Origin of the sequence: Agrobacterium rubi TR3 = NBRC 13261 (assembly GCF_000739935.1) — a bacterium.
Classification (GTDB): Bacteria; Pseudomonadota; Alphaproteobacteria; order Rhizobiales; family Rhizobiaceae; genus Agrobacterium; species Agrobacterium rubi.
The window spans coordinates 1-56324 of sequence record NZ_BBJU01000017.1; the positions used below are offsets into that span (position 1 = coordinate 1).

General features: G+C 58.8%; 57 protein-coding genes (1 of these 57 running past the window's edge). 30 read left to right on the forward strand and 27 right to left on the reverse strand.

Translation table 11 applies throughout. The features are described from left to right. From RRU01S_RS14230 to RRU01S_RS14240, 3 genes are all read left to right on the forward strand, one after another. On the forward strand, positions 1 to 592 hold a 592-nt coding region (locus tag RRU01S_RS14230; protein WP_045230956.1), incomplete at its 5' end, for a DNA translocase FtsK. Between the two features lie 103 nt (positions 593 to 695). After that, positions 696 to 1409: an outer membrane lipoprotein carrier protein LolA gene (locus RRU01S_RS14235; RefSeq protein ID WP_045230957.1), complete on the forward strand. Its 714-nt coding sequence runs from the start codon at positions 696 to 698 to the stop codon at positions 1407 to 1409. Positions 1410 to 1533: 124 nt separating this feature from the next. After that, positions 1534 to 2337, forward strand: a complete 804-nt coding sequence (locus RRU01S_RS14240; protein WP_045230958.1) for an exodeoxyribonuclease III — start codon at positions 1534 to 1536, stop codon at positions 2335 to 2337. Positions 2338 to 2340: 3 nt separating this feature from the next. Here RRU01S_RS14240 and RRU01S_RS14245 read toward each other — a convergent pair whose 3' ends face one another. Together RRU01S_RS14245 and RRU01S_RS14250 are read right to left on the reverse strand one after the other, a co-directional pair. Next, on the reverse strand, positions 2341 to 2796 hold the full coding sequence (locus RRU01S_RS14245) for a cyclic nucleotide-binding domain-containing protein (RefSeq protein WP_045230959.1): 456 nt from the start codon (positions 2794 to 2796) through the stop codon (positions 2341 to 2343). Between the two features lie 87 nt (positions 2797 to 2883). Further along, positions 2884 to 3567, reverse strand: coding sequence for a response regulator transcription factor (locus tag RRU01S_RS14250; RefSeq protein ID WP_045230960.1), 684 nt, complete (start codon positions 3565 to 3567; stop codon positions 2884 to 2886). A gap of 196 nt (positions 3568 to 3763) precedes the next feature. Here RRU01S_RS14250 and RRU01S_RS14255 point away from each other — a divergent pair, with 196 nt between their 5' ends. Then, positions 3764 to 4312 (forward strand): L,D-transpeptidase family protein, encoded by a 549-nt coding sequence (locus RRU01S_RS14255; protein WP_045230961.1) that lies wholly within the window; start codon positions 3764 to 3766, stop codon positions 4310 to 4312. Positions 4313 to 4356: 44 nt separating this feature from the next. On the opposite strand, the gene leuC is transcribed toward RRU01S_RS14255, so the two are convergent. Further along, positions 4357 to 5766 carry a 3-isopropylmalate dehydratase large subunit gene (gene leuC, locus RRU01S_RS14260; protein WP_045230962.1) on the reverse strand — a complete coding sequence of 470 codons (1410 nt, stop codon included), beginning with the start codon at positions 5764 to 5766 and terminating at the stop codon, positions 4357 to 4359. Positions 5767 to 6166: 400 nt separating this feature from the next. On the opposite strand from leuC, the gene RRU01S_RS14270 reads away from it, so the two are divergent. Both RRU01S_RS14270 and RRU01S_RS14275 read left to right on the forward strand, forming a co-directional pair. Further along, on the forward strand, positions 6167 to 7456 hold the full coding sequence (locus RRU01S_RS14270) for an MFS transporter (RefSeq protein ID WP_045230964.1): 1290 nt from the start codon (positions 6167 to 6169) through the stop codon (positions 7454 to 7456). A 122-nt stretch (positions 7457 to 7578) separates the two neighbouring features. Continuing rightward, a complete protein-coding gene (locus RRU01S_RS14275) occupies positions 7579 to 8094 on the forward strand; it encodes a nuclear transport factor 2 family protein (RefSeq protein WP_045231084.1) in 516 nt (171 codons plus the stop codon). Between the two features lie 2 nt (positions 8095 to 8096). On the opposite strand, the gene RRU01S_RS14280 is transcribed toward RRU01S_RS14275, so the two are convergent. From RRU01S_RS14280 to rplS, 3 genes are all read right to left on the reverse strand, one after another. Next, on the reverse strand, positions 8097 to 8912 hold the full coding sequence (locus RRU01S_RS14280; protein ID WP_045230965.1) for an amino acid ABC transporter permease: 816 nt from the start codon (positions 8910 to 8912) through the stop codon (positions 8097 to 8099). Between the two features lie 33 nt (positions 8913 to 8945). Then, on the reverse strand, positions 8946 to 9746 hold the full coding sequence (locus tag RRU01S_RS14285) for a transporter substrate-binding domain-containing protein (protein ID WP_412674291.1): 801 nt from the start codon (positions 9744 to 9746) through the stop codon (positions 8946 to 8948). A 321-nt stretch (positions 9747 to 10067) separates the two neighbouring features. Then, the gene (gene rplS, locus RRU01S_RS14290) at positions 10068 to 10634 is read right to left on the reverse strand and encodes a 50S ribosomal protein L19 (protein WP_045230967.1); all 567 of its coding nucleotides are present in this window, start codon (positions 10632 to 10634) and stop codon (positions 10068 to 10070) included. 272 nt (positions 10635 to 10906) lie between these two features. Here rplS and RRU01S_RS14295 point away from each other — a divergent pair, with 272 nt between their 5' ends. Continuing rightward, positions 10907 to 11653: a sulfite exporter TauE/SafE family protein gene (locus RRU01S_RS14295; protein ID WP_045230968.1), complete on the forward strand. Its 747-nt coding sequence runs from the start codon at positions 10907 to 10909 to the stop codon at positions 11651 to 11653. Here the strand turns inward: RRU01S_RS14295 and trmD are convergent. From trmD to ffh, 5 genes are all read right to left on the reverse strand, one after another. Beyond that, complete coding sequence (gene trmD / locus RRU01S_RS14300) at positions 11635 to 12336, reverse strand: tRNA (guanosine(37)-N1)-methyltransferase TrmD (protein ID WP_045230969.1); 702 nt, start codon at positions 12334 to 12336, stop codon at positions 11635 to 11637. The genes RRU01S_RS14295 and trmD overlap by 19 nt on opposite strands. Before the next feature lies 1 nt (position 12337). Continuing rightward, positions 12338 to 12910, reverse strand: coding sequence for a ribosome maturation factor RimM (gene rimM, locus RRU01S_RS14305; protein WP_045230970.1), 573 nt, complete (start codon positions 12908 to 12910; stop codon positions 12338 to 12340). Positions 12911 to 13028: 118 nt separating this feature from the next. Continuing rightward, positions 13029 to 13406 (reverse strand): 30S ribosomal protein S16, encoded by a 378-nt coding sequence (gene rpsP / locus RRU01S_RS14310; RefSeq protein ID WP_045230971.1) that lies wholly within the window; start codon positions 13404 to 13406, stop codon positions 13029 to 13031. A 32-nt stretch (positions 13407 to 13438) separates the two neighbouring features. After that, positions 13439 to 13756, reverse strand: coding sequence for a chorismate mutase (locus RRU01S_RS14315; protein WP_045230972.1), 318 nt, complete (start codon positions 13754 to 13756; stop codon positions 13439 to 13441). A 7-nt stretch (positions 13757 to 13763) separates the two neighbouring features. Beyond that, a complete protein-coding gene (gene ffh / locus RRU01S_RS14320; RefSeq protein WP_045230973.1) occupies positions 13764 to 15341 on the reverse strand; it encodes a signal recognition particle protein in 1578 nt (525 codons plus the stop codon). 336 nt (positions 15342 to 15677) lie between these two features. Here ffh and RRU01S_RS14325 point away from each other — a divergent pair, with 336 nt between their 5' ends. The 6 genes from RRU01S_RS14325 (at position 15678) to RRU01S_RS14355 (ending at position 23921) form a co-directional block, all read left to right on the forward strand. After that, entirely contained in the window at positions 15678 to 16748 is a 1071-nt protein-coding gene (locus tag RRU01S_RS14325; RefSeq protein WP_045230974.1) for an MBL fold metallo-hydrolase, read from the forward strand. Positions 16749 to 19032: 2284 nt separating this feature from the next. Then, positions 19033 to 19935, forward strand: a complete 903-nt coding sequence (dapF, locus tag RRU01S_RS14335; protein ID WP_045230976.1) for a diaminopimelate epimerase — start codon at positions 19033 to 19035, stop codon at positions 19933 to 19935. Beyond that, complete coding sequence (gene mtaB / locus RRU01S_RS14340; RefSeq protein WP_045230977.1) at positions 19932 to 21206, forward strand: tRNA (N(6)-L-threonylcarbamoyladenosine(37)-C(2))-methylthiotransferase MtaB; 1275 nt, start codon at positions 19932 to 19934, stop codon at positions 21204 to 21206. The genes dapF and mtaB overlap by 4 nt, the downstream gene beginning before the upstream one ends. Before the next feature lie 20 nt (positions 21207 to 21226). Then, positions 21227 to 22675 carry a signal recognition particle-docking protein FtsY gene (ftsY, locus tag RRU01S_RS14345; RefSeq protein WP_045230978.1) on the forward strand — a complete coding sequence of 483 codons (1449 nt, stop codon included), beginning with the start codon at positions 21227 to 21229 and terminating at the stop codon, positions 22673 to 22675. A gap of 2 nt (positions 22676 to 22677) precedes the next feature. Next, positions 22678 to 23328 (forward strand): septation protein A, encoded by a 651-nt coding sequence (locus RRU01S_RS14350; RefSeq protein WP_045230979.1) that lies wholly within the window; start codon positions 22678 to 22680, stop codon positions 23326 to 23328. Continuing rightward, on the forward strand, positions 23325 to 23921 hold the full coding sequence (locus RRU01S_RS14355) for a DUF2585 domain-containing protein (RefSeq protein WP_045230980.1): 597 nt from the start codon (positions 23325 to 23327) through the stop codon (positions 23919 to 23921). The genes RRU01S_RS14350 and RRU01S_RS14355 overlap by 4 nt, the downstream gene beginning before the upstream one ends. Positions 23922 to 23936: 15 nt before the next feature. Here the strand turns inward: RRU01S_RS14355 and RRU01S_RS14360 are convergent, their stop codons facing one another. The 5 genes from RRU01S_RS14360 to ccmA form a co-directional block, all read right to left on the reverse strand. Continuing rightward, positions 23937 to 24539, reverse strand: coding sequence for a DsbE family thiol:disulfide interchange protein (locus tag RRU01S_RS14360; protein ID WP_045230981.1), 603 nt, complete (start codon positions 24537 to 24539; stop codon positions 23937 to 23939). Next, positions 24536 to 24712 (reverse strand): heme exporter protein CcmD, encoded by a 177-nt coding sequence (gene ccmD / locus RRU01S_RS14365; RefSeq protein WP_045230982.1) that lies wholly within the window; start codon positions 24710 to 24712, stop codon positions 24536 to 24538. The genes RRU01S_RS14360 and ccmD overlap by 4 nt, the downstream gene beginning before the upstream one ends. Then, a complete protein-coding gene (locus RRU01S_RS14370) occupies positions 24709 to 25479 on the reverse strand; it encodes a heme ABC transporter permease (protein ID WP_045230983.1) in 771 nt (256 codons plus the stop codon). The genes ccmD and RRU01S_RS14370 overlap by 4 nt, the downstream gene beginning before the upstream one ends. Before the next feature lie 45 nt (positions 25480 to 25524). Further along, the gene (gene ccmB, locus RRU01S_RS14375) at positions 25525 to 26184 is read right to left on the reverse strand and encodes a heme exporter protein CcmB (RefSeq protein ID WP_045230984.1); all 660 of its coding nucleotides are present in this window, start codon (positions 26182 to 26184) and stop codon (positions 25525 to 25527) included. A gap of 229 nt (positions 26185 to 26413) precedes the next feature. Further along, positions 26414 to 27055 (reverse strand): heme ABC exporter ATP-binding protein CcmA, encoded by a 642-nt coding sequence (gene ccmA, locus RRU01S_RS14380; RefSeq protein WP_045230985.1) that lies wholly within the window; start codon positions 27053 to 27055, stop codon positions 26414 to 26416. Positions 27056 to 27324: 269 nt separating this feature from the next. On the opposite strand from ccmA, the gene acnA reads away from it, so the two are divergent. The 3 genes from acnA to RRU01S_RS14395 all read left to right on the forward strand — a co-directional run bounded on the left by acnA (position 27325) and on the right by RRU01S_RS14395 (position 31677). Continuing rightward, positions 27325 to 30018, forward strand: coding sequence for an aconitate hydratase AcnA (gene acnA / locus RRU01S_RS14385; RefSeq protein WP_045230986.1), 2694 nt, complete (start codon positions 27325 to 27327; stop codon positions 30016 to 30018). A 209-nt stretch (positions 30019 to 30227) separates the two neighbouring features. Further along, positions 30228 to 30995: a DUF1223 domain-containing protein gene (locus tag RRU01S_RS14390; protein ID WP_052816086.1), complete on the forward strand. Its 768-nt coding sequence runs from the start codon at positions 30228 to 30230 to the stop codon at positions 30993 to 30995. Between the two features lie 289 nt (positions 30996 to 31284). After that, positions 31285 to 31677, forward strand: coding sequence for a DUF2794 domain-containing protein (locus RRU01S_RS14395; RefSeq protein ID WP_045230987.1), 393 nt, complete (start codon positions 31285 to 31287; stop codon positions 31675 to 31677). A gap of 73 nt (positions 31678 to 31750) precedes the next feature. Here RRU01S_RS14395 and RRU01S_RS14400 read toward each other — a convergent pair whose 3' ends face one another. The 3 genes from RRU01S_RS14400 to RRU01S_RS14410 all read right to left on the reverse strand — a co-directional run bounded on the left by RRU01S_RS14400 (position 31751) and on the right by RRU01S_RS14410 (position 35991). Beyond that, on the reverse strand, positions 31751 to 32488 hold the full coding sequence (locus tag RRU01S_RS14400; protein WP_045230988.1) for a Bax inhibitor-1/YccA family protein: 738 nt from the start codon (positions 32486 to 32488) through the stop codon (positions 31751 to 31753). Between the two features lie 237 nt (positions 32489 to 32725). After that, positions 32726 to 35284, reverse strand: coding sequence for an ABC transporter permease (locus RRU01S_RS14405; RefSeq protein WP_045230989.1), 2559 nt, complete (start codon positions 35282 to 35284; stop codon positions 32726 to 32728). Next, positions 35281 to 35991, reverse strand: coding sequence for an ABC transporter ATP-binding protein (locus RRU01S_RS14410; RefSeq protein WP_045230990.1), 711 nt, complete (start codon positions 35989 to 35991; stop codon positions 35281 to 35283). Before RRU01S_RS14410 ends, RRU01S_RS14405 begins: the two co-directional genes overlap by 4 nt. A gap of 83 nt (positions 35992 to 36074) precedes the next feature. On the opposite strand from RRU01S_RS14410, the gene RRU01S_RS14415 reads away from it, so the two are divergent. After that, on the forward strand, positions 36075 to 36725 hold the full coding sequence (locus RRU01S_RS14415) for an arylesterase (protein ID WP_045230991.1): 651 nt from the start codon (positions 36075 to 36077) through the stop codon (positions 36723 to 36725). A 68-nt stretch (positions 36726 to 36793) separates the two neighbouring features. Then, positions 36794 to 37387 (forward strand): RNA 2',3'-cyclic phosphodiesterase, encoded by a 594-nt coding sequence (thpR, locus tag RRU01S_RS14420; RefSeq protein WP_045230992.1) that lies wholly within the window; start codon positions 36794 to 36796, stop codon positions 37385 to 37387. Here thpR and RRU01S_RS25370 read toward each other — a convergent pair. Further along, entirely contained in the window at positions 37321 to 37800 is a 480-nt protein-coding gene (locus RRU01S_RS25370; RefSeq protein ID WP_081880089.1) for a low molecular weight protein-tyrosine-phosphatase, read from the reverse strand. The two genes, thpR and RRU01S_RS25370, sit on opposite strands and share 67 nt — an antisense overlap. A 119-nt stretch (positions 37801 to 37919) precedes the next feature. Between RRU01S_RS25370 and RRU01S_RS14430 the strand changes: the two genes are divergently transcribed. From RRU01S_RS14430 to RRU01S_RS14460, 7 genes are all read left to right on the forward strand, one after another. After that, positions 37920 to 38225, forward strand: a complete 306-nt coding sequence (locus tag RRU01S_RS14430) for a 4a-hydroxytetrahydrobiopterin dehydratase (protein WP_045231087.1) — start codon at positions 37920 to 37922, stop codon at positions 38223 to 38225. A 52-nt stretch (positions 38226 to 38277) separates the two neighbouring features. After that, positions 38278 to 38655, forward strand: coding sequence for a YkvA family protein (locus tag RRU01S_RS14435; protein ID WP_045230993.1), 378 nt, complete (start codon positions 38278 to 38280; stop codon positions 38653 to 38655). A 278-nt stretch (positions 38656 to 38933) separates the two neighbouring features. Then, complete coding sequence (locus RRU01S_RS14440; RefSeq protein ID WP_045230994.1) at positions 38934 to 39437, forward strand: invasion associated locus B family protein; 504 nt, start codon at positions 38934 to 38936, stop codon at positions 39435 to 39437. A 265-nt stretch (positions 39438 to 39702) separates the two neighbouring features. Then, positions 39703 to 40875, forward strand: a complete 1173-nt coding sequence (gene rlmN, locus RRU01S_RS14445; RefSeq protein ID WP_108722656.1) for a dual-specificity RNA methyltransferase RlmN — start codon at positions 39703 to 39705, stop codon at positions 40873 to 40875. A 105-nt stretch (positions 40876 to 40980) separates the two neighbouring features. Next, positions 40981 to 41934 carry an ABC transporter substrate-binding protein gene (locus tag RRU01S_RS14450; protein WP_045230996.1) on the forward strand — a complete coding sequence of 318 codons (954 nt, stop codon included), beginning with the start codon at positions 40981 to 40983 and terminating at the stop codon, positions 41932 to 41934. A gap of 137 nt (positions 41935 to 42071) precedes the next feature. Next, complete coding sequence (locus RRU01S_RS14455; RefSeq protein WP_045230997.1) at positions 42072 to 42953, forward strand: ABC transporter permease; 882 nt, start codon at positions 42072 to 42074, stop codon at positions 42951 to 42953. Beyond that, complete coding sequence (locus RRU01S_RS14460) at positions 42950 to 43744, forward strand: ABC transporter ATP-binding protein (protein WP_045230998.1); 795 nt, start codon at positions 42950 to 42952, stop codon at positions 43742 to 43744. Before RRU01S_RS14455 ends, RRU01S_RS14460 begins: the two co-directional genes overlap by 4 nt. 63 nt (positions 43745 to 43807) lie before the next feature. On the opposite strand, the gene RRU01S_RS14465 is transcribed toward RRU01S_RS14460, so the two are convergent. The 5 genes from RRU01S_RS14465 to RRU01S_RS14485 all read right to left on the reverse strand — a co-directional run bounded on the left by RRU01S_RS14465 (position 43808) and on the right by RRU01S_RS14485 (position 47452). Further along, positions 43808 to 44365 carry a fasciclin domain-containing protein gene (locus tag RRU01S_RS14465; RefSeq protein ID WP_045230999.1) on the reverse strand — a complete coding sequence of 186 codons (558 nt, stop codon included), beginning with the start codon at positions 44363 to 44365 and terminating at the stop codon, positions 43808 to 43810. 115 nt (positions 44366 to 44480) lie between these two features. Further along, positions 44481 to 45209: an anti-sigma factor gene (locus RRU01S_RS14470; protein WP_045231000.1), complete on the reverse strand. Its 729-nt coding sequence runs from the start codon at positions 45207 to 45209 to the stop codon at positions 44481 to 44483. Then, a complete protein-coding gene (locus RRU01S_RS14475; protein ID WP_045231001.1) occupies positions 45206 to 45745 on the reverse strand; it encodes a sigma-70 family RNA polymerase sigma factor in 540 nt (179 codons plus the stop codon). Before RRU01S_RS14475 ends, RRU01S_RS14470 begins: the two co-directional genes overlap by 4 nt. Positions 45746 to 45844: 99 nt before the next feature. Next, positions 45845 to 46492 carry a LysE family translocator gene (locus RRU01S_RS14480; RefSeq protein WP_045231002.1) on the reverse strand — a complete coding sequence of 216 codons (648 nt, stop codon included), beginning with the start codon at positions 46490 to 46492 and terminating at the stop codon, positions 45845 to 45847. Positions 46493 to 46597: 105 nt separating this feature from the next. Then, the gene (locus RRU01S_RS14485) at positions 46598 to 47452 is read right to left on the reverse strand and encodes an SDR family NAD(P)-dependent oxidoreductase (RefSeq protein WP_045231003.1); all 855 of its coding nucleotides are present in this window, start codon (positions 47450 to 47452) and stop codon (positions 46598 to 46600) included. Between the two features lie 243 nt (positions 47453 to 47695). Between RRU01S_RS14485 and RRU01S_RS14490 the strand changes: the two genes are divergently transcribed. Next, positions 47696 to 48919, forward strand: coding sequence for an argininosuccinate synthase (locus RRU01S_RS14490; RefSeq protein ID WP_045231004.1), 1224 nt, complete (start codon positions 47696 to 47698; stop codon positions 48917 to 48919). Between the two features lie 46 nt (positions 48920 to 48965). Here the strand turns inward: RRU01S_RS14490 and RRU01S_RS14495 are convergent, their stop codons facing one another. Together RRU01S_RS14495 and RRU01S_RS14500 are read right to left on the reverse strand one after the other, a co-directional pair. After that, on the reverse strand, positions 48966 to 50144 hold the full coding sequence (locus RRU01S_RS14495; RefSeq protein WP_045231005.1) for a multidrug effflux MFS transporter: 1179 nt from the start codon (positions 50142 to 50144) through the stop codon (positions 48966 to 48968). A 17-nt stretch (positions 50145 to 50161) separates the two neighbouring features. After that, complete coding sequence (locus RRU01S_RS14500; protein ID WP_045231006.1) at positions 50162 to 50632, reverse strand: MarR family winged helix-turn-helix transcriptional regulator; 471 nt, start codon at positions 50630 to 50632, stop codon at positions 50162 to 50164. Positions 50633 to 50812: 180 nt separating this feature from the next. Here RRU01S_RS14500 and RRU01S_RS14505 point away from each other — a divergent pair, with 180 nt between their 5' ends. The 4 genes from RRU01S_RS14505 to leuD form a co-directional block, all read left to right on the forward strand. Then, positions 50813 to 52879: a M3 family metallopeptidase gene (locus RRU01S_RS14505; RefSeq protein WP_045231007.1), complete on the forward strand. Its 2067-nt coding sequence runs from the start codon at positions 50813 to 50815 to the stop codon at positions 52877 to 52879. A gap of 168 nt (positions 52880 to 53047) precedes the next feature. Further along, positions 53048 to 54868: a translational GTPase TypA gene (gene typA / locus RRU01S_RS14510; RefSeq protein ID WP_045231008.1), complete on the forward strand. Its 1821-nt coding sequence runs from the start codon at positions 53048 to 53050 to the stop codon at positions 54866 to 54868. Positions 54869 to 55104: 236 nt separating this feature from the next. Further along, entirely contained in the window at positions 55105 to 55611 is a 507-nt protein-coding gene (locus tag RRU01S_RS14515; RefSeq protein ID WP_045231009.1) for a GNAT family N-acetyltransferase, read from the forward strand. Between the two features lie 133 nt (positions 55612 to 55744). Continuing rightward, a protein-coding gene (leuD, locus tag RRU01S_RS14520) for a 3-isopropylmalate dehydratase small subunit (protein ID WP_045231010.1) crosses the window boundary here: on the forward strand, positions 55745 to 56324 show its 5' portion. Its footprint extends 26 nt past the window's final position; only the first 580 of its 606 coding nucleotides appear in the window; the start codon lies at positions 55745 to 55747; the stop codon falls past the right edge of the window.

The following is a 56324-nucleotide window of genomic DNA, read 5'->3' on the forward strand; positions in this document are numbered from 1 at the left end:
CGAAGGCGCCGTCCAGCGTCTGGCCCAGATGGCCCGTGCCGCAGGCATCCATGTCATCATGGCCACCCAGCGCCCATCCGTCGATGTCATCACCGGCACGATCAAGGCCAACTTCCCGACCCGTATTTCCTTCCAGGTCACCTCCAAGATCGACAGCCGGACAATCTTGGGCGAGCAGGGTGCCGAACAGCTGCTCGGCATGGGTGACATGCTCTATATGGCTGGCGGCGGGCGCATTCAGCGCGTCCATGGTCCCTTCGTGGCCGACAACGAGGTCGAGGATATCGTTGCCTACCTCAAGACCCAAGGCTCGCCGGAATATCTCGAATCCATCACCGAAGAGGATGAAGACGAGGATGGCGGCGGCCCGGCTGGCACGAGCAACATGGCCGATTCGGAAGACCCCTACGACCAGGCGGTCGCCGTGGTGCTGCGCGATGGAAAGGCATCCACCTCCTATGTCCAGCGCCGCCTCGGCATCGGTTACAACCGCGCCGCATCGCTGATCGAGCGTATGGAACAGGAGGGCATCATCGGCCCTGCCAACCATGCCGGAAAGCGCGAAATTCTGGTGCCGACCGAGCAGGATTGATTCGCCGAACGCTTGCCCGAGACGCGACGCGCCGCCGCGCGTCCGTTCACGTCGATGTCAGCAACCAAGACCGGTTTCCAGCGTTATATCGAACCGTTATGTCATGAAGCCGCCGCGTTTTTTTGGCAAAGCAAGAGCGATGAAGGAGAAAAGAATGAAAAAGAATTTCCCGGTCGTTTCCGCGCAGTCCTGTGGCCTTGACGGCACCATGACCCGCCGTGGCGTAATGACCCTGTTTTCCGCAACGGCCGCCCTGGCAGCGCTCCAGCCGCTGAACGCCTTTGCGCAAGACGCCACCGCCCAGAAGATCGCCAGCCACTTTTCCTCCGTCAAAACCATGATGGGCGAGTTCGTGCAGTTCGGTCCGCGCGGTGAGCAGACCGGTGGAAAATTCTACATCGCCCGCCCCGGCAAGCTTCGCTTCAACTACGAAGACCCCTCGCCCATGCGCGTCATCTCCGATGGCAAGAATGTCGTCATCGGCAACAACAAGCTGAAGACCTGGGATCTGTACCCGCTGTCCAAGACACCGCTCAGCCTGCTTCTGTCCGACAAGATCGATCTGGGCAACCAGAAGGTCCGTGACGTCAAGCAGGAGTCGGACCTGACGACCATCGTTCTGGGTGACAAGAGCGTCTTCGGCGACTCCACCATCACGCTCATGTTCGACCCAAAGACCTTCGACCTGCGCCAGTGGACGACCACGGATGCGCAGAACAAGGACACGACGGTAATGATCTTCAACGTACAGACCGGCATGGCGCTGGACGATAAGGTCTTCGCCATCAATTACGAAGAAGTCCGCAACCGCGGCTGATCTTTTCTAGAGCGTTTCCTTGTTAAATGGAAACGCTCTAAGGTTGGAGAAAAGGATTCCCGTTTCCAACCTGATGTTATAAGCCTGCCTCCACCTTTGACTGAAGGACGAACGGAGCGCAGGCATGACCTTTTCGATAACCACCTGGAACATCAACTCGGTGCGGCTGCGCATGCCGATCGTCGAGCAGTTTCTCGTGCGTTACAAGCCAGATGTCATCTGCCTTCAGGAAACGAAATGCCCCAATGGCGAGTTTCCGTTGAAGCCTCTCAAGGCTCTCGGCTACGAACACGTCATCATCCACGGCCAGAAGGGCTATCACGGCGTCGCCATCGCCTCCAAGCTGCCGCTGACCGAAGATCACCGTCAGGATTACTGCGGCATCGGCGATGCCCGCCATATCTCCGCTATCGTCCAGATCGGTTCGCGCAAAATCCGTCTGCACAATTTCTACGTTCCCGCCGGTGGTGACGAACCCGACCGCTCGATCAACCCGAAATTCGGCCACAAGCTGGACTTCATCGAAGAGATGAAGGCATTGAGCGCCGACGGTGTTCCCGGCACCTCTTCAATCCTCGTCGGCGATCTCAATATCGCTCCGCTCAAAAACGATGTCTGGTCACATAAACAGCTGCTGAAAATCGTCAGTCACACGCCTGTCGAAACCGAAGGCATGCTGGAGATCATGAAAAAGGGCAACTGGCTCGATCTGATGCGCCTCAACGTGCCGGAAACCGAAAAAATCTACACCTGGTGGAGCTACCGCGCCAAGGACTGGGAAGCCGCAAACCGCGGTCGCCGCCTCGACCACATCTGGTCCTCCCAGGATCTCGGCCCCTCGCTGGACCGCATCGACATCCTGCGCGAAGCCCGAGGCTGGAACCGCCCCTCGGACCACGTTCCGGTGACAGCGCATTTCAAGTTTTGAGTCTTACGAAAACCGCCCCTGGAGCGCCGTCGCGCCAGACGAAAGCGCTGTGATATTGTCTCTTATGCGCGTCAGCACGACATCTGCAACATCGGGAAACTCTTCGATCATGCGGTGGAAGAGGATGCGGGTGATGCGGATGACTTCGGAATCCTCATGCGCAACGGCGGTATATTTGCGCTCGCATAGCGTAAACAGCGCGAGCTCCGATAACAGCGAGCCCGTCCGTGGTCGCGCCTGCAGCTCCGGCTTGCCGTGGCGTCCGGTGCTGTAGAGATCGAACCCGCCGCGGGCGATCACGAAGCCGCATTCGGCTGGCGAATGTTCACGAAACAGCGCCTGCCCCTCGGCAATCTTTCGCCGCTCTGCACCGAACGCGATCAGACGCAACTGGTCGTCGCTGAACCCCTGAAACAACGGGACCTGCGACAGAAGCTGAATATCGTCGTTCAATGCCATATCGTTCGAAGCCTCAACACCTGATAACAGCACTGGTTTTCGAACAACGGCGCGGCCAAGACAAGGGCCGCACCTCCAGAATCGGTGTTACGGCACAATCTTGTAGCCGCCATTCTCCGTTACCAGCAACTCCGCATTCGACGGATCGCGCTCGATCTTCTGACGCAGGCGGTAGACGTGGGTTTCCAGCGTATGGGTGGTAACGCCGGAATTGTAGCCCCAGACCTCTTCCAGAAGCACGTCGCGCGTCACGACGGCGCTGCCAGCGCGGTAGAGATAACGGATGATCGCCGCTTCCTTTTCCGTCAGGCGGATTTTCTTGCCGTCATCCGTCGTCAGCAGCTTCTGGCTCGGCTTGAACTGGTAGGGGCCGACAGTAAAGACCGCATCTTCGCTCTGTTCGTACTGGCGAAGCTGCGCACGGATACGCGCAAGCAGCACGGCGAAGCGGAACGGCTTCGTCACGTAATCGTTGGCACCTGCCTCAAGACCGAGGATGGTGTCGGAATCCGTGTCATGGCCGGTCAGCATGATGATGGGGGCCTTGAAGCCGTTCTTGCGCATGATCTTGACGGCTTCGCGCCCATCCATATCGGGCAATCCGACATCCATAATCAGAAGATCGACCTGCGTCGATTTTGCTGTCTGGATCGCGGCATTGGCGTTGGCGCCGGTCAGAAGATTGAACTCTTCATAGGGGGACAGTTGCTCGGCAAGTGTGTCGCGCAGGTCGTCATCATCGTCTACCAGAAGAAGTGTACGGGCCGTCATGGGATATCTCAGCCTTTCTTTTTATATTAAAAGCATATCGCGCCACAGAATTCACGGATTGTCGGCACCCATATGCTTTTCGCTTTCGCGAGCCAATTCAGCGGTTTGACGCCGCCACGTCAACCCTGTGTCACACTATAACGCGGAGCTATGAGGTCACGTTGGCACACCTGCAAAGCAAAATCTCGTGAGAACCATGCGGAAAAGCGAAAAAAAACGGCAGAAAAGCCCCTCAAAACTGCTGGTTCGCGCAGCACCGCGCAGCAAAAGCCGCGCCTTACTGCAATTGGGCCACCTTACCTTTCAAGCGGCAATCGGTCGCAATGGACGCACGGCGCTGAAGCGGGAAGGCGATGGCAAAACACCCATCACCACGATGCGCATCCTCTACGGCTTCAACCGAGGCGACAGGTTTGCTGCCTTGAACACATCGCTGACGATGTATCGCACACGAAGCACTATGCTCTGGTGCGATGCGCCTGATGATCCCAACTACAACCGGCTGGTCAAGGCACCGTTCACGAAAAGCCATGAGGAGATGCGAAGGCAGGACGGTCTCTACGATGTCTGCCTCGTGCTGGACTGGAACATCACGTCGCGTCGCAGACACATGGGTTCGGCTATCTTCATGCACATGATCCGCCCCAGCTATGAACCGACCGCCGGATGCGTGGCGCTGCACCCGAGAGACATGCGCCGTATCCTGCCGTTTCTACGCAAAGGCAGACAGATCACCGTTCTATAGTCGCTGGTCGGGAGCAGTTCTCCACTCCCGACCAGCATGTCAGCTTACTGCCACTCGCGAATATCGACGAAATGCCCGGCAACCGCCGCTGCCGCCGCCATGGCAGGCGAAACGAGATGCGTGCGACCCTTGGAGCCCTGACGTCCCTCGAAGTTGCGGTTGGAGGTCGACGCACAACGCTCGCCGGGCGCCAGACGGTCGTCATTCATGGCAAGGCACATGGAGCAGCCGGGCTCGCGCCACTCGAAGCCCGCTTCCAGGAAAATCTTGTCGAGACCTTCCTTTTCGGCCTGTTCCTTGACGAGCCCCGAGCCGGGAACGATCATGGCCGACACGGTCGGCGCGACCTTGCGTCCCTCGACCACCTTGGCAGCCGCCCGCAAATCCTCGATACGGCCATTGGTGCAGGAACCGATAAAGACGCGGTCGATGGCGATATCCGTCATCTTCGTTCCCGGTGTCAGGCCCATATATTCCAGGGCGCGCTGCTTGGAATTGCGCTTGTTCTCATCCTCGATCGTTGCCGGATCAGGAACTTCACCCTGAACGGACACGACATCTTCCGGCGACGAGCCCCAGGACACGATGGGCGGCAGGTTGGCGGCGTTCAGAACGACCACCTTGTCATAATGCGCGCCCTCGTCGGATTTCAGCGTTTTCCAGTAGGCGATCGCCTGTTCCAGCACCTCGCCCTTGGGCGAACGTGGCTTGTCCTTGATGTAATCGAACGTCGTCTCGTCGGGTGCAACGAGACCCGCGCGCGCACCGCCTTCGATCGTCATGTTGCAGACCGTCATCCGGCCTTCCATGGACAGCGAACGGATCGCCTCGCCCGCGAACTCGATGACGTGGCCCGTGCCGCCAGCGGTGCCGATCTCGCCGATGATGGCAAGGATGATGTCCTTGGCAGTCACGCCATCCGGTACCTTGCCATCCACACGCACCAGCATGTTCTTGGCCTTCTTCTGGATCAGCGTCTGCGTGGCCAGAACATGCTCGACCTCGGACGTGCCGATACCATGGGCCAGAGCGCCGAACGCTCCGTGCGTGGATGTATGGCTGTCACCGCAGACAATCGTCATGCCCGGCAGCGTGAACCCCTGCTCCGGCCCGACGATGTGGACGATGCCCTGGCGCTTGTCGCGCTCGGAATAATATTCGACGCCGAATTCCGCAGCATTCTGCGCCAGCGCTTCCACCTGAATCCGGCTTTCCTCGTTCTTGATGCCCTCAAGACGGTCCGATGTCGTGGGAACATTGTGGTCCACCACCGCCAAGGTGCGGGTCGGTGAATGAACCGGACGACCGGCCAGGCGCAGACCTTCGAAGGCCTGCGGGCTCGTCACCTCATGCACGAGGTGGCGGTCGATATAGAGAAGACAGGTTCCGTCCGGGTCACGATTGACGACGTGGTCGTCCCAGATCTTGTCGTAAAGGGTACGAGGTGCGCTCATGGCTCTATCCACCAAATTTTGAATCGGGAAATGGGTATATGCAAAAGGCATCGGCCTTTTGAACGAGCTGTCAGGCGAAAGTAAGTCGACCGCCGAGCGCGCCGGAAATGCGCGCAAAAAAGCGTGCCGGCAGACGCTTGTGGTCCTGCAGCACGAAAATGTTTTGCGCGAGACATCCGAATTTCGATCCCATGCGTCCCTCATAGCAGATCGGCTTTTCAACGGCAATATTGCTGCGAAAGTGGAAATGCGCGGCCATGCAGACGATAGATGGATAAAACAGCCTTCTCACACGTTAGGGTCTGTCAGAGCCATATCACGATGCTATAACGCTGCTGTGAAGGCGGGGGCAATGATCACAAGGACCTGCTTTTGAAGCAGTGAGAGGGAGGGATACGTCTTGGTATCTGAAAAGGCACTTATTTCAAAAATCACCTGGCGGCTGATGCCGTTTTTAGGAATTCTCTATCTTATCGCCTATATCGACCGCCAGAATGTCAGCTACGCCAAGCTGCAAATGGTCGGCGACCTGGGCCTGAGCGAATATGCCTATGGTCTGGGCGCGTCGCTGTTCTTCATCGGCTATTTCATCTTCGAAGTGCCCAGCAACCTGCTTTTGACGCGGTTCGGAGCCAGCCGCTGGTTTGCCCGCATCATCATCTCCTGGGGACTGGTGACGATTGCGCTGGCCTTTACCAGCAGCCAGACAATGTTCTACATCCTGCGCTTCCTGCTGGGTGCCTGTGAAGCCGGTTTCTTCCCCGGCGTTCTCTATCTCCTCACCATCTGGTTCCCGCGTGATTATCGCGGCCGCATGGTCGGCCTGTTCATGATCTTCAGCGCGCTCGCCAATGCCATTGGTGCGCCGCTGGGCGGCATGCTGCTCGATCTCGATGGGCTCATGGGTCTCGCAGGCTGGGAGTGGGTCTTCCTCGCCACCGGCGTTCCCGCCGTCATCGCCGGTATCATCACCATCTTCTATCTGGATGACACGCCGGAAAAGGCAAAGTTCCTGACCCAGGACGAAAAGGACTGGCTCAACAAGAAGATCGCCTCTGAAAATTCCAACATGGAAGAACATGCCGAAAACGGCTTCAAGGCGCTGATCAACCCACAGGTTCTGTTCATGTCGCTGTGCTTCGTCGGCTTCCCGCTGGCGGCCTATGGTCTCAGCTACTGGCTGCCAACCATCGTCAAGAGCTTCGGCGTGTCCAACACCACCAACGGCTTCATCAACATCATCCCGTGGATTGGCGTCGCCATCGCCCTGTACGTCATCCCGTCGGCGGCAGACCGGTCTGAAAGCAAGATTCCCTTTATTGTCGGTCCGGCTTTCGTGGGCGCGTTCTGCCTGCTGATGTCCGCACTCGTGACGACGCCGGTCTTGCAGTTCGCCTTCCTCTGCGTTGCAGCCGCTGGCATCTTCGCCGGTCAGCCGGTGTTCTGGAGCCTGCCCGGTCGCTTCCTCAAAGGTGCGGGTGCAGCAGCAGGCCTTGCCGCCATCAACTCGGTCGGCAATCTCGGCGGCTTCGTCGCCCAGAACGTCGTGCCGTGGATCAAGGACGAAACGGGCAGCACCATCGCCCCGATGTTCTTCCTGTCCGCCTGCCTGGCCGTCGCCGGTGTGCTGGTCATCATCGCCGGTCGCATGATTGCGAAACGGGCGAATGCACAGGGCGCAACCGCCTGATCCGTCTTTTCCGCCGCTGGTTCTCTTTCTGTTACCAGCGGCGGAAAAACTGCCTTCTTTCGGCGCCGTTCTCCGCGCCCTATGGTTCGCGCATCCACAGCCGCACCCTCTTGGAGAACGCCATGATACCCCTCATCAGAAACATCGCACTTGGCTGCGCCCTTTCACTGCCACTGTTTTCGATTGCCACCCTGCCCGCCCATGCGCAAGAAGCCGTGGTCAAGGCAGCTGACGTGGAAGCGCTCTTCACCAGCCCCGACCCCAAGCTCAACGCCAACAAGCAGGTGACCTACAAGATCATCCGCGATCTGCTGGAAGCGGGCCATTGGGACAAGGCGGATCAATATCTGACCGAGCGTTACATCCAGCACAATCCCAACGCCGCATCGGGTCGCGATGGCGTGGTCAAATTCTTCACGCAAGTGCTGAAGGTTCCGAAGAAGCCGATCCCTGGAAAGATCAGCTCACCCGTCGCCTTCGTCACGGCAGAGGGCGATCTCGTCACCGTCGGTTTCGTGCGCGAATACAAGGACCCGAAAGACCCTGCCAAGACCTATACGACGACATGGTTCGACACATGGCGCTTCGTCGATGGCAAGGCAGACGAACATTGGGATTCCGCTCTCAAAGGCCAGTAACCCTACCCGCGCGGACTGCGGCGCAGGGATTTTTCCACGCGCCGCAGCACCAGCGAAAGCCCCAGCGTCAAAATGAGGTAGATATAGGCGACGATGGAATAGGTTTCGAAAAACCGAAACGACCCGGCAGCATAGACCTTGCCCAACTGGGTGATGTCCATCACCCCCAGCACCGACACCAGCGAACTGTCCTTGACCATCGACACGAAATCATTGGACAGCGGTGGAAAGATCGTGCGGATCGCCTGCGGAAAAATCACCAGTCGAAAGCGCTGGTAACGGTTCAGCCCCAACGCCTTGGCCGCCTCGATCTGCCCCTCATCCACCGCCTCGATGCCTGCCCGGAAAATTTCCGCAAGAAAAGCGGCATAACAGATCGTCAGTGCCAGAATGGCCCGCCATGTCAGCGAGAAATCGCGCACCAGCATCGCCTCCACCCATCCGGCCTGAATGAGCGGCGAGATCATCCAGTTGAACAGGCTGACGACCGCAGGCGCGCCGACGAAGGCGATGTAGAACAGCACGACGAGAACGGGAATGCCGCGCACCATCTCGATGTAGAAGCGGGATATCTGGCGCAGAACTATGCTGTCGGCCATGCCCATAATAGCAATCACCAGCCCCCACAGCGAGGCCAGCGCAAACGCCACCAGCGTCACGAATACCGTCATGCCGATGCCCGTAATGACGGTGGAAAACACCTGGGCATAAATGCCGTTGATCGCAATCACGACGGCCAGCGCCAGCCCGATGATAACAAGTGCCAACAGCCACCACGGAAAGTCTTTCTCTCCGGTCGATATGCGCCGGGCACTCACGCCATGGTCTTTCGGCTACCCCTGTGCAAAGGCTTACTGGCCAAGCTTGTAGTCCAGAAACCACGTCTTATCGAGCTTCGCAAATGTGCCATCGGCCTTCAGCGCCGCAATCGCCGCATTCACGGGTGCCACCAGATCCGACCCCTTCTTGAAAATAAAGCCGAAATCATCGCCGCCCAGGGGACCGCCGATCAGTTTCAGCGTGCCGCCGGACGCATCGACATAACCCTTGCCCGCCACGCCATCCGTCAGCACCAGATCGACATCGCCGGTCTTCAGCGCCTGCACGGTGGCACCAAAGGTTTCCATCAGCTTCACCCGCGGGTTCTGCTCGTTTCCATCGAGCACGTCATAGACAACGGTATAAAACGGCGTCGTGCCCGCCTGCGCGCCCACCAGCCCCTTGTCGAAGGCGGCAAAGCTCTTGGCATCGGTAAAGCGCGTCTCGTCGGCGCGCACCAGCATGAACATCTCCGAGCGCATATAGGGATCGGAAAAATCCACCTTCTGCTTGCGCTCCTCCTTGATGCTGATGCCGGTCATGCCAATGTCGTATTGCCCATCGGACACCGCCTGGATCATCGCATCCCAGGAGGTGTTCTGATACTCGACCTTGAAATTCAACCGCCTGGCAATCTCCCCCATCGCATCATACTCCCAGCCGATAGCCTTGCCGGAGGCAGGATCAACGAATTGCAGCGGCGGATAAGCGTTTTCCGTAACGACAACGACCGTCTTGCCCTTGAGATCCGGCAGGTCGGCAGCAAAGGAAATCGCGGGCGATAATATCGCAGCGGCAATAGCGGTGAGAAAAGCGCGTCTGAGCAATGTGATGTCTCCTGCTGGCAATGCAGGAAAATGACATGGTTTGAGGGGGCTGAGCAAGAGTGCATTGATGGTGGTGGGTGTGGCTACCCCCCCTCTGCCCTGCCGGGCATCTCCCCCACAGGTGGGGAGATAGACTCGTGGCAACCTTTCGGCCATCTCCACTCTCGAAACAGAAGCGACGTCGGCGCTCCTTGCCGATCTCCCTCCTTGTGGGGGAGATGCCCGGCAGGGCAGAGGGGGGTAAGCCACACCCACCACCATCAACAAAAAACGAAAAAAGGCGGCCCGAAGACCGCCTTTATCCAAATTCCCGAAAACCGGAAAAGCTTATTCAGCTGCGCCTTCGGCAGGCTTTGCAGCCTCTTCAGCGGCCTTAGCCGCTGCGGCTTCTTCGGCTGCCTTGGCTTCAGCAGCTTCTGCTGCGGCCTTTTCAGCGGCCAGAGCCTGTGCTGCTGCAACCTTTTCAGCTTCGATGCGTGCCTTTTCTTCGGCAGCGGCCTGACGCTCGCCATCGTTGAGCTTGCGGGCGCGAACGCCGGTGTCTTCGACGATACGGGCAGACTTGCCGCGACGGTCGCGCAGGTAGTAGAGCTTGGCGCGACGGACCTTACCGCGGCGAACGATTTCAACGCCTTCGACCAGCGGAGAGTAAACCGGGAACACGCGCTCGACGCCTTCGCCGTAGGAAATCTTGCGTACGGTGAAGCTCTCGTTGATGCCGCCGCCGGAACGGGCGATAACGACGCCTTCGTAAGCCTGTACACGGGTACGTGTACCTTCCGTCACGCGCACGTTGACGCGAACGGTGTCACCTGGGGAAAATTCTGGAAGCTTGCGCTTCGCTTCGATCTTGGCAGCCTGTTCGGCTTCCAGCTGTTCGATAATGTTGGTCATATTAACCTCTGAGTTCTTCTGAAACAGCCAGAGCGCTCAACTGTCATCCCTTGAAACATCGTCTCGGGACCATGCCTTGCGGCAGGAGCGGGTTCACCATTCTTTGCTTGCGGTTAAAGGGGTAAACCCCAGTTCCACGCGGGCCATTACAGCAAGACGACGCATTTGTCATCCCTCTTGTGACATTATTTTGTCGGTCGCGACCTGATTGTCGGCAAGCCAACCAACGGATATGGAGGATCAAAGCGCCGCAAGACGCGCCGGGAGGGCCCATGTCTTTGTTCATCATTCTGCTGCTGCTGGCCAGCGGCTTTCTGTCCGGCGCGGTCAATGCCATCGCAGGCGGCGGCACGTTTCTGACCTTCGGGGCCATGACGATTGCCGGCATCGCGCCGATTTCGGCCAATGCCACCTCCTCCATCGTGCAGTTTCCCGGCTATGTCACCTCCGTCATTGCCTATTGGCCTGAAATCCGCGCCCACTGGAAAGGCGCGATCTTTCTCGCCATCCTCTCAATCGCCGGATCGACCGCCGGTGCGCTCCTGCTTCTGTCTCTGGACAATCCAGCTTTCCGACAGCTGGTGCCATGGCTCCTGCTGGCCGCGACGCTTCTGTTTGCCGTGGGTCCGTGGTTGCGCCCGCGCACCAGCGCCGAGCGTTCTCCCGGCAATGCCGCAAGTCTCATCGGCCAGTTTCTCACATCCATCTATGGCGGCTTCTTCGGCGCTGGCATGGGCATCATGATGCTGGCGGTGCTGGGCCTGACGGCTGGCGGCACTTACCACCACCTCAACGCGCTGAAAAACCTGCTGGCCGTCGTCATAGCGGCGGTCGCCATCGTGGTCTTCGTAGGCGGTGGCGTGGTGGCTTGGCCTGCCGCGCTGATCATGATCCCGGCGTCGGCCATCGGCGGTTATAGCGGCGTCTATATCGCCCGCCGCGTCCCGCAATGGATCATCCGCGCCTTGGTGATCTCGGTCGGCCTCTTGCTATCGGTCTACTATTTCGTCTCGACCTGAGACGCTTTTCCCAGAAGGTCGGGGCGGCGTTCCTTGGTCAGCGCCAGCGCCTGCTCGTGGCGCCATTTTTCAATGGCCTTGTGGTTGCCGGAGGTCAGAACGGCTGGAATATCGCGCTCTTCCCACACTTGCGGGCGGGTATAATGCGGATGCTCCAGCAGCCCACCCTCGAAGCTCTCATGCACGCCGGAGAGATCATTGCCCATCACGCCCGGCAGAATGCGCACCACCGCATCCAGCAGCGTCAGCGCCGCCGGTTCGCCACCGGAGAGAATATAGTCGCCGATGCAGACCTCTTCGAGATCACGGGCATCGATCACCCGCTGATCCACGCCCTCGAAACGACCGCAGATGATGATAACGCCATCACCAGCGGCGATCTCGCGAACGCGCTCCTGTGTCAACGGCTTCCCGCGCGGGCTCATCAGCAGGCGCGGACGCGCATCGTCTGTCGATACCGCATCGATGGCAGCCGCCAGCACGTCAGGCTTCAGCACCATGCCCGCACCGCCACCGGCTGGCGTGTCATCCACGCTGCGGTGCTTGTCGGTGGCGAAGTCACGGATTTGCACCGGCTCTATCTGCCACTGCCCACGCTCCAGCGCCTTGCCTGCCAGCGAATGACCGAGATGCCCTGGAAACATATCCGGGTACAGCGTCAGCACGGTTGCCTTGAATGCCATGTTATTTTTTCTTGCCGAAGATCGGATGATCCGGGTCGTCCTTGCCGTCATCGGGATTGTCGATCAGCCCGGCAGCGAGCGGATCGATCAGGATTTTTCCACCCTCGAGGTCGATTTCCAAAACCGCAGCCTCGGAAAACGGAATGAGTGTCGGACGACGGCCAGCGCCTTTCAGCTCCAGCAGATCGCCCGCGCCGAAATCATGGACAGCGGCGACCGAGCCATAGCTCTTGCCGTCGGCATCGACGGCCTCCAGCCCTTCCAGATCGGTATAGTAGAATTCGTCTTCGTCCAGATCATCGTCGGGCAGATTGTCACGCTCGATGAACAGTTCCAGCCCGTTCAGAGCTTCCGCCGCATTGCGGTCGTTGACACCACGAAAGCGCACGATGACGACGGTCTTGGCTTCGCGAATCTCGAGGATTTCGAACACCCGGCCATCAGCAGCGATCAGATTGCCGTAATCGCCCAGCGCCGTCGGATCATCCGTGAACGAGCTGACCCGCACTTCGCCGCGCAAGCCCTGCGCCGCGCCAATCTTGGCCATGAGAATGGGGTTTTCCAGCTTTGCCATCGGTCGTCCGTTTCGGTGTTCGTCTTTGAAAATCTATGTACGGCATGTTGCCGTCAAAATAAACACAAACGGGTGGCGCGGACATCCGCACCACCCGTTCAAATCGTGCCAACCGGACTTATTCGGCAGCAGATGTTTCTGCGGCAGCAGCAGCGGCGTCGTCAGCCTTCTGCTTCTTCTCGGCAATGCGCTCGACTGCCTTCTTGCCTGGCTTTGCCTTTTCAGGGTTGCTGCGGGCGTCGCGTGTTGCAATGCCGGCTTCTGCGAGGAAGCGCAGAACGCGGTCCGTTGGCTGTGCGCCCTTGGCAATCCATTCCTTGACGAGGTCAGCATTGATCTGGATGCGATCAGCGTTGTCCTTGGCAAGCATTGGGTTCCAGGAACCGACCTTCTCGAGGAAACGGCCGTCGCGTGGCGAACGGGCGTCAGCAACGACGATCTGGTAGTACGGGCGCTTCTTGGAACCACCGCGTGCGAGACGAATTTTCAGTGCCATGTTGTTTCTCCTTATAATGGCTTGCCCGCCGGTCAGGCGGTCTTGTCGGTGCCGTTGTGTTCAGCGGCAATTGCTTCATGATGCCGGATGACTTCCTTGATGATGAAGTTCAAGAACTTCTCGGCGAAGTCCGGGTCCAGATCGGCGTCCTTTGCTAAGCGGCGCAGGCGTTCGATCTGGTATTCCTCGCGCGCCGGGTCCGCCGGCGGCAATTCGTGGGTTGCTTTCAAAACGCCAACCGCCTTGGTGCGTTGGAACCGTTCTGCCAGCATGTGCACCAGTGCCGCATCGATATTGTCGATGGACTGGCGGTATTGCGAAAGTTGAGCCTTTACGTCTGCGTCGGTCATCACAGTCTCACTTCTTCTTGCCAAAACCGGGCAGGCCGGGAAGACCGCCCAGCCCCGGAAGCTTGGGTCCACCGAGACCCGGAAGACCCGGCATTCCGCCCATGCCACCAAGACCCGGAGGCATTGCGCCCGGCTTGCCGAGACCTGCGGCTTCGGCTTGTTTTTGAAGCGCTTCCAGTTGCTTGGGGTCCATATTGGCCAGATCAGGCATGCCGCCCATTCCGCCACCAAGGCCCATCTTGCCCGCAAGGCCGCCCATCATCTGTTTCATGATGCCGCCCTTGCCCTTGCCACCCATGGCTTTCATCATGTCGGCCATGCCGCGATGCATTTTCAGCAGCTTGTTGATTTCGGCGGCATCCGTGCCGGAACCGGCAGCGATTCGCTTTTTGCGGCTGTGCTTGAGCATGTCGGGATTGGCACGCTCGGCCTTGGTCATCGAAGAGATGATGGCGATCTGGCGGTCGAACATCTTGTCGTTCAGACCCGATGCGGCCATCTTGTCCTTCATGCCGGACATGCCGGGCATCAGACCCATAATGCCGCCCATGCCGCCCATTTTCTTCATTTGCCCAAGCTGGTCGGCCAGATCGTTCAGATCGAACTTGCCCGACTGCATCTTCTTGGCCATCGCTGCGGCTTTTTCCGCATCGATGTTTTCGGCAGCCTTTTCGACCAGCGAAACAATGTCGCCCATGCCCAGAATTCGGTCGGCGATACGGCGCGGGTGGAACTCGTCCAGCTCGCCCATGCGCTCGCCGGTACCGATCAGCTTGATCGGCTTGCCGGTCACGGCACGCATCGAAAGGGCGGCACCGCCACGGCCATCGCCGTCCATACGGGTCAGCACGAGGCCGGTAATGCCGACACGCTCATCGAAGTTGCGCGCCAGATTGACGGCGTCCTGACCAGTCAGGCTATCGGCTACCAGCAGGATTTCATGCGGCTTGGCGTTTTTTTTGATCTCCGCCATTTCCATCATCAACGGCTCGTCGATGTGGGTACGACCGGCCGTATCGAGGATCACGACATCATGGCCGCCAAGTTTGGCAGCCTGCACGGCGCGCGAAGCGATATCGGTCGGCGATTGTCCCGCAATGATCGGCAGCGTATCGACGCCGGTTTGAACGCCCAGCTGGCGCAACTGCTCCTGGGCCGCCGGACGACGCGTGTCGAGAGATGCCATCAGCACCTTCTTCTTGTCGCGGTCGGTCAGGCGCTTGGCGATCTTGCCGGTGGTCGTCGTCTTACCCGAACCCTGCAGACCTACCATCATGATCACGACGGGGGCGGCGGCATGCAGGTCGATCGCCACACCTTCGGAGCCCAGCATCTCGACCAGCTCGTCATGAACGATCTTGACCACCATCTGGCCGGGCTTGATGGCTTTGAGAACCGAGGCGCCAACGGCCTTTTCACGCACCTTGTCGGTGAAGGACCGCACGACTTCCAGCGCCACGTCCGCTTCCAAAAGCGCACGGCGAACCTCGCGCAGGGCCGCCGTCACATCGGCTTCCGAAAGCGCGCCACGGCCCGTCAGTCCATTCAAAATGGAGCCAAGCCGGTCCTGGAGGTTCTCAAACATCGCGTCATCCTTCTTCGTTTCGGGGTCACCGAAACGTCGGTTCTTTTGCTGTCAAAAACAAGACGCCCGATAAAGGGCATAGCCAAAAAAGCACCCGAGGGCGCATCGCGCTGTCGGATGTTTGCCTCCGGGATCATCTATACCTTGCGGGTCCCGGTCGGCGGCTGCGGTCATGAAACTGCCAGCTGATGGGCGCGGGTTAACAGCAAATGCGCGAGAGAGTCAAGGCAACGCGCCATTTTTCACGAGAGCGTAACGGCTGACGTCTTCGTGAAAACACCTCCACCCTGCATCTGCCCGCTTGAAGAGGCTGCGGCGCACTCCTATAGATTCGTCATGAAAAGACGCAGCCTCTTCAAACTCTCGTTCCTCGGCGCCCTCCTGGCGGGCGGTGGTCTTTATGCGCGCCAGTCCAACGCCAGCGCCTATTATAAAGGCCCCATGTCGGATCATTTCGATGGCGTGCGCTTCTTCAACCCGGGCGGCGAAGCGCCGAACGGCTTCCTCGACCTGATGAAGTGGCGGTTCGATGGCGACAAGGCGACCTGGCCGGACGCCTATCCCAGCCCCTTTCCCTTCGTGAAACCGGACGAGCGTGTGAACGGAACCGCCCTGCGCGTCACCTTCGTCGGCCACGCGTCCTTTCTCATCCAGACGGCAGGGCTGAATATTCTGGTCGATCCCGTCTGGTCGGAACGCACCAGCCCCTTCAGCTTTGCCGGTCCCAAGCGCGTCAATCCGCCCGGCATCCAGTTCAAGGATTTGCCGCCCATCGATCTCGTGCTGGTCACGCACAATCACTATGACCATCTGGATACGGAAACGCTGCACCAGCTCCACATCCACCACAAACCGCATTTCGTCACGCCACTGGGTAACGACGCCGTCATTCGCACCCGTGTTGAAGCGGCCAATATTTCCGTGGGTGATTGGGGCGATGTGCTGATGGTCGCGCCCGATGTGAAAATCCATTTCGAGCCCTGCCATCACTGGTCGGCCCGCGGCCTCAACGATCGCCGCATGGCGCTCTGGGCCGCCTTCGTCATCGAAACGCCAGGCGGCAAGATTTACCACATCGGCGATACCGGCTTCCACAGCGGCCTCAACTACCACGCCGCCCGCAAAAAACACGGCAGCTTCCGCCTTGCCAACCTGCCGTTTGGCGCATACGAGCCCCGCTGGTTCATGAAAGGCCAGCACCAGAACCCGTCCGAAGCGGTGGAAGGCATGAAGATATGCGGCGCAGCCTACGCCTGCGGCCATCATTGGGGAACGGTTCAGCTGACCGACGAAGCCATCGACGCACCCATCATCGCGCTGAAGGCTGCACTGAGCGAACACGGCGTCCCAGAAGACCGCTTCCGCCCGATGCGTCCCAGTGAGGTTTTCGACGTACCGATGGTTTGAGTTTGGTGGGTGGGGCCTCACTTGCAATTCCAACACTTAGCGCTTGGCTAAGATGCTGGAATTGCGTTTTCGATTGATGACAGAGCCAGCCGCTCACCCCCCTCTGCCTTGCCAGGCATCTCCCCCACAAGGGGGGAGATCGGCAAGCCGCTTCCTCCCCACTCTATCCGCAGCAGCAGAGATGGCCTGGAGCTAACCACGATTCGATCTCCCTCCTTGTGGGGGAGATGCCCGGCAGGGCAGAGGGGGGTAAACCCCACCCCAAAACATCAAAGACAAAAATATTTCCAAGCTAAATCAACAACTTAACCGAAAACCCGCAAAAAACATCAAAATTCCCCCCGTAACTTTCTCCACGGCGCGCGAATCACCCGCACAATTGTCCCGTTCCGCCCTCGGATACACCGCAAGGCGTTGCGGCGAGGCGGGACCGGCGCTGAGGTTGGGAGGGTGACGCAAACCTCTCAACCTCGGGGTCGAGCAGCGATCTCCCCGGTGGGACGGAAGAAAGGTAGCGGCGGTTTCGGACCGGCTGTCGCAGCCTTTCCAATGTCCGGATCGGCCCGGCATGGTCTTAGCCGCACAACACCGTTTCGGGTTTTGTGGGTGAGGTCATGGCGGTCCGGTTCGCCAGCCACCGGGTGTACCGACAGCTCATCGTCCTCTGGTCGAACGCGACTACGGGGATTGAAGCGAAAGTCAGGCGGTACACAGGAACACGCTGCATCTGCCCCGTACTGTCGATGAGACAGCGCGGACGGACTGCAAGGGAAACCGCAGCCACCTGCGCTGTGGAACGCTTTTGCGGAGAACGGATCGATGGCTGCGGGCGCTTCGTCAGAATGAAGCGTCCCATCCTCGAAGGCAGATGTGGCCGAACTGGCAGGCGGCAGCTTCGGCAACGAAGCCGCCGTCACCCGGGTGGGTAAGGGCCGGACCTTGGAAATGTCCGACCGTTCCAACGGCAAGGCCCCCTTGCCCTCCGGGATATGCCAGCCGTGGCAAGAGGATCGCTGTTCGGCCAAAAGAGCTGAACGGGGCGCTGCGAGGTGCCATTCTTAGACTACCCAACGAGGCAACTTACAGCGCCCCGTCCGAATACCCATGGCCGCGAATGGTTATGGACACTGAGAGAAGGTCAAGCCACGGGCAGGTGCTGCCGCGTGAACGGCGAAGCTTGTTTGAGCGGTGGCCGGGGTTTTTGATAGTGATTGGACTTGGGAGGGGGGCGGAGGCTGAGTGCTGGGCTGCGGGCCGCAACACAGCAACCCTCATCCTGAGGTGCCCCGCAGGGCCTCGAAGGACGAGGGTTTCGGGCTTCAAGGCAGGAGTGCGCGGCGGATGCTTCGAGGCTTTGCCCTTCGGCCAAAGCACCTCAGCATGAGGGCGGTGGGTGAGGTTGCCCTCTCCAATACCGGACCAACGCGGAATGCGACCATGTAGGAGGAATGCTTGGCGATGATGCAGGCCGCAGGCAGCAACCCTCACCACCATGAGAGCCGAAGGAGGTGCCACGCAAAGGGCACAACAGAGCAACCCTCATCCATCATCCTGAGCTTGTCGAAGGAGAGGTGCGCCGCAGGGGCCTCGAAGGGCGAGGGTTGCGGGCTTAGTTACAGAATGCGGCGGATGCTTCGAGGCTTTGCCCTTCGGCCAAAGCACCTCAGCATGAGGGCGGTGGGTGTGGCTTCCCTCTCCAATACCGGACCAACGCGGAATGCGAGCAGGTACGAGGAATGCTTGGCGATGATGCAGGCCGTAGGCAGCAACCCTCACCATCATGAGATTGCCTAAGAAGTTGCCACGCGAAGGGCCGCAACAGAGCAACCCTCATCCTGAGGTGCCCCGCAGGGGCCTCGAAGGACGCGGGTTGCGGGCTTGAGGCAGAGTGCGCGGCGGATGCTTCGAGGCTTTGTCCTTCGGCCAAAGCACCTCAGCATGAGGTTGGTGGGTGTGGCGGCCCTAGCCTCGAGAGGCTAGGGTAGCAGGCTGGACATCGGGCGCAACGCAGCAAGCCGAAAGGTCAGTATACGCCGCTTACCCCCCTCTGGCCTGCCAGCCATCTCCCCCACAAGGAGGGAGATCGGCAAGCCGCATGCTCCCCACTCTATCCGCAGCAGCAGAGATGGCCGGCAGGCCAGAGGGGGGTAAGCCACACGCAGTGAGCGCACCGAAACACGCCAAGCCAAAACCGCCCCCACACTGGTAATTCTCTCTCAATTCCGCCATATAAAGGCAAAACCGGGCACGGTGTGTCCGAAAACACTTATACAGGTTCCATACTATGACAAACACGGTCGAATTCGCGAAGATGAACGGGCTTGGCAACAAGATTCTCGTTGTCGATATGCGTGGCCGCAAGGACATGGTGACCCCGCAGGCGGCGATTGCGCTGAATGCGGATGCTGAGACCGCTTTCGACCAGATCATGGCCATCCACGATCCGCGCGCGCACGGCACCGATGCCTATATCGATATCCTCAATTGCGATGGCACCAAGGCGCAGGCCTGCGGCAATGGTACACGCTGCGTGGTGCAGGCGCTGGCATCCGAGACCGGCAAGAAGACCTTCACCTTCCAGACCGTGGCGGGCATTTTGAACGCCAGCGAACATGAAGACGGCATGATATCCGTCGATATGGGCATGCCGCGCTTCAACTGGAACGATATTCCGCTGTCCGAAGAATTCCACGATACCAGCCGCATCGAGCTTCAGATCGGGCCGATCGACAACCCCGTGCTGCATTCGCCCGCCGTCATGTCGATGGGCAATCCGCATGCGGTGTTCTGGGTCAACAGCGACCCGATGGAGTTCGATCTGGAACGCTTCGGCCCGCTGCTGGAAAACCACCCGATGTTTCCCGAAAAGGCCAATATCACGCTGGCGCAGGTCATCTCCGACAGCAGGTTGCGCACCCGCACCTTCGAGCGCGGCGCTGGCCTGACGCTGGCCTGCGGTTCCGCCGCCTGTGCCGCTGCCGTCTCCGCCGCCCGCACCGGCAGAACGGGCCGCACCGTCGAGATCGATGTCGCGTCCAGCCCGGTTCGCATTCCGCTCACCATCGAATGGCGCGACGACAACCATGTCGTCATGACCGGCCCTGCCGAATGGGAATGGGCTGGCACCGTCGATCCCGCCACCGGCACTTGGGTTCGCGATGCGGCGCCAGAACAGGCGGCCCTATGAGCGGCGTCGAGGTCATAACCTTCGGCTGCCGCCTCAACACCTACGAATCGGAAGTGATGCGGGCGGAGGCCGAGAAGGCGGGGCTGAACAATGCAGTGCTGGTCAACACCTGCGCCGTAACAGGTGAAGCGGTGCGTCAGGCGCGTTCCGCCATCCGCCGCGCCCGCCGGGAAAATCCCCATGCCCGCATCATCGTCACCGGCTGTGCCGCGCAGACGGAAAAGCAGACCTTTGCCGAAATGCCGGAAGTGGATGCCGTGCTGGGCAATGAGGAAAAGCTGAAAAGCACCTCCTATCGCGCGTTGCCGGACTTTGGCGTATCGGCGGAAGAAAAGCTGCGCGTCAACGATATCATGAGCGTGCGCGCCACCGCGCCGCAGATGATCAAGCATATAGACGGGCACGTCCGGGCCTTCATTCAGGTGCAGAACGGCTGCGATCACCGCTGCACCTTCTGCGTCATCCCGTACGGGCGTGGTAATTCCCGCTCCGTGCCCATGGGTGCAGTGGTCGAACAGGCCCGCAAGCTGACGGAAAACGGCTATCGCGAAATCGTGCTGACCGGCGTCGATGCCACCAGCTACGGTGCCGATCTGCCGGGTGAGCCATCGCTCGGCTATCTCGCCAAGACGCTGCTGAAACAGGTGCCGGATATCCTGCGGCTGCGGCTCTCCTCCATCGACAGCATCGAAGTCGACAGGCATCTGCTGGACCTTATCGCCGATGAGCCGCGCTTCATGCCGCATCTGCACCTGTCGCTTCAGCATGGCGATGACATGATCCTCAAACGCATGAAGCGCCGCCATATGCGTGCCGATGCCATTGCCTTCTGCGACGAGGTCAGACGCTTGCGACCAGAAATCGCTTTCGGCGCGGATATGATCGCCGGTTTCCCGACGGAAACCGAGGAGATGTTCGAAAACGCCGCGACCCTTGCGGAAGAATGCGGCATCTCCAACCTGCACGTTTTCCCTTATAGCCCGCGCCCCGGCACGCCCGCCGCGCGCATGCCGCAACTGGACCGTGGGCTAATCAAGCAGCGGGCGGCACGGCTGCGCCAGCGCGGCGAAGCGTTGCGGGATGCGCATCTCACCGGCATGGTCGGCACCACGCAGACGATCCTGGTCGAGAATAATGGCTTTGCCCATACCGACAATTTCACCCTCGTTGCCGCAGGCGATCTTGCACCCCGCACCCTTGCGCAGGTTGTGATAACCGGTCACAACGGAAAATACTTAGACATGCAATGTCTTGCGGCACACGCCGCGTGACTTAGAGATACGGAACAATCATGGCCCTCGGCTTCATCAAAAAAGTGTTTTCGTTCGGCAAGGAACAGCCGGAAGCAGACAAGCCGAAAAGCGACGCCGCGCCGGAACAGACTGGCGCAAACGCCTCTTTCGATGCGGTCCTGAGCGAAGCCGAGGCGCACGCGCCGCTCGCCCATGATCCGGTCTCAGACGTCGAGATGGAAACCGCAGGCGGCCCCGCTCCCGATACGCTGAAAGATGCGGCCGACCTTTCCGAAGATGAAGAGGACGCACCCCTTCTCCCCGGCACCGAGCAGGTCGGCGATATCGGCATGGTGCCGCTATCGCTGTTGCAGGCTGAAGCTGAGGCCGGCGAAGAGCCAGCGCCACCCCTTGAGGACGCGATAGCGACAGACGCGCCACTTGACGAAGCAGCAATGGATAAGCTGCTTGAGGAAGCGGAAGAAGCCACGGTCTCGCAAGCTTCCGATGCACCATCCGCACCAACGGCGCTCCCGAAAGGGTTTTCGTTACCAAGCGAGCGTGTGGTGCTGGTCGAAGCGGAACCGGAACAGAAACTCTCCTGGTTCCAGCGCCTGCGCGCCGGTCTCTCGCGCACCTCGTCGCAACTGACCAGCCAGATTTCGGCCCTCTTCACCAAGCGCAAGCTGGATGAAGACACGCTGGATGAGCTGGAAGATTTGCTGATCCAGTCCGATCTGGGCGTGGAAACTGCGATGCGCATCACCGGCGCTTTGTCATCGGAGCGCTACGGCAAGGATGTCAGCGGCGAAGACGTGGCCCGCATCATGGCCGGTGAAATCACCAAGGTTCTCTCACCGGTCGCCAAGCCGCTGGAACTCGATCTGTCGCACAAGCCGCATGTCATCCTCGTCGTCGGCGTCAACGGCACCGGCAAGACGACGACCATCGGCAAGCTGGCGGCAAAGCTGTCCGGCTCCGGCCTCAAGGTCATGCTGGCGGCAGGCGATACGTTCCGCGCCGCTGCCATCGAACAGCTGAAGATTTGGGCGGATCGCACCGGTTCGGAATTCATTGGCACCAAGCTGGGTGCGGATGCGGCAGGGCTTGCCTATGATGCGTTCGAGCAGGCGCGCACGAAGAAATGCGACGTGCTGATCATCGATACGGCTGGCCGTTTGCAAAACAAGACCGAGCTGATGGACGAGCTTGAAAAGATCGTGCGTGTGCTGGGCAAGCTCGATCCCGATGCGCCGCACACCGTCTTGCAGACGCTGGACGCGACGACGGGCCAGAATGCCCTGAACCAAGTGGAGATTTTCCGCAATGTCGCAGGCGTGTCCGGCCTGATTATGACAAAATTGGATGGCACGGCCCGCGGTGGTATCCTCGTTGCCATCGCTGCCAAACACAAGCTGCCGGTCTATTTCATCGGCGTTGGCGAAGGCGTTGATGATCTGGAGCCATTCGAGGCGGAAGATTTCGCCAAAGCGATTGCGGGAGTGTGAGTATGGACGTGGAAAGCAATCAGCGCGAAAGCGAAAAAATGGTCCGCGAGATCAGCCCGCTGCTGAAATTCGTGCTGGAGCTCGGGCCGCTGGTCGTGTTCTTCTTCGCCAATTCACGCGGCGAGTGGCTGGCAAAGACATTTCCCGTTCTGACCGAATTCGGCGGCCCGATCTTCATCGCCACCGGCCTGTTCATGATCGCGACGATACTGGCTTTGACCGTCTCGTGGATTTTGACCCGCACCCTGCCGATGATGCCGTTGATCTCCGGCATCGTCGTGCTCGTCTTCGGCGCGCTGACGCTGTATCTCCAGAACGATACCTTCATCAAGATGAAGCCGACCATCGTCAATACTCTCTTCGGCGTGATCCTGCTGGGTGGCCTGCTGTTCGGTCAATCGCTTCTCGGCTACGTCTTCAACTCGGCCTTCAAGCTCAACGACGAAGGCTGGCGCAAGCTGACATTCCGCTGGGGCTTCTTCTTCCTGTTCCTCGCCGTCCTCAACGAAGTCGTCTGGCGCGGCTTTTCGACCGATACCTGGGTCGCCTTCAAGGTCTGGGGCACTATGCCGATCACCGTCATCTTCACCATGGCCCAGATGCCGCTCATCATGCGCCACTCCATAGAGCCGCTGACGAAAGACAAGAAATGACCCTTGGTGAAATGTCTGCGTCGCGTTCGTCTTCCTACAAATGGTTCGGTGTCGCGGCGGCTTTGCTCGTCGCGCAAATCGTCATTCTGTATTTCATGGGACGCGTGCCCATCTGCGAATGCGGCTATGTCAAGCTGTTCGAACCGGGCGTGAACACGCCGGGCAATTCCCAGCATCTGGCCGACTGGTACACGCCATCGCACATCATCCACGGCTTCCTGTTCTACGGTCTGGCATGGCTGCTGTTTCGCAAGCAAACGATCGGAATGCGCCTGTCATTCGCGGTTCTGATCGAGGCTGCGTGGGAACTGCTCGAAAATTCGCCCATCATCATCGATCGCTACCGCACCGCCACCATGGCACTCGGTTATAGCGGCGACAGCATCTTGAATTCGGCGATGGACACTGTGTTCATGGTGGTCGGCTTCTTCTTCGCCGCCCGCGTTCCGATCTGGTTGACCATTCTCATCGCCATCGTCTTCGAGATTTTCACCGGCTGGCTGATCCGCGATAATCTGACGCTGAATGTGCTGATGCTGGTCGCTCCGATCGATGCCATCAAGGAATGGCAGAACGCCCTTCCAGCCTCGTGAAAATCAGCCTCAGGCTCAGTCGCCTGCGATAGCTCTTTCGATCGCCGGTATGATGTCGCGCTCATAGGTCGCAGCGTCGATCGGGCCGACCTTCTTATAGACGATGGTGCCGTCCTTGCCGACCAGATACGTCTCGGGAATGCCATAGACACCCCAGTCGATGGCGGCCTTGCCGTTCGGATCGATGCCGATGGCGTCGTAGGGATTGCCGAGTTCCCCCAGGAACTTCAGGGCGTTTTCGGACTTGTCCTTGTAATTGATGCCGACGACATTCAGCCGTTCGTCCTTCGACATTTCCTTCAGCATCGGATGTTCCTGCCGACACGGCACGCACCACGACGCAAAGACATTGACGAGCGTCACCTTGCCTTTGATGGCAGCATCGGTGAGGGCCGGAAGGCCCGAGCCCTCCAAGGGCGGCAGTGCCAGCGATGGCGCCTTGGTATTGATCAGGGCAGACGGAATAGCGCTGACATCGAGACCGTTGACGTCCTGCTCGTACAGCATCTTGGCGGCAATAGCGGCAAAACCGGCGAAGGCCAATAACGGCAAAAGCGCCAGAATATAACGTGACTTCCCCCCCGAAGGAGTTGGCGCGCTTCGGATATCTTTCGTCATGGTGTCGGTTGCTCCACGAGCGCAGCGCGGGCGCGGCGGCGAAAGCCGGCGGCTTCAAGCTGCGCCATTTCGCGTTTGCGGGCGCGCCCGTCCATGACGATCCAACCAATGAGAAGGGCAACGATCAGCCCGGTCAAACCATAGGACATGCCGATATAAAATGCGTGGCTCATGGCTTGGCACTCTCTCGACTTGCCATACGCGCAGCCAGTCGGCGCTGGACAGATATGCGTCTGCGCCAGATTTCATTGCGCATGGCGGCAAGGTGCAAGGTGAAGAACAGCAAGGTAAAGCCAACGGCCATGGTCAGCAGCGGCCACAGAAATTCCGGCGCGATGGCCGGACCGCTCAGGCGTAGAACGCTGGCGGGCTGGTGCAGCGTGTTCCACCACTCCACCGAAAACTTGATGATCGGAATATTGACGAAACCCACCAGGATGAGCACTGCGCTGACGCGGGCCGCTTTGGACGGGTCATCCATGGCCTTGTTGAAGGCGATGAGGCCGAGATACATCAGAAACAGGATGAAGACCGATGTCAGCCGCGCATCCCACACCCACCATGTGCCCCACATGGGCTTGCCCCATAGCGAGCCTGTGACGAGCGCAATCAGCGTGAAGGCAGCACCGATGGGGGTCGCGGATTTATGCGCAACATCCGCCAAAGGGTGCCGCCAGACCAGCGTGCCAATCGCCGCCACAGCCATGACGGTATAACACATCATCGCCAGCCAAGCGGCGGGCACATGCACATACATGATGCGTACCGTGTTGCCTTGCTGGTAATCGCTATCGGTGGTGAAAGCCATATAAAGGCCCGCCGCCAGACAGAGCGCGGACAGCGCCGCCAGCCATGGCAGAATGCGAGAAGCCAATGCCAAAAACCGGGTCGGGTTGGCAAGGTCGCTGAACTTGGTAATGGCAAGGCTCGTATCGCTCATGGCGTCTTTCTACAATGAGACTGAGATTGCGGCAATTGATCCTTATCAATCCACGGAACTGCGCAATGCCAAAGCGGCAAAGAACGGACCCACGACCGATGAAAAAAGCGTGATCGCGATGAGGATCAGGAATGGCGGCATGAAAGGCGCGGGGTCCTGAATGGCGGCGTACGAGGCGCTGACGCCGAAAATCAGGACGGGAATGCACAACGGCAGCACTAGGATCGATACCAGCAACCCACCACGCGGAAGCGCCACCGCGACTGCTGCTCCGACTGCGCCGATGAAAGTCAGCGCGGGTGATCCGACCAGCAAGGTCAGCATGACGGCACCGATGGCCACCTCGCTCATATTCATGAAGAGGCCTAGCAATGGCGATGCGATGACTAGCGGCAGGCTGGTGGCGGTCCAGTGTGCCAGGCATTTGACCAGAACGGTGAGAACGAGCGGGTTCTCTTGCATGAGGATGAGATCGAGCGATCCGTCATCCCGTTCGGCCTGAAACAGGCGGTCGAGGCCGAGGAGAGCGGCAAGCAATGCGCCGATCCAGACGATCGCCGGGCCGATGCGCGACAGCAGATTGAGGTCGGGGCCGACGCCGAAGGGAATGACGGCAACGACGGTCATGAAGAACAGAACACCGATGAGTGCGCCGCCGCCTGCGCGGATGGAGAGTTTGAGGTCCCGGAGGAAGAGGGCGGTCATGAGGTGCCGCTTTCGTGGAATGTTGTGCAGATGATTTGGCGTTTGCGGGCGTGGCTACCCCCCTCTGCCCTGCCGGGCATCTCCCCCACAAGGAGGGAGATCGGCTGGGCGTTCTGACGCAACTTCACTCTCGACGCGAGAGATGGCCGAAAGGTCGCCGCGAGTCGATCTCCCCACCTGTGGGGGAGATGCCCGGCAGGGCAGAGGGGGGTAGCCGCATACTCGACAATCACCAAACCTCCTCCACCCCAGCAAACCCCGTCATCCGAAACTCCTGCGCACCCTCCAACCCAAGCGGCTGATGCGTCGCAGCAATCACCATGCCGCCCTTCGCCAAATGCGCCTCCACCAGCCCCGTGAACATCACATCCGCGCTGGCATCCAGTGCCGCTGTCGGCTCGTCCAATATCCAGATCGGCCGCCAGGCAACTAGCAATTTCGCCATCGCGAATCGGCGCTGCTGACCGGCGGAGAGATAGCCGAAAGGCAGGTGGGTTATGCCGTAAAGGCCGACAGCGTCCGCCGCCTCTTCTATTCCAAGCGAACTGCCACGGTTGAAATCACCGAGAAATTCCTTCCAGAAACGAAGATTTTCGAAAACCGTCAGTTCCTGCTTCATCGCGTTGCGATGGCCGAGATAGTGGCTGGCCTCACAGGCTCGAGTGCCCGTTTCAATTCCTTCGCCGGCTATCGTTACCGTGCCAGCTTCAGGGCGCAAAAGCCCTGCGATAACGCGCAAAAGCGTTGACTTTCCCGATCCATTCGGCCCCGTCAGAACCAGCGCGTCGCCGCCGGTTAACTTGAAGGAAACATTCATGAATATGAAATCATCCCCGCGCCGGGCGGAAAGATTTTCTGCTGTCAGCAGCATGGGATCATCTCGTTTAAGATTTTAATCATCTCGATGGGAAAAAAATCGATTTAGGTCTTTTCCGGTCTGGCACGTTTCTGAGAAATTATCTATATGGGTGTCAACCACGCCAGCGGTCGGCGTGATCATCATACGGCGCCGGACCTGAGGTTGCGAAAGCAGCTTCTCGTGCGGACAGCGGAAATGACCGTACCCGCATCCTGATGTGCATCTGTGCACAGGGGTCCGCACGCGCGTGTTGGCTATCAGAGGAAGCGGGGTTTTTATCCGTGGCTAAATCTCTCGACAGTTTCAATTGTCGCTCCATTCTTACCGTTGACGGTAAGGATTATGTTTATTTCAGTTTGCCGAAGGCAGAAGCGAACGGCCTGACAGGCGTTTCGAAGCTTCCCTATTCGATGAAGGTTCTGCTTGAGAACCTGCTGCGTTTCGAAGACGGCCAGACCGTTACCAAAGAACACATTACCGCTGTTGCCGACTGGTTGAACAACAAGGGCCGCGTCGAAAACGAAATCGCCTACCGCCCTGCTCGCGTTTTGATGCAGGACTTCACCGGCGTTCCAGCCGTGGTCGACCTTGCCGCCATGCGCGATGCGATGGTGGCTCTGGGTGGCGATCCTGAAAAGATCAATCCGCTGGTTCCTGTCGATCTCGTCATCGACCACTCTGTTATCGTTGATGAATTCGGCACGCCGAACGCCTTTGCCCGCAACGTCGAGCTGGAATATCAGCGCAACGGCGAGCGTTACCGCTTCCTGAAATGGGGCCAGCAGGCGTTCAAGAACTTCCGCGTCGTTCCGCCTGGCACCGGCATCTGTCACCAGGTGAACCTCGAATATCTCGGCCAGACCGTCTGGACGAAGGAAGAAGACGGCGAGACCATCGCTTACCCGGATACATGCGTCGGTACCGACAGCCACACGACCATGATCAACGGTCTGGGCGTTCTGGGCTGGGGCGTGGGCGGCATCGAAGCCGAAGCGGCCATGCTCGGCCAGCCGGTCTCCATGCTTCTGCCTGAAGTCATCGGCTTCAAGCTGACGGGCAAGGTCAAGGAAGGCGTGACCGCCACCGACCTCGTGCTGACAGTCGTTCAGATGCTGCGCAAGAAGGGCGTCGTTTCCAAGTTCGTCGAATTCTTCGGCCCCGGCCTGGATTCGATGACGCTGGCCGACCGCGCGACCATCGGCAACATGGGTCCGGAATATGGCGCGACCTGCGGCTTCTTCCCGGTTGACGGCGAAACCATCAACTACCTCACCATGTCTGGCCGCACCAAGGACCGCATCGCGCTGGTCGAAGCCTATTCCAAGGCGCAGGACATGTGGCGTACCGGCGACGGTGCCGAACTCGTCTTCACCGACACGCTGGAACTCGACCTCGGCGACGTCGTGCCATCCATGGCCGGTCCAAAGCGTCCAGAAGGCCGCATCTCGCTGGAAGGCATCGCCTCCGGCTTTGCGACCGCGCTCGAAGGCGACTACAAGAAGCCAGGCCAGCTCGACAACCGCTATCCTGTCGAAGGCACGGATTTCGATCTCGGCCATGGCGACGTCGCCATCGCTGCGATCACATCTTGCACCAACACCTCCAACCCGTCCGTTCTGATCGCGGCTGGCCTTCTGGCCCGCAACGCAGTGGCGAAGGGTCTGACATCCAAGCCCTGGGTCAAGACATCGCTGGCACCGGGTTCTCAGGTCGTTGGCGAATATCTGGAAAAGTCCGGTCTGCAGAAGGATCTGGATGCCATCGGCTTCAACCTCGTCGGCTTCGGCTGCACGACCTGCATCGGCAACTCCGGCCCGCTGCCTGCGCCGATTTCCAAGACCATCAACGACAAGGGTCTGATCACGGCTGGCGTTCTCTCCGGCAACCGTAACTTCGAAGGCCGTATCTCGCCCGACGTTCAGGCGAACTACCTCGCCTCACCGCCGCTCGTCGTTGCTTACGCGCTGGCCGGTACGGTTCAGAAGGACCTCACCACCGAGCCACTCGGCGAAGACCAGGACGGTAACCCTGTCTACCTCAAGGACATCTGGCCGACATCTGCCGAAATCCAGGAATTCATCCTGAAATACGTCACGCGTGAACTCTACGAGTCCAAATATGCCGACGTGTTCAAGGGCGATGAAAACTGGCAGGCCGTTCAGGTTCCTCCGGGCCAGACCTATGCCTGGGACGACAAGTCGACCTACGTCCAGAACCCACCTTACTTCGTGGGCATGGGCAAGACCGGCACCGGCCTCAAGAACATCAAGGGCGCCCGCGTTCTCGGTCTCTTCGGCGACAAGATCACCACCGACCACATTTCTCCGGCCGGTTCGATCAAGGCTGCGTCCCCTGCCGGCGCCTACCTGACCGACAATGGCGTGGGCGTTGCGGACTTCAACCAGTACGGCACACGCCGTGGCAACCACGAAGTCATGATGCGCGGCACATTCGCCAATATCCGTATTCGCAACCACATGCTCGGGCCAAACGGCAAGGAAGGTGGCTACACCATCCATTATCCGTCCAAGGAAGAGATGTCGATTTACGATGCGGCCATGCAGTACAAGGCCGAGGGCGTTCCGCTCGTCATCTTCGCCGGTGTCGAATACGGCAATGGCTCGTCGCGTGACTGGGCTGCTAAGGGTACGAACCTGCTCGGCGTCAAGGCCGTGATTGCGCAGTCCTTCGAGCGTATTCACCGCTCTAACCTGGTCGGCATGGGCGTGGTTCCCTTCGTCTTCGAAGACGGCACGACATGGGCGAGCCTCAACCTCAAGGGCGATGAAACGGTCGAGATCGATGGTCTCGAAGGCGACATCAAGCCACGCGAAAAGAAGATCGCCAAGATCACCTACGGCGACGGCACCGTGAAGGAGGTTCCACTCCTGTGCCGCATCGATACGCTGGACGAAGTGATCTACATGAACAATGGCGGCATTCTGCAGACCGTTCTTCGCGATCTGGCTGCATAAGCCTCTGACACATCGAAACGGAAACGCCGGGAGAAATCCCGGCGTTTTTGCGTGGAGGCAACGACAGACGGCTTATGCCGTTTCGTGATCGGCCCTCACCCCAACGTGACTTTCTATTGAAGGGATTTTGGCGCTATTTTCGCCATCGCGTCCCGACATGATTGATAGCATCAATGGTCTGGAAAGGCATCCAGACAAGGGTTCTCGCAATGTCTCTGAAATATGGGTCTCTGAAATACGGGCCTTGGAAATTTGGTCTATCGATCGCCGTCTTCGCCGCTCTCGCTTCCGTTTCGGCGCAGGCGCAAGAGCAGTTGAAGGGCGTCGTCGAACTGTTCACCTCGCAAGGTTGTGCCTCCTGCCCACCTGCCGACGAGACATTGCGCAAACTGATCCAGAAAGGTGATGTGGTCGGACTGTCCTACCATGTCGATTATTGGAATTATCTCGGCTGGGCGGATTCGCTCGCTTCCAAGGAAAACACCGAGCGGCAATATGGATACGCCCGAGCGCTGGGCCGCAACAACGTCTATACGCCGCAAGCCGTCGTCAATGGCCGCGACCACGTCAAGGGCGCGGATATGAACGCCATCTACAGCCGTCTCGATGCTTTCAAGAACGCTGGGGAAGGCCTGAGCGTGCCAGTGAAGGCGCAGCGTGTGGCAGACGAAATCGCCATCGACATCGGCGCTGGCCAAGGCAAGGCCGATGTCGTCGTCGCCTACTTCAAAAGCGAGCAGGTCGTCGACGTCCAGAAGGGCGAAAACCAGGGAAAGAAGATTTCCTACTGGCACAGTGTCTATGACGTTCAGACGGTCGGCATGTGGGATGGAAAATCCATGACGGTGAAGCTACCGGCCAGCGTCATGAGCAAGGCCAAGGATGGCGGTTGCGCCGTTCTGTTGCAGACGACGGACACACAGGGCAATCCGGCCGCAATCATCGGAGCAAGTGTTCTGATGTCATCGGGAAATTGAGGTCACCCGTCAGCGGGTGAGGAGATCCGGTCCGGGCATTGGGGGCTGGGGGTAAAGGGTCAATGCACCGGACCGGGTCATCTTGGTGCCTAGGCATCAATTGACAATAGCTGTATCCCACCGAAATCGGGCCATGATTTGACCGAAATAGGGCAATTGCACGTATGCGATTCCCCTAAAGCATAACCGTGCTGCGCATTTTTTCGTGCGTGTTGCAAGGCTTGCAATTTCCTCAGTGCGGGGTCAGACTGTCGTACAAATGTCATTTGCAGTTGAGCGAGGTTGCCTGATGACTGATCATTCGGATGTGCAAAGTGCAGGCCCATCTCACAACGACAGCCCCTCCATTATCGATCTTCGTGAATACAGGCAGAGCAAGGATCCCTTGCCGATTACCTTCCATCGCCGTGAACTGGACGCGATCCTTCGCATCTACGGCCGTATAGTAGGTGAAGGCGAATGGCGCGACTACGCGATCGACCATCTGAAGGACAAGGCCGTCTTCTCCGTGTTCAAACGGTCCGGCGAAATGCCGCTTTTCCGCATCGAGAAGAACCCCAAACTCGCCACCAAGCAGGGCGCCTACAGCGTTGTCAATGTCGATGGCCGCATCCTGAAGCGGGGGCACGAACTGGCGCAGGTGCTGAAGGTCTTCGACAAGGTCTTGAAGCTGATCAAGTAACCACACCAGCAGCGACGACCAACAAAAAAGGCGGCCCGAGAGCCGCCTTTTTCCGTGTCGATATCGTCAAATGTTACTTGTCGCGGTTTCCGAGGAACTGCAGCAGGAACATGAACAGGTTGATGAAGTCGAGGTAGAGGGTCAACGCGCCCATGATGGCCTTGCGACCAGCCGTAGCGACATCGTCACCGTCGAAATACATTTCCTTGATCTTCTGCGTGTCGTAAGCGGTCAGACCTGCGAAGATCAGCACGCCGATGGCGGAGATCGCAAAGCCCATGGCAGACGACTGCAGGAAGATGTTGACGATGGACGCGATGATCAGGCCGAACAGACCCATGATCAGGAACGAGCCCATGCCGGACAGATCCTTCTTGGTCGTGTAGCCGTAAAGCGACAGTGCGCCGAAGGAAGCAGCGGTGATGAAGAACGTCTGGACGATGCTCTGGCCGGTATAGACCAGGAAGATCGAGGACAGCGAGATACCCATCAGCGCGGCGTAACCCCAGAAGGTCGCCTGTGCGGCACCGACACTCATGTTCTGAATGCGGAAGCTAAGGAAGAGCACCAGACCCAGCGGTGCAAACATCACCACCCACTTCAGTGGCGAACCATAGAGCAGCTGCGCAAACGCCGGATTGGTCACCGCCAAGGTGTATGTGGCGAAGGATGCTACGCCGGTAATTACCAGCGCAAGTGCCATCAGGTTATAGACCTTCAGCATATAGGTGCGCAGACCTTCATCGATCATCGCACCAGACTGTACACGACCCTGGGTCATGCGGTTCTGGTAATTGTTGAAGTCAGACATTGTTACCTCTTTTGAGCTCCGAAATTGCTACGGTGTCGGCATATCGTCGTATCGAGACTATATCCCAGGCGCCGCTGCGGAGCTACAGCAAGCCTACCGAAGAATATGATGATATCACTTCCTAGATACAAGAGCTTTCAGAACCGAAAAAACACCGTATGCGTGAAAATCGATAACGTTTTGGCGATCATAGGGCTGATTTAATCGTTAAAGTTAAGTGGCGTACAACTTTTCATATCACTCGCCCGCCTGCCGCAAAACCGGTGCTGCCTTCTGGCCCAAAATCCGCCATGTCCCGATCAGCCCGATACCAACCGTCATGACCAGCGCAATCACGATGGTGCCGACGGCGACGTCCGGCAGAAAGCTCGACGGAAGCTTCATGATGCGGGCGATGACGAACCAGGCAGATGCCCCGCCCGCCGCAAGCGCGAAGATGGCCGTGGCCAGGCCAAGGATCATATACTCGTAGGAAAAGGCGCGGATAAGCATGGCGCGTGTGCCGCCCAGCGTTTTCAAGATAACCGCATCATGCGTTCGCGCCCGGTTGCCGGCGGCAAGCGCACCGGCCAGCACCAGAACCGACGCAATGAGCGCCACGGCGGCGGCGGCGCGAATAGCGGTGGCCAGTTGTCCAACCAGACGGTTGACCACATCCAGCGCGTCCTTGACCCTGACACTCGTGATCGTCGGATAGGCATTGGTGATGGTGCGCAGGATGTCGCCTTCCTGAGAGGGCGTTGCCGAGGGGTCGGCAAGCGTTGCCAGCCAGGCATGCGGCGCGCCTCGGAAGGTGTTGGGTGAAAACACCATCACGAAATTCAGCGACAGGGATTCCCACTGCACATCGCGCAGATTGGCAATCTTGGCCGTGATATTGCGCCCCAGCACATTGACGGTCACGCTGTCGCCGATTTTCAAGCCAAGCTCACCGGCCTCTTCCGCTGCAAAAGACACCAGGGGTTCGCCACTGTAATCCTTCGCCCACCACGTGCCCTGAGACAGTTTGGCGTTTTCAGGCATATCCTGCGCATAGGTGATGCCGCGATCGCCGCGCAGCACCCAGCGGCCTGCCGCTGGTACGTCCATCTTGGTCACGTCCTGGCCATTGAAGGCAAGGATGCGTCCGCGCAGCATTGGCACCTCGGTCAGCACACCCTCTGGTGCCTGCCGCTTGACGAGATCGCGAAAACCATCACGGTCGGCGCTTTGGATATCGACAAAGAAGAAGTTCGGCGCGCGTTCCGGAAGGCTGCCGGTCAGCTCGCGCCTGAGGTTGCCATCGATCAACGTCAGCGTCACCAAAAGCGTCAGCCCAAGGCCAAGCGACAGAACGACGGATGGTGTCAACGCGCCGGGTCGGTGGATATTGCCGATGGCAAGCCGCAGCGCTGCCGAATGGACGCGCGGGCTCCTCTTGGCAAGCGCCTTGATGCCCCACGCCACCAGCCGAAGAACGACGAATGCGAAGGCAACAGCGCCCAGAAAGACGGACGCGATGAAGCGCTCTTCCGACGAGTAGATCGCCAATCCGGCAAGTCCTGCCAGAAGCAGAGCCGTGGCGAGAAGATAGGGCCATGAGGGCAGCTTGTTTTCCTCAAAACCCTGTTCGCGAAACAGCGCCGTCGCAGGCACTTCGCGCGCCTGCCCCAAGGGCAGAATGGCAAACGCCAGTGTGGTGAGAAGACCGAAGACGGCAGCCATGAACAGCGGCCCGGGATAAATGGCCAACTCGTCCGGCACCGGCAGCACGCCTTCGAGGAAGCGCATGGCAATCAGCGGCGTGATCGCCCCCAGCGCCAAACCGATGGCAATGCCGATGATGGCGATAAACGCGATCTGAAACAGATAGGTCATCGTCACGACGCTGGCCGGGGCGCCCAGGCATTTCAGCGAGGCGATGGTCGTGCGTTTGGAATCGAGAAAGGCACGCACTGCATTGGCCACGCCGACACCGCCGACGATCAGCGCCGTCAAGCCGACGAGTGTCAAAAACTGCGAGAAGCGATTGACGTTTTCCGTCAGCGACGGAGCCGCACGGTCGCTGGTGCGGATCGACCATCCGGCGCTTGGGAATTCCCGGTTGCTATCGTCGGTAATCGTAGCCCGTTTGGACGTGTCGTTGAGGCGGATCTTGTAGGCATGTTCCACCAGACTGCCGCTCTGGATCAGCCCGGAAGCCGCCAGCGCATCGCGGCTGATGAGCAGGCGCGGGGCAAAGCCGAACCCATCCGACAGCGCATCCGGCTCGGTGACGACCGTGCCGGATAGCTTCAGGCGAACATTGCCGAGCAGCAACTCATCCCCAAGCTTGATGCCGAGCCGCTCCAGAAGCAGCGGCGCGGCGACCGCGCCATAGGCGTCGCCCTGTTTCGCAAGCAGCTGCGCAAGCGGTGCAGCGGGTTCAGCCTCGAAGGTACCAAAGAGCGGGTAGGCACCGTCGACCGCCTTGACCTCGGTCAGCGTCTGTTGAGAACCGTCGGCCAGACGGGCCATGGAGCGCAGCCCGCTCGACATCGCGACATGTCCCAGACCATCGAGATAGGCACGTTCTTCCGGCGAGACCTCGCGGTTGCGAAGCTCAAAGCGCACATCGCCCGCCAGAATTGACTGTCCTTGTGTGGCAATCGAACTGGTAACGGCGCGCGAGACGGAATTCACCGCCGCGATGGCGCCGGTTCCAAGCGCGATACAGGCAAGGAAAATGTAAAAGCCGCGCAAACCGCCGCGGACTTCACGACGGGCAAGCCGCAAGGCATTGTTGATATTAAAAAGCGACGGGAGAAAAGCGGTCATACAGAAACCGCCTGCTTAGCAACAACGGCGGCGCTATCGCTTTCGATCTGACCTGAGCGCACCTTGATCTGGCGCGAGCAACGGGCGGCCAGCGAGACATCATGCGTTACGAGGATCATCGTCATGCCGCGCTCGGCCTGCTTGGAAAACAGGAGATCGGCAATCTGCCGGCCCGTATCGGTGTCCAGATTGCCGGTCGGCTCATCAGCGATGAGCACGGCAGGTGAAGGCGCGAGCGCACGGGCAATCGCAACACGCTGCTGCTCACCACCGGAAAGCTGACCCGGATAATGGTTGAGCCTTTCGCCCAATCCTACGGCCACGAGCTCTTTCTTCGCGATCTCGAACGGGTTCGGCACGTTGGCGAGTTCCAAAGGCACCGCGACATTTTCAAGCGCCGTCATATTGGCGATCAGGTGAAAGGATTGGAACACGATGCCGACATTGCGCCCGCGAAACTCCGCAAGCGCATCTTCGCCGAGCTTGTGAAGCTCCGTTCCCGCAATTGTGATCGCGCCGCTATCCAAGCGCTCCAGCCCGGCAAGAACCATCAAAAGCGTCGACTTTCCCGAGCCTGAAGGCCCTACGATACCGACTGCTTCGCCTTCGCCGATGGAAAGGTCGATGCTTTTCAGAACGTGAACGGAGGCAGCGGCACTTCCAAGTGTAAGATCGGCCTTATCAAGATCAATGATGCTTTTCGTCACAATTCGCGTTCCTATATAAAAGAAAAGGGCAATCCGGGAGCAATCAGATTTTCGGCAGTGCCAGACAAATTAGGAAGGCCGTCATGGGTTTTAAAGCTGCTACCGCTCAATTCATCGTCATCAGCTGCGCATTACTCGCAGCGCCCTTCGCACAGGCGCAGGACAAGCCGGTTCAACTGGTCGGCTTTGGCGACAGTCTGATGGCAGGCTACCAGCTGCCGCCCACCGAAAGCTACACCGCTCAACTCGAGACAGCATTGAAGGCCAAAGGCGTCAATGTTGCTGTGACCAATGCCGGTGTTTCGGGCGATACAACGTCGGGCGGATTGGCCCGCGCCGAGTGGTCCGTGCCCGATGGCACCGATGGCGTGATCCTGGAGCTTGGCGCAAACGACGCCCTTCGCGGCATGTCGCCGGACGAGACGGAAAAGAACCTCGATACGATCATTACCGGGTTTCAGAAGCGCAACATCCCGGTTCTGTTGATCGGCATCATGGCACCGCCGAATATGGGCGGCGATTTTGCCAACCGCTTCAACGAGGTTTATCCCCGCCTTGCGAAAAAGCATGGATTGCCGCTTTACCCGTTCTTTCTGGACGGCGTTGTGATGGATCAGACCCTGCAACTGGAGGATCGTATGCATCCCAACACCAAGGGCATCGCGGTCATGGTCGAAAAAACGCTGCCCACGGTGGAAGACTTTATAAAGACTATCGGTGAGCAAAAAAAATAACCGCTTGCACGCGAAAGCTTTGCATGATTCGCTAGGGTTGTTCTGCCAAAAGATTCGGGGAGCTCGCCATGCCGAGACTGTTTACCGCCCTCGAAATTCCGCGCAATGCGGCCATGAGCCTGTCATTGTTACGCGGTGGTTTGCCGGGTGCCCGGTGGATCGATGTGGAGAATTATCACATCACTCTACGCTTCATCGGAGACATTGACGGTCGCACCGCCGATGAAGTCGTCAACCGGCTCGACCGTATCGACAGGCCCGAATTTGAGGTCAATCTGACCGGAATCGGTTCGTTCGGCTCCAAGAAGCCACACTCCATCTGGGCTGGCGTGTCTCCGTCCGCCGAAATGAGTGCGTTACAGGGCGAGATCGAGCGTATCTGCCAGCGGCTTGGCCTCCCGCCCGATCCGCGCAAATTCACGCCGCACGTCACGCTTGCGCGGCTGCGCAATTCCAGGCTGGATGATGTGGTGCATTACCTGTCAGGCCGTGGCGATTTCAGAACGTCCCAATTTACCGTCGGGCGTTTCGTGCTGATGTCCTCAAAGGAATCGGTCGGCGGGGGTCCTTACATCGTTGAGGAGGTCTTTCCGCTTCAGGAAGCGTGGCCTGTCTCCAGCTTGCCGATCAAGGACATGCAGCCTGAAAAAAGCATGGTGTAGACGGTCTGAAACCCGTCTTCCCCGCCATAATAGGGATCCGGCACATTTGATGTCTGCCCCATGGCGTAGTTGCTGAACAGGTGAAGCTTGCCGGTGTGCTGCCGTGGGCAGATGGCCCGAAGCCTGGCCAAATTGTCGTTGTCCATGGCAAGGATGATGTCGAAGTCCTCGAAATCGGCTGGGCGCACCTGCCGGGCTTTTTGGCTGGCAATGTCGATACCGTGGCGGTTTGCGATGGCGATCGAACGCTCATCGGGCGCATTGCCCGCGTGCCATGCGCCCGTCCCGGCGGAATCGATCACGAACTGATGGGCGATGTCTTGTTTTTCGACCAGATGCGCGAAGATGCCTTCCGCCAAAGGCGAGCGGCAGATATTTCCCATGCAAACAAAAAGGACTGCTGTGCGTTTCATTTTGAAATCTCCACCAAAACTGTTGGGCGGTTTTGCGATGAAAAGCGATATAGGTGAAAGACAGGACGGATCGAAACACGCATAACCGTGTTTTTCCGTCATCCATGAAAGGCCAATCCATGCAATATCCCAAACTCGACAGAGATGTGATCGACACCGAACTTGCCAAGCTGAACGGCTGGTCTTTGCGCGAAGATGGTCTGGCCATCGTCAAGGCCTATAAATTTGCCAACTTCGCCGAAGCCTTCGGCTTCATGGCGGAATGCGCGCTGGTGGCTGAAAAGCTCAATCACCATCCCGAATGGTCGAATGTCTATTCGCGGGTAAAAGTCTGCCTCACGACCCATGATTCCCAAGGGGTTACCGAGCGTGACTTCATGCTGGCGGGCGCCATGCAAAAGGCAGCGGGCGGGCGCAGCGATTGAACAAAAGGGGCGACGCCCTATATGATCGGTCATGACCACAGGACACACAACCATGGATGATGTGAAGATTGGTGAGATTCTGCTGCCGGGCGAACCCGACAGGCAGGAACAGACTGAACGTCAGGTGCGCTCCAAATTCTGGCCGAAGATGAAGCGGGTGGCGAGCAAGGTGCCATTCGCCCGCGACGCTGCAGCCGCCTATTACTGTGCCATGGACCGCGATACCCCCTTTCGTGCCAAGGGTATCCTCTTGGCCGCGCTCGGCTATTTCATCCTGCCCATCGATGCCGTGCCGGACATTTTTGCGGTCGTCGGCTTTACCGATGATATCGCGGTTCTGACGGCAGCCCTTGCCATGATCCGGGCGCATATAAAGATGGAACATTATGAAGCCGCTGACGCGGCGATCAAACGTCTGAAGGAAGAGTAACGGCTCTGTGATGGGCCGTTTCAGCGCCTGCCGAACACCGACAAATTCTTGCCTGAATTCTTGTGTCATTGCTGATCAACGAGCACGTGAGTGTTCGCTGGGCTGGCGCTGGGGGCCGCCGATCTGTTACATCTCGGTGCAATTTTCGAATTTTAGCATTGGTGTTGACGGTTTGGTAACCGATCTTTAGCCAATATCAGCATGACGGACTTCACCTAGCATCGGCCCGGCGCAGCCGTTCGGCCAACTGGAAGACAATAAACCCGGCAGGAAATTCAATGTTTGTAAGAAGTGTAGCAACCGCAGTCGCCATTTTGCTGACCAGTGTCGGCATTGCCTCTGCACAGTCGCCCACGCGCATCCAGCAGTTCAATGCATGGGGTGCCTATTCGTACAAGTCGGGTAACAGCACCGTTTGCTATGCTCTCTCCATCCCCACCTCCAAGGAACCGGCAAGCGTCGATCACGGTGATATCTTCTTCATCGTTTCGCAGCGCCCTGGACAGAACATTTCCTATGAGCCACAGGCGATGGTCGGCTACAGCCTTCGCGAAGGCTCCAAGGTCAATGTAACCATCGACAGCAAGACCTTCGTCATGTTCACCAAGGACAAGGCCGCCTGGGTGGAAAATGCAGCAGAAGAGCCGGCGCTGGTTGCAGCTATGAAGAATGGCAAGTCGATGACCGTCAAGGCGACATCCGCCCGCGGCACGGCCACGAGCTACGCCTATTCGCTCTCGGGCATTTCCGCCGCCCTGAAACAGGTCGAAAGCTGCAAGTAAGCATAGCCGCATTGAGATTTTGCAATGGCCGGTCAATGACCGGCCATTTGCGTTTTGGCTGTTTTGATGCTAGATGCGCGGCAACACTACAGGCGGATGCGCGAACAGCGCCTCGCCTTTGATTTTTCTCCACATGCAGACGACCATCCGCCGCATCGTTTCGGCGGTTTCGCTCTGCAATGGCTGATGGGATTATAAAATGTCCGTACTGGAAGCGACCGCCGGTCTGGCAATCAAGAGTCCGCTTGTTGCCAACACCGATCTGATGAGCGGCAAGCCGTCTTTGATCGGCATCACACGCGAAGAGATGGCAGACGCGCTGATCGACATCGGCGTGCCGCAGAAGCAGGCGAAGATGCGTGTCAGCCAACTCTGGAACTGGCTGTATGTCCGCGGCGTCTCCGACTTCGACCACATGACTAATGTGGCCAAGGATCTCCGCGAGAAGCTGAAAAACCATTTCACCATTGCTCGTCCTGAGATCGTCGAGGAGCAGGTCTCCAACGATGGCACGCGCAAATGGCTGATGCGCTTTCCGCCGCGCGGTGCAGGCCGTCCGGTCGAGATCGAAACGGTCTATATTCCCGAAGAAGGTCGCGGCACCCTCTGCATTTCCAGCCAGGTCGGCTGTTCCCTCACCTGCTCCTTCTGTCACACCGGAACCCAGCGCCTGGTGCGCAACCTCACGGCTGAAGAAATTCTGGCGCAGCTGCTTGTCGCCCGTGACCGTCTTGGAGATTTTCCAGACCGCGAAACGCCACAGGGCACCGTCATGCCAGCCGAGGGACGCAAGGTGTCCAACATCGTGATGATGGGCATGGGCGAGCCGCTCTACAATTTCGAACATGTGAAAACCGCGCTTCTGATCGCAACCGACGGGGATGGCCTGTCGCTTTCGAAGCGTCGTGTCACGCTCTCGACATCGGGCGTCGTGCCTGAAATCTTCCGCACCGGTGAGGAAATCGGCGTGATGCTGGCGATCTCGCTGCATGCGGTTCGCGACGAACTGCGCGACATGCTGGTGCCAATCAACAAGAAATATCCGCTGAAAGAACTGATCGAAGCCTGCCGCAACTATCCCGGCGTGTCGAATGCCCGCCGCATCACCTTCGAATATGTGATGCTGAAAGATGTCAACGACAGCCTGGAAGACGCCAAGATGCTGACCCAGCTGCTGAAAGGCGTTCCAGCCAAGATCAATCTCATTCCCTTCAACCCATGGCCGGGCACCAATTACCAGTGTTCCGATTGGGAGCAGATCGAGAAGTTCGCCGATTTCATCAATCACGCGGGCTATGCCTCCCCAATCCGCACCCCGCGTGGGCGCGACATTCTGGCTGCCTGCGGTCAGCTGAAGTCGGAGTCCGAGCGCATGCGCAAGACCGAACGCATGGCGTTCGAGGCGATGATGATCGCCAATCACGGTGCGGACGACTGATCAAGAACAAGAATTGATGAGCGCGTTCAGCCTTGCGCGATTGATTTCGTTTTAACCCTTTCTTAAAGAGGGCCAAGAAAAGCGAAACAATCGGAGGAATATCCCATGCGCGCACTCATTCTGGCGCTTGCCGCCGCAACGGCCTTTGCTTTGCCTGCAAAAGCGCAGGACGTGACGGTGGCCGTTACCGCGATCGTCGAACATCCAGCACTCGACGCTGCACGCGATGGCGTGAAGGCAGCCCTTGCCGAAGCGGGTTACAAGGAAGGCGAAAACCTGAAATTTGTCTACCAGTCCGCGCAGGGCAATCCCGGCACCGCCTCGCAGATCGCACGCCAGTTTGTCGGCGATGCGCCCGATGTCATCGTTCCGATCTCCACACCCTCTGCGCAGGCCGTCGTTGCCGCCACGCGCGATATCCCCATCGTCTTCACCGCCGTTTCCGATCCAGTCGGCGCGCAGCTGATCAAATCCATGGAAAAGCCTGGCCGCAATGTCACGGGCCTCTCCGACATGCTGCCGGTTGCCGAGCATCTGGCGCTGATCAAGGACATCACCCCCAACGCCAAGACCATCGGCTATATATACAATTCGGCGGAAGCCAATTCCGTCTCGACGCTGGAGCTTCTGAAGACGGAGGCGACAAAGGTCGGTCTGACGGTCGTGGAATCCGTTGCCACCAAATCCGCCGAAGTGCAGGGCGCGACCCGCGCGCTGGTGGGCAAGGCCGACGTGATCTATGTGCCCACCGACAACACCATCGTCTCGGCTTTCGAAGCCGCTGCCGGTGTTGCCTCTGAAGCCAAGATACCGCTGTTTGCCGCCGATACGGATTCCGTTGCCCGTGGTGCGATTGCCGCCCTCGGCTTCAACTATTTCGACGTGGGCAAGCAGACCGGCGCTGTCGTCGTTCGCATCCTCAAGGGCGAAAAGCCTGGCGATATTCCTGCGACCGTTGCCGTTGGCACGGATCTCGTCCTGAACAAAAAAGCCGCTGAAAAGGCAGGCGTGACGTTCCCTGAGAGCGTGACGAAGCGCGCCACCAAGATCATCGACTGATCCATTTCCGTCATTCCGGCCTTGTGTGGATGACGGAAGACCACTTTGAAACCAATCCGGGTGCCGCACCAGTGCGGCACTCATCTTATTCGAGCCGGACCACGAACATCCGGCGGGTAAACCCGAGGAATTCTACCGTGAGTCAAATCGCCTTCTGGGGTGCCGTCGAGCTGGGGCTTGTCTTTGCCTTTGTCGCGATCGGCGTCTATCTCGCATTTCGCGTGCTCGACTTTCCCGATCTGACGGTCGATGGGTCGTTTCCGCTGGGCGCTGCCGTAGCGGCGGTGCTGATCGTCGCGGGGTTCAATCCTTGGGTGGCGACGGGCGTTGCGATGGTTGCCGGTGCAGTGGCCGGTATGGTGACGGCTGTTCTGAATGTGCGCTTTAAAATCCTCAACCTTCTTGCCTCGATCCTGACCATGATCGCGCTGTTTTCCGTCAACCTGCGCGTCATGGGCAAGCCCAACGTGGCATTGCTCAATCAGGATACGGTGATCGAGCCCTTCTACGGTCTTGGCATTTCAGACTATCTGCTTCGCCCGCTTTTCGTCGGCGTTCTCGTAGTCATCGCCGTCATCCTCGTCTGGCGTTTTCTGGAAAGCGATGCAGGTCTTGCCGTGCGGGCAACCGGTGCCAATGCGCGGATGGCGCGGGCGCAAGGGGTGAAGACCGGTAACCAGATCTATCTCGGCATGGCGCTGTCCAACGCTCTGGTGGCCCTTGGTGGCGCACTGTTTGCGCAGACAAACGGTTTTGCCGATGTGACCGCCGGTGTCGGCACCATCGTCGTCGGCCTTGCCGCCGTCATCATCGGTGAGACACTGTTCGGCGCGCGCGGCATCCTGATCGCGCTCATCGGCTGCGTTCTCGGCTCCATCGCCTATCGCCTGGCGATCCAGCTGGCACTTTCCAGCGATGCGCTGGGCCTGAAAGCCTCAGACCTCAATTTCGTGACCGCCGTGCTGGTGGCCGTGGCACTCATCCTGCCGCGCCTGCGCCGTGGGGGAGCAACATCATGATTTCGCTGTCCGACATTCAGGTGGTCTTCGGACGCGGCACGCCGCTGGAGAAGAAAGCTCTCGCCAAGATCGATCTTACCATCGAGGACGGCTCCTTCGTCACCGTTATCGGCTCCAATGGCGCTGGCAAATCCACGCTGCTGGGCGTTCTTGCTGGTGACGTTCTGCCAACAGCCGGCAAAGTCACCATCGCTGGCGTGGACGTGACCCGTAAGCCGACGGCCAATCGCGCAGGGCAGGTGGCCCGCGTGTTTCAGGACCCGCTGGCGGGAAGCTGCGGCGCTCTGACCATCGAAGAGAACCTTGCGCTTGCCGCCGCACGCGGCAAGACACGCGGCCTTCTGCCGGCACTCGGCGGCGGACGGCGGGCGTTTTTTCAGGAGCGAATCGCCTCCCTGAACCTTGGCCTCGAAAACCGCCTCAAGGACCGCATGGACCTTCTCTCCGGCGGCCAGCGTCAGGCGGTATCACTGGTCATGGCAACGCTGGCGGGGTCTGACGTCTTGCTGCTGGATGAACACACAGCCGCACTCGACCCAGGCATGGCGGAATTCGTCATGGGCCTTACGCAACGGGTTGTAGAAGAGCGTAAGCTGACGACATTGATGGTTACCCACTCAATGCGCCAGGCGCTGGATTACGGTGACCGCACCATCATGCTGCATGCGGGCGAAATCGTCCTCGACGTATCAGGCGAAAGCCGCAAGGGCTTGCAGGTCGAAGACCTGATCGAGATGTTCCGCAACATACGCGGACAGACAATCGATGATGATGAATTGCTGATCGGGTAAGATATGAAAGAGAACGCCGTGTATCGTGGGGGATGCACGGCGTTTCATTGCGCCGATTAAAACTTACATTTTCGGCAGCAAGACCTTGTCGATGACATGAATGACGCCGTTCGACTGCTTGACGTCGGCAATTGTCACATCAGCGACATTGCCGTTTTCGTCCGTCAGCGTGATTTTCTTCATGTTGTATTTGGCCTTGAGAACGCAGCCACCGACCGTTTTCACGTCATGGGTGCCGCCATCGTCCTTGATCATCTTTTCGATGGCCGTGGACATCGCATCGGCTGCAACGACATGGCAGGTGAGAATCTTCGTCAGCTTCTCCTTGTTCTCAGGCTTCAGAAGCGTTTCGACAGTCCCCTTCGGCAATGCCGCAAAGGCTTCATTGGTTGGTGCGAAAACCGTGAACGGGCCTTTGCCCTGTAGCGTTTCGACCAGACCGGCGGCCTTGACGGCGGCAACAAGCGTGGTGTGATCCTTGGAATTCATCGCGTTTTCAACGATGTTCTTGTTCTCGTACATGGCCGCGCCACCCACCATCGGGTTTTTGGCCTGAGCCGCAAATGCGACGGTCGATACGGCTGCGGCAAGCGCGATCATGCGCAGGCTGAACTTTATCATGGCGTTTTCTCCTCTGTTCCGCCAATCGCCACCAACGTTTTTGCAGGTGACGTATCCGGTACATGAGAAGGTACGGGCCGGGTTCAGCGAAAGTTTCAGCGCCCCCGAATTATTTTTAGAGCTGCCGCGTCGTTCCGCTGGCAATGACAGGCCCGGTCGGCTTGCCGGTGGGCGATCCACCATAGGGCTCCAGGCTGACGGCAAGCGTAATGCCGTCGTGAAGCTGCTCACGCATATCGAGCGGAATGGTCATTTCCGCGTTTTTATGCGGATCGACAACGCCCAGCGAGATCGGCGTTCCATCCGCCCTGACCAGCCACAGCTCCAGCGAATTTTGCGACTTGTCACCAGCAGCCATCGGCATCAGTGCCATGCGCCCGGAGCTTGCGTCATAGGACACCATGAGTGCCATGGGGGCGTTGGGCGATGACAACTCTGCCGTATAGGACATCTGAGGAGGAAGCTGCCGAGACGAGGGCAGCACGACAAAGGTGATGGCCGCTGCAGCCGCGCATGCGGTCATCACGGCACTCAATCCGCGCCAGAAGGCGAGCGAGCCCCACAGCGATGGCAGGACACCTGCCTTGGCATTGGCCTTGGCCTCAGACGGGAACAGACGTGTCTCTATCGCAGGATAGGTCGAAGCGCTGGGTGTGACCGGTTTATACGCGTCATTGAGGCCCGCAAAATGCACTTCCCACTGACGGACCTGCTGAGCAAACCTCTCGTCGGAGCGCATGCGCTTTTCCACCAGCCGGCGGTCGTCCGCAGACAACACGCCAAGCACATATTCGGCGGCGATCGCATCGTCCCTTGGAATATCGCTGTCGTCAGGTTCCGTCATCGCTCCATGCACTCTTTCAGCTTGATGAGACTACGCCTCAACCACGTTCGCATCGTATTCAGCGGCACCGCATAATGCTGCGCCAGTTCCTGATAGCTCATGCCGTCCAGATAGGCTTGCCGAACAGCCTTGGCCTTGTTGTCTTCCAATTCCGAGAGACAGAGGTCGATAGTTCGACCTGAATCCTTATGCAGCAATGCCTGTTCCGGGTCCGGTGCGGTCTCTGCCAGATCAGGAACGTCGTCCAACTCGCTGGCGATGGGCTTGCGCGCACGGATGATGTCTATCGCCTGGTTTCGGGCGATGGCTGCCAGCCACACCTCGGCGGTGCCGGAGTTAGTGGAAAACAACCGTGCCCGTTGCCAGATCTTGATATAGACCTCCTGCAACGCTTCGTCCGCGTCAGTACGGTCTTTGAGTATACGAAGGCATATGGAAAAAAGTTTCGCGCTCGTGCGCTGATAGAGCGAAGCAAATGCGGTGCGGTCTGACAGGGCGACGAGGCCGATCAGCGTGCTCAGGTCGTCTTGCCGCATCACTCCATCCCGCCCGAAGGCCAGTTCCCGAATGGCTCGCAAGCTGGCAGGGTGCAGCCAAAAACGCAAGGACTGCTTTCCAACCGTTTCAACGAAAAATCATTGCGCCTGCGCGAAGAAAATCTTTGCGGCAAAGACGGAGAAAACGCCTGCGATCGTATAATCGAGACCCCGAAGAACCTTCCGATTGCTTTGCAGCCAGCCGGAAAGGCCATCTGCCGCAAACACGATGCCGATGCCGATGGGTAGGGCGACGATGATGGACCAGAGGCCGAGAAAAATCAGTTTGCCCGTGACGTGCGGGTCCGAGGCGCTAACGAATTGCGGCAAAAACGTCATGAAAAAGATGATGACTTTCGGGTTCAGCAGATTGACCCAGATGCCGTTCAGCAAAGCGGAGGTCAAAGACGCCTGTGGCTTTTGATCCTTCGGACGCTCCATGACGAAATTCGAGCCCTTGCGGATGGCTTGAATGGCCAGCCAGACGAGATAGGCGGCGCCGCCGGTTTTCAGCACCAGAAAGGCTGTGGGCGATGCGACGATGAGGGCGGCCACGCCAAAGGCAACAAGCATCGTATGCACTGTAATGCCGAGATTGGTGCCCACCAGCGTCATGAAGCCGGACGTGCGGCCTTCGCGCAGGGATCGGCTGATCCACAATGTCATATCTGGGCCGGGTGTCACCGACAGAAGCAGAATGGCAATGGTAAAGGCAATCAGGGTTGGCAGGCTAGGCAGGAAATCCACGGCGGCACCACACTTGCAAGGGTTTGATGCCTGTTCATAACGCGCTTTCGAAAGCCTGCCAACTGCCTGAGAAAGAATGCCGCGCCCGAAAGCGCGGCAGATAGGTCAGCTGTTCAGGAACGACTTGAAATCATCGCTGTAGTCTTCATGCCAGCGCGATAGCGGCGGACGATTTTCTACCAGATCGTTCGCGGCCCAGAGGATGCGTTTCTCATCCGTCTTTCGGTTCACCTCGCCATCGGGGCAAAGAATGTAGAAATCGCCATTGCCGATTCCGTCGATCATGAAATCGACCGTCTGTTCCGGCGTCCATGCACCGGATGGTTTTTCCGTCCGGCCATTGGCGGTCAGGCCGGTAAAGACGAAGCCGGGGATGAGAAGATGGGCCGAAATATTACCGTTCGGTGCGTTTCTCAGCTCATATTCCAAGGCCTCGGTAAAGGCTTTGACGCCCGCCTTGGACACGTTATAGGCCGGGTCGCCCGGCGGTGTGGTGATGCCCTGCTTGGAGCCGGTGTTGATGATGAGACCCGCCTCTCCGTGTGCCAGCATGCCGGAACCGAACACGCGGCTTCCATTGACGACGCCCATCAGATTGACGCCGAAAACCTTGTCCCAGTTTGCCTGTGGTCCGAAGATGGCGCTGCCCGGCTGTACGCCCGCATTGTTCATCAGCACGTGCACACGCCCGAAGCGCTGGATGACGGCGCGCTCCAGCGCCTCCAGCTCATCGAGTTTGGAAACATCGGTTGGAATGGAAACGATCTGCTCATCGCCATTTTCGGCAAGCGCAGCGATTTCGCTTTGGGCAGCGGCGAGCTTTTCACCGTCGAGGTCAACAAGCACGACACTCATGCCGAAACCGGCAAATTTGCGGGCGGCGGCAAGGCCGATACCGGATGCAGCGCCGGTGACGACGGCAACATTGTCTGGTGCGAATGCGTTGTGAAGGATCGTCATTGGTTTCTCCTTTTCGCTACCGCTTCAAATCTTTAGCAGCGATGTCCCATGGAACCATGCGCTCTACTGACGCGCTGTACAGTCTAGTCTTTTCGGCCCTTCAAGTCACATGAAGATGAAAGCGTTCCATCCGCGTGCCCTTTTGCATTTTTGTTGCACGCGCCGATAAACTCGCTAAAAGTGCCGAAATCCCAAGGAAATGGCGATATCCTGATGTCGCCGATACGCAAATGGATTTCACCGATGGCCCTTCCCAAAGACGTTAAGAAAGTCGTTCTCGCCTATTCCGGCGGGCTTGATACCTCGATTATTCTGAAATGGTTGCAGACCGAGCTGAACGCGGACGTCGTGACCTTTACCGCCGATCTCGGCCAGGGCGAAGAGCTGGAGCCTGCGCGCAAGAAGGCCGAGATGCTGGGCATCAAGGAAATCTTCGTGGAAGATGTGCGCGAAGAATTCGTGCGCGATTTCGTGTTCCCGATGTTCCGCGCCAACGCCGTTTACGAAGGCGTCTATCTGCTGGGCACCTCGATTGCCCGCCCGCTGATTTCCAAGCACCTGATCGACATCGCCAAGAAGACCGGCGCCGATGCCATCGCCCACGGCGCAACCGGCAAGGGCAACGACCAGGTTCGTTTCGAGCTTTCGGCCTATGCGCTGAACCCCGACATCAAGATCATCGCGCCATGGCGCGACTGGACGTTCAAGAGCCGGACCGATCTTCTGAATTTCGCCGAACAGCACCAGATTCCGGTTGCCAAGGACAAGAAGGGTGAAGCGCCGTTCTCCGTCGATGCCAACCTGCTGCACTCGTCTTCCGAGGGCAAGGTTCTGGAAGACCCCGCGGTCGAGGCTCCGGAATACGTGCATATGCGCACCATTTCGCCGGAAGCAGCCCCCGACAAGGCAACCGTCATCAAGGTCGGTTTCCGCAACGGTGATGCCTGCTCCATCAACGGCGTCGAAATGTCGCCTGCGACGCTTCTGGCAGCGCTCAACGATTACGGTCGCGACAACGGCATCGGCCGTCTCGATCTGGTCGAAAACCGCTATGTCGGCATGAAGAGCCGTGGCGTGTACGAAACGCCCGGCGGTACCATTCTGCTGGCGGCCCACCGCGCTATCGAGAGCATTACGCTCGACCGGGGTGCGGCCCACCTCAAGGACGAGATCATGCCGCGCTACGCCGAGCTGATCTATTACGGCTTCTGGTTCTCGCCAGAGCGCGAAATGTTGCAGGCCCTGATCGACAAGAGCCAGGAGCATGTGGAAGGCGAAGTGACGCTGAAGCTCTACAAGGGCAACGTCATGGTCACCGGTCGCGAATCGGCCAAGTCGCTCTATTCCGACAAGCTGGTGACCTTCGAGGACGACCAGGGCGCCTACGACCAGAAGGATGCAGCGGGCTTCATCAAGCTCAATGCTCTGCGCCTGCGCACACTGGCCAAGCGCAATCTCGGCAAGTAAGCTTCGATAGGCATGACTTTGAAAGCCCCGGTTCTCCAGGGCTTTTTTACGTCTGCCGGCGCGATAAAACGGCAAAGACGACATAGCTCGCTACGGCGCTCAACTCCATCAACGGGATGATCGTGCCGAAACTTGTGAGTGGCGAGCCGAGCAGGGCGGCGATGACACCGGCTGAAAAACCCGCGCTCATCTGGATGAACCCCATCATGGCGGACGCCGAACCTGCGATGTGCGGAAAGGGTGCCATGCCCATCGTGATGACATGCGGCGTCAGCAGCGCCAGCCCGAAGGTCGCAACTGCAACCGGCCCCATGATCGACAGGAAGGAGGGTGGGATGAAATGCACCGACAGGAAGATCAGCACACCACCTGTCGCAGACAGGCACATCCCCATGACCGCAGACCGACGGTCGCCAATTCTGCGGGCGATGAAGCGCAGGGCAATCGACCCGAGAAAATAAGCGCCGGATTGCATCAGCATGCCCACGCCGAATGCCGTGGGCGACAGACCGACGTCGTTGATCAGCACGAAAGGCAGCATGGTCGATTGTGCGTAGAGCGCACCGACCGTACCGCCCAGCACCAGCGCCGATAGCAGAAAGCGTGGCGACGCCAGAAGCTCACCATAGGCGCTGAGCAGACGGGATGGGCGAAGACGGCTCCGGTCCGGAACCGTCGTTTCGCGCAGGCAGAAAACGATGGCCGTAATCGAAATCAGCCCGAACGCCAGCATCAGGACGAAGACCGATTGCCAGCCGAAGGCGAGCAGCGACAACCCGCCGATCGTCGGCCCCGCAGCCGGACCAACCGCCAGCATAATGCCGATGAGGTTGAGAATGCCGATGGCCTGATGACCGCTGAACTGATCGCGCACCACTGCCCGCGCCACGGTGACGCCAACCGACGCCCCGATGCCCTGAATGAGGCGGGCCGCCAGTAACACCTCGACACTGGGTGCGAAAGCGGCAAGCGCTCCGCCCGCCAGATAGATCAGCAGGAACAGAATGGTGGCCTTGCGACGGCCAAACGCATCCGACATGGCACCGGACACGAGTTGGGCGATGGCAAAACCGCCAAAATAGAGCGTGAGGCTCATCTTGATCGCCGATTCCGTCGTTGAAAAGGCGCGGACGAGTTCCGGCATCGCAGGCGTGTAAATCGCCATCGACACCGGCCCAAGCGAGGTCAGCATTGCGCCCAGAATAGCCGTGCGCCGCACCGTCATCGGCGTTGTCAAACTGCTCACGTCGGGGCCTGCTTGCTCTTGTCGCTCACTGCCATCTGAAGGTTTTTCTGGACGGTCGCCAGGAGATCATGAAATTTGGACAGATCGTTCTCACTGAAACCCTCCGTCGCCTGACCGATCAGGCTATCGACCTCAAGGCGGACGGCCACCAGCAATTGCTCTGAGGTTTGCGTCAAATAAATGCATTTGGAACGGCGATCATCCGGGTTGGGACGACGCTCCACCAGATCAAGCGATTGCAACCTGTCGAGATAGGTGCACACCGTCATGGGCTCCAGCCCGATACGGCTGGCAATATCGGCCTGTTTGCTGCCATCGATGGCGGCAACCGTCAAAAGGGCGCGTGCCTCACCCGGTGTCAGCCCAAGCCCCGCCTCGCTGATGCGTCGCTCGAAGGCGCTGTTGAGAAAACGCGCACTGCTGTTGAGCAGGAAGGCCAGTGATTCTTTTTCAAGGGAAGTGTTCATGGCGCGCCTATTTGGTAAGCCTTCCTTATAAAAAACTTCGCGGCCCAAAGGCAAGACGCGCTCTTTGCCTAGAGCTCTGTCCCAGAGAATAGTTTTCCTCGGCACCCGAAGCCACATATTGAAACCCAGCCTCAGCCATGCCCATATGCAGGCAAATCGCATCTGCATGAGGACGAACTGATGACTTCCACCGCCGCACACTATCCCGCCTTGACCGAATGGAACGGGAAAAACGGTTTGCCTCGGTTCGATGCGGTCAAAGACGAGGACTTTGCCGGCGCTTTCGATGCCGCACTCACCGCTCATGATGCCGAGATCGACGACATCGCAAACAATGCGGACGCGCCAAGCTTCGCCAATACGATCGTCGCCTTGGAAACCGCAGGCGATGCCTTGTCGCGCGTTTCCGCCCTGTTCTGGAACAAGGCGGGCGCCCACACCAATCCGGCCATTCAGGCGCTGGAGCGCGAGATCGCGCCGAAAATGTCGCGGCATTATTCGAAGATCAGCATGAACGAGGCGCTGTTTGCGCGGGTCGATACGCTGTGGGAACAGCACGAAACGCTCGGCCTGACCGGCGAAGAGCTGCGCGTGCTGGAACGTCATTGGAAGGGCTTCGTGCGTTCCGGCGCCAAGCTGCCAAAGGAAGCGCAGGAGCGGCTGGCTGAAATCAACGAAGAACTGGCCGGTCTTGGCGCGAAATTCGGCCAGAATGTTCTGGCCGATGAGAAAAGCTGGAAGCTGCTTCTGTCTTCGGACGAAGAACTCGCAGGCCTTCCCGGCTTTTTGCGCGATTCCATGAAAAGTGCTGCGCGCGAACATGGCGAAGATGGCAAATTCGCCGTCACCCTGTCCCGCTCGATCATCGAACCCTTCCTAACCTTTTCCGAGCGTCGCGACCTGCGTGAGCAGGCGTTCAAGGCCTGGGTCGCACGTGGCGAAAACGGTGGCGAGAGCGACAATCGCGATACCGTCAAACGCACGCTGGAACTGCGCGACGAAAAGGCAAAGCTGCTTGGCTACGACAATTTCGCCGCCTACAAGCTCGATAACACCATGGCCAAGACACCGGATGCGGTGAACACGCTGCTGATGCAGGTGTGGGACAAGGCCGTTGCCCGCGCGGGCGAGGAAGAGGCGGAACTGGCCGCGGTGATCGCCGACGAAGGCAAGAACCACGAGGTGATGCCGTGGGACTGGCGCCACTACGCCGAAAAACTGCGGTCCAAAAAATTCAACTTCTCGGAAACGGAGCTCAAGCCCTATCTTCAGCTGGAAAAAATCGTCGAAGCCTGCTTCGACGTTGCGCACAGACTGTTCGGCATCAAAGCCATCGAACTGAAAGACGCAACCGCCTATCATCCTGACGTGCGGACCTTCGAAATTCGCGATGACAAGGGCGATCTCGTTGCCATGTTCCTCGCCGATTTCTTTGCGCGGCCTTCCAAACGCTCCGGTGCGTGGATGAGTTCGTTTCAGTCGCAGCATAAGCTGCCCCTGAAGAACGGCACGGTGGGCGAATTGCCGATCATCTACAATGTCTGCAATTTCGCCAAGCCATCGGCTGGAAAACCGGCCCTTCTCTCGCTGGACGACGCCCGCACGCTGTTCCACGAATTCGGCCACGCGCTGCACGGCATGCTGTCCAACGTGACCTACCCATCCGTATCGGGCACATCCGTATCGCGTGATTTCGTAGAGCTGCCATCGCAGCTTTACGAACACTGGCTGACCGTGCCGGAAATCCTCGAAAAATACGCTCTGCACTACGAAACCGGAGCGCCTATGCCGAAGGCTTTGCTGGACAAGGTACTGGCTGCACAGACCTTCAATGCCGGTTTCAACACGGTCGAGTTCACCTCTTCGGCGCTGGTGGACATGGCGTTCCACACACGTGGTGCCGTTGAAGACCCGATGGCCGTGCAAAGCGAGGTTCTGGCATCGCTCGACATGCCCAAATCCATCGTCATGCGCCACGCAACGCCGCATTTCCAGCACGTGTTTTCCGGCGACGGCTATTCGGCAGGCTACTACTCCTACATGTGGTCGGAGGTTCTGGATGCCGATGCTTTCGAAGCGTTCGAGGAAACCGGCGACGCCTTCAATGCCGACACAGCACGCAAGCTGAAAGACAACATCTATTCCGTTGGCGGCTCTGTTGACGCGGAGGAAACCTACAAGGCGTTCCGCGGCAAGATGCCAAGCGCCGAAGCGATGCTGAAAAAGCGCGGTCTGGTTTCAGGCTAAGCCTGGTAAACGGCACCTGAAAACTGTCATAAAACTCTGATACGGCGTTTCTGCAAGGGGCTTATGTGGTTGGCCCCCCTTTCGCATTTGCAAAAAAAAGGTTATAGGCCCGCCAGACTAAATTGGCGCATCTATGTTATGACGCCCCAACTTCAGAGATATTGAACAATGGCAATTCGCAACATCGCGATTATCGCGCACGTTGACCATGGCAAAACGACGCTCGTTGACGAGCTTCTGAAACAGTCCGGTTCGTTCCGCGAAAACCAGCGCGTTGCAGAGCGCGTCATGGACAGTAACGACCTCGAAAAAGAACGCGGCATCACGATTCTCGCCAAGGCGACGTCTGTCGAGTGGAAGGGTGTTCGCATCAACATCGTTGATACCCCCGGCCACGCCGACTTCGGTGGCGAAGTCGAGCGTATCCTGTCGATGGTGGACGGCGCGATCGTTCTGGTCGATAGCTCTGAAGGCCCGATGCCGCAGACGAAATTCGTGGTCTCCAAGGCTCTCAAGGTTGGCCTCAAGCCGATCGTTGCGATCAACAAGATCGACCGTCCCGATGGCCGCCATGAGGAAGTCATCAACGAAGTGTTCGACCTTTTCGCGAACCTCGATGCGACCGACGAACAGCTCGACTTCCCGATCCTTTACGGTTCCGGTCGTGATGGCTGGATGAACGTCAACCCAGAGGGACCGAAGGACGAAGGTCTTGCACCGCTTCTCGACCTCGTTCTCAAGCACGTGCCTGAGCCCACCGTTGAAGAAGGTCCGTTCCGTCTGATCGGTACGATCCTCGAAGCCAACCCCTTCCTCGGCCGCATCATCACCGGTCGTATCGCATCCGGTTCGATCAAGCCGAACCAGGCCGTCAAGGTTCTGGGCCAAGATGGCAAGATCATTGAGACCGGTCGTATTTCCAAGATCCTCGCGTTCCGCGGCATCGAGCGCACAGCCATCGATGAAGCCCATGCAGGCGACATCGTTGCTATCGCCGGTCTTTCCAAGGGCACTGTTGCCGACACGTTCTGTGACCCTTCCGTCACCGAAGCGATGACTGCACAGCCGATCGACCCACCAACGGTGACCATGTCCTTCATCGTCAATGACAGCCCACTGGCTGGCACCGAAGGCGACAAGGTCACATCGCGCGTGATCCGCGATCGTCTCTACAAGGAAGCCGAAGGCAACGTTGCGCTGAAGATCGAAGAAGCCGAAGGCAAGGACTCGTTCTTCGTGTCGGGCCGTGGCGAATTGCAGCTTGCCGTTCTGATCGAAACCATGCGTCGCGAAGGCTTCGAGCTTGCGGTTTCGCGTCCGCGCGTCGTGATGCAGAAGGACGAGAACGGCCAGACCATCGAGCCGATCGAAGAAGTCGTCATCGACGTGGATGAAGAGCATTCCGGTATCGTCGTTCAGAAGATGTCCGAACGTAAGGCCGAAATGACCGAACTTCGTCCATCCGGCGGCAACCGCGTTCGTCTGAAGTTCTTGGCGCCGACCCGTGGCCTTATCGGCTACCAGTCCGAACTGCTGACCGACACACGCGGCACGGCGATCATGAACCGTCTGTTCCACTCCTACCAGCCATTCAAGGGCGCTATTGCTGGTCGCGTCCAGGGCGTTCTGCTGTCGAACGGTTCCGGTGAAGCGGTTGCCTACGCCATGTTCAACCTGGAAGATCGCGGCCCGATGATGATCGAGCCCGGCGAAAAGGTTTATGCTGGCATGATCATCGGCATTCACACACGCGACAACGACCTTGAAGTCAACGTCCTCAAGGGCAAGCAGCTCACCAACATCCGCGCCGCCGGCAAGGATGAAGCCGTGAAGCTGACGCCGCCGATCCGCATGACGCTTGACCGCGCCCTGTCTTGGATTCAGGACGATGAATTGATGGAAGTGACGCCAAAGTCGATCCGTCTGCGCAAGATGTTCCTGGATGCCAACGACCGCAAACGTTTCGACAAGGCAAAGCTTGCCGTCTGATTTCCCGTCAAACTTTCACATCAAAAAAACCCGGCCACCGTGCCGGGTTTTTTATTGCCCGCCGTTTACAGGCAGGCGCTCGCATTATTCGCGGGACTGAGTCGCGTACCGCTTGCTTCGTTGGTAAATATAGCGTTAATTTTCCGGCATCATCCACATGAATAGGCTGTGGGTAAGCTTGAAGCCGTTAACCTTTATGGCTGGTAAGTTTTCTCTGCCGGGATCAGAATCGCGTTATGAAAACGTTATCCATAGACATTCGCCGAGCAGAGCCGGACGATGCGCCCGCCATTTCCGATGCGCACCGATCCTCGTGGCAGCAAGCCTATGCGGGTCTCATTCCCCATAAGCCGCTTCGGCAGATGCTGGATCGCCGCAACGAAATATGGTGGCGCAAGGCCGCCCGTGGGTCTGCCACGATGCTGGTCGTGGAAATCGCCGGCGTCATCGCAGGTTATACGACCCTCGGCCTCAGCCGCGCCCGTGGACTGCCCTATGACGGCGAGATTTACGAAATTTATTTTCGCCCGGAATATCAGGGCATGGGCCTCGGCTCGGTTCTGTTCACCGAAGCAAGGCGTCTGCTCAAATCCCTCGGCTGCAAAGGCGTCGTCGTCTGGTGCCTTGAGGACAGCGATGTCGCCAACCGCTTCTTCCGCTCGCATGGCGGCAAGGACGTGGCAGAGGGCATGGAAGATTTTGCGGGCACGCAACTGCGTAAGCTTGGCTTCGTCTGGCACTGACACCAGTCTAGCGGCATTAAAAGCACCGTACCGCGTTTGCCGGGATTGGCCTTCAAATAGAACCGATTTTGCGCTATTGCAGCATGAGCGTGCAGCGTTCAATGCTGCTATCAGCAAGATTTCGGAGTGAAAGATGGAAAAGTTCACCAAACTGACGGGTGTTGCCGCCCCCATGCCGGTCGTCAACATCGACACGGACATGATCATTCCGAAGGACTACCTCAAAACCATCAAGCGCACTGGTCTCGGCACCGGCCTGTTCGCGGAATCGCGCTATCTGGAAGATGGTTCGCCCAATCCTGATTTCGTGCTGAACAAGCCTGCCTATCAGAACGCACAGATTCTCGTCGCTGGCGATAATTTCGGCTGCGGTTCCTCGCGTGAACATGCGCCTTGGGCGCTGCTGGATTTCGGCATTCGCTGCGTTATCTCCACCAGCTTTGCCGATATTTTCTACAACAACTGTTTCAAGAACGGCATTCTGCCCATCGTCGTCAGCCCGGAAAATCTGGAAAAGCTGATGGATGACGCATCGCGCGGCTCTAATGCCGTTGTGACGGTCGATCTCGAAAACCTCGAGATCAGCGGCCCGGATGGCGGTACGATCTCGTTCGAACTCGACGAATTCAAGCGCCATTGCATGCTGAACGGCCTCGATGATATCGGCCTGACACTGGAACATGCGGGTGCCATCGAAGGCTTCGAAAAGACCA

Bases quoted from the DNA above. Each gene is read 5' to 3' on its own strand.
- RRU01S_RS14235 (WP_045230957.1), top strand. From the start codon at position 696: ATGAAGCCGCCGCGTTTTTTTGGCAAAGCAAGAGCGATGAAGGAGAAA.
- RRU01S_RS14240 (WP_045230958.1), top strand. From the start codon at position 1,534: ATGACCTTTTCGATAACCACCTGGAACATCAACTCGGTGCGGCTGCGC.
- RRU01S_RS14245 (WP_045230959.1), bottom strand. From the start codon at position 2,796: ATGGCATTGAACGACGATATTCAGCTTCTGTCGCAGGTCCCGTTGTTT.
- RRU01S_RS14250 (WP_045230960.1), bottom strand. From the start codon at position 3,567: ATGACGGCCCGTACACTTCTTCTGGTAGACGATGATGACGACCTGCGC.
- RRU01S_RS14255 (WP_045230961.1), top strand. From the start codon at position 3,764: ATGCGGAAAAGCGAAAAAAAACGGCAGAAAAGCCCCTCAAAACTGCTG.
- leuC (WP_045230962.1), bottom strand. From the start codon at position 5,766: ATGAGCGCACCTCGTACCCTTTACGACAAGATCTGGGACGACCACGTC.
- RRU01S_RS14275 (WP_045231084.1), top strand. From the start codon at position 7,579: ATGATACCCCTCATCAGAAACATCGCACTTGGCTGCGCCCTTTCACTG.
- rplS (WP_045230967.1), bottom strand. From the start codon at position 10,634: ATGACCAACATTATCGAACAGCTGGAAGCCGAACAGGCTGCCAAGATC.
- RRU01S_RS14295 (WP_045230968.1), top strand. From the start codon at position 10,907: ATGTCTTTGTTCATCATTCTGCTGCTGCTGGCCAGCGGCTTTCTGTCC.
- trmD (WP_045230969.1), bottom strand. From the start codon at position 12,336: ATGGCATTCAAGGCAACCGTGCTGACGCTGTACCCGGATATGTTTCCA.
- rimM (WP_045230970.1), bottom strand. From the start codon at position 12,910: ATGGCAAAGCTGGAAAACCCCATTCTCATGGCCAAGATTGGCGCGGCG.
- rpsP (WP_045230971.1), bottom strand. From the start codon at position 13,406: ATGGCACTGAAAATTCGTCTCGCACGCGGTGGTTCCAAGAAGCGCCCG.
- RRU01S_RS14315 (WP_045230972.1), bottom strand. From the start codon at position 13,756: ATGACCGACGCAGACGTAAAGGCTCAACTTTCGCAATACCGCCAGTCC.
- ffh (WP_045230973.1), bottom strand. From the start codon at position 15,341: ATGTTTGAGAACCTCCAGGACCGGCTTGGCTCCATTTTGAATGGACTG.
- RRU01S_RS14325 (WP_045230974.1), top strand. From the start codon at position 15,678: ATGAAAAGACGCAGCCTCTTCAAACTCTCGTTCCTCGGCGCCCTCCTG.
- dapF (WP_045230976.1), top strand. From the start codon at position 19,033: ATGACAAACACGGTCGAATTCGCGAAGATGAACGGGCTTGGCAACAAG.
- mtaB (WP_045230977.1), top strand. From the start codon at position 19,932: ATGAGCGGCGTCGAGGTCATAACCTTCGGCTGCCGCCTCAACACCTAC.
- ftsY (WP_045230978.1), top strand. From the start codon at position 21,227: ATGGCCCTCGGCTTCATCAAAAAAGTGTTTTCGTTCGGCAAGGAACAG.
- RRU01S_RS14350 (WP_045230979.1), top strand. From the start codon at position 22,678: ATGGACGTGGAAAGCAATCAGCGCGAAAGCGAAAAAATGGTCCGCGAG.
- RRU01S_RS14355 (WP_045230980.1), top strand. From the start codon at position 23,325: ATGACCCTTGGTGAAATGTCTGCGTCGCGTTCGTCTTCCTACAAATGG.
- RRU01S_RS14360 (WP_045230981.1), bottom strand. From the start codon at position 24,539: ATGACGAAAGATATCCGAAGCGCGCCAACTCCTTCGGGGGGGAAGTCA.
- ccmD (WP_045230982.1), bottom strand. From the start codon at position 24,712: ATGAGCCACGCATTTTATATCGGCATGTCCTATGGTTTGACCGGGCTG.
- RRU01S_RS14370 (WP_045230983.1), bottom strand. From the start codon at position 25,479: ATGAGCGATACGAGCCTTGCCATTACCAAGTTCAGCGACCTTGCCAAC.
- ccmB (WP_045230984.1), bottom strand. From the start codon at position 26,184: ATGACCGCCCTCTTCCTCCGGGACCTCAAACTCTCCATCCGCGCAGGC.
- ccmA (WP_045230985.1), bottom strand. From the start codon at position 27,055: ATGCTGCTGACAGCAGAAAATCTTTCCGCCCGGCGCGGGGATGATTTC.
- RRU01S_RS14390 (WP_052816086.1), top strand. From the start codon at position 30,228: ATGTCTCTGAAATATGGGTCTCTGAAATACGGGCCTTGGAAATTTGGT.
- RRU01S_RS14395 (WP_045230987.1), top strand. From the start codon at position 31,285: ATGACTGATCATTCGGATGTGCAAAGTGCAGGCCCATCTCACAACGAC.
- RRU01S_RS14400 (WP_045230988.1), bottom strand. From the start codon at position 32,488: ATGTCTGACTTCAACAATTACCAGAACCGCATGACCCAGGGTCGTGTA.
- RRU01S_RS14405 (WP_045230989.1), bottom strand. From the start codon at position 35,284: ATGACCGCTTTTCTCCCGTCGCTTTTTAATATCAACAATGCCTTGCGG.
- RRU01S_RS14415 (WP_045230991.1), top strand. From the start codon at position 36,075: ATGGGTTTTAAAGCTGCTACCGCTCAATTCATCGTCATCAGCTGCGCA.
- thpR (WP_045230992.1), top strand. From the start codon at position 36,794: ATGCCGAGACTGTTTACCGCCCTCGAAATTCCGCGCAATGCGGCCATG.
- RRU01S_RS25370 (WP_081880089.1), bottom strand. From the start codon at position 37,800: ATGAAACGCACAGCAGTCCTTTTTGTTTGCATGGGAAATATCTGCCGC.
- RRU01S_RS14430 (WP_045231087.1), top strand. From the start codon at position 37,920: ATGCAATATCCCAAACTCGACAGAGATGTGATCGACACCGAACTTGCC.
- RRU01S_RS14435 (WP_045230993.1), top strand. From the start codon at position 38,278: ATGGATGATGTGAAGATTGGTGAGATTCTGCTGCCGGGCGAACCCGAC.
- RRU01S_RS14440 (WP_045230994.1), top strand. From the start codon at position 38,934: ATGTTTGTAAGAAGTGTAGCAACCGCAGTCGCCATTTTGCTGACCAGT.
- rlmN (WP_108722656.1), top strand. From the start codon at position 39,703: ATGAGCGGCAAGCCGTCTTTGATCGGCATCACACGCGAAGAGATGGCA.
- RRU01S_RS14450 (WP_045230996.1), top strand. From the start codon at position 40,981: ATGCGCGCACTCATTCTGGCGCTTGCCGCCGCAACGGCCTTTGCTTTG.
- RRU01S_RS14460 (WP_045230998.1), top strand. From the start codon at position 42,950: ATGATTTCGCTGTCCGACATTCAGGTGGTCTTCGGACGCGGCACGCCG.
- RRU01S_RS14465 (WP_045230999.1), bottom strand. From the start codon at position 44,365: ATGATAAAGTTCAGCCTGCGCATGATCGCGCTTGCCGCAGCCGTATCG.
- RRU01S_RS14470 (WP_045231000.1), bottom strand. From the start codon at position 45,209: ATGACGGAACCTGACGACAGCGATATTCCAAGGGACGATGCGATCGCC.
- RRU01S_RS14475 (WP_045231001.1), bottom strand. From the start codon at position 45,745: ATGCGGCAAGACGACCTGAGCACGCTGATCGGCCTCGTCGCCCTGTCA.
- RRU01S_RS14485 (WP_045231003.1), bottom strand. From the start codon at position 47,452: ATGACGATCCTTCACAACGCATTCGCACCAGACAATGTTGCCGTCGTC.
- RRU01S_RS14490 (WP_045231004.1), top strand. From the start codon at position 47,696: ATGGCCCTTCCCAAAGACGTTAAGAAAGTCGTTCTCGCCTATTCCGGC.
- RRU01S_RS14495 (WP_045231005.1), bottom strand. From the start codon at position 50,144: ATGACGGTGCGGCGCACGGCTATTCTGGGCGCAATGCTGACCTCGCTT.
- RRU01S_RS14500 (WP_045231006.1), bottom strand. From the start codon at position 50,632: ATGAACACTTCCCTTGAAAAAGAATCACTGGCCTTCCTGCTCAACAGC.
- RRU01S_RS14505 (WP_045231007.1), top strand. From the start codon at position 50,813: ATGACTTCCACCGCCGCACACTATCCCGCCTTGACCGAATGGAACGGG.
- typA (WP_045231008.1), top strand. From the start codon at position 53,048: ATGGCAATTCGCAACATCGCGATTATCGCGCACGTTGACCATGGCAAA.
- RRU01S_RS14515 (WP_045231009.1), top strand. From the start codon at position 55,105: ATGAAAACGTTATCCATAGACATTCGCCGAGCAGAGCCGGACGATGCG.